42 protein-coding genes (1 of these 42 only partly in view) are annotated in these 57,671 nt (G+C 62.4%); 18 read left to right on the top strand and 24 right to left on the bottom strand.

Annotation, left to right across the window (positions count from 1 at the left end; all coding sequences use genetic code 11):
- The 4 genes from MU551_RS18460 to MU551_RS18445 form a co-directional block, all read right to left on the bottom strand.
- Nucleotides 1-427, bottom strand: the 5' end (the start) of a protein-coding gene (locus MU551_RS18460) for an alpha-N-arabinofuranosidase (RefSeq protein ID WP_247047361.1). It extends 1,175 nt beyond the left edge of the window; only the first 427 of its 1,602 coding nucleotides appear in the window; the start codon lies at nt 425-427; the stop codon falls past the left edge of the window.
- Between the two features lie 82 nt (nt 428-509).
- Nucleotides 510-2,531, bottom strand: a complete 2,022-nt coding sequence (locus MU551_RS18455) for an aldo/keto reductase (protein ID WP_247047353.1) — start codon at nt 2,529-2,531, stop codon at nt 510-512.
- The gene (gene yicI / locus MU551_RS18450; RefSeq protein WP_247047346.1) at nt 2,528-4,720 is read right to left on the bottom strand and encodes an alpha-xylosidase; all 2,193 of its coding nucleotides are present in this window, start codon (nt 4,718-4,720) and stop codon (nt 2,528-2,530) included. The genes MU551_RS18455 and yicI overlap by 4 nt, the downstream gene beginning before the upstream one ends.
- Before the next feature lie 9 nt (nt 4,721-4,729).
- Nucleotides 4,730-6,790: a beta-galactosidase gene (locus tag MU551_RS18445; protein ID WP_247047343.1), complete on the bottom strand. Its 2,061-nt coding sequence runs from the start codon at nt 6,788-6,790 to the stop codon at nt 4,730-4,732.
- A 154-nt stretch (nt 6,791-6,944) separates the two neighbouring features.
- Between MU551_RS18445 and MU551_RS18440 the strand changes: the two genes are divergently transcribed.
- Nucleotides 6,945-7,946 carry a LacI family DNA-binding transcriptional regulator gene (locus MU551_RS18440; protein WP_247047341.1) on the top strand — a complete coding sequence of 334 codons (1,002 nt, stop codon included), beginning with the start codon at nt 6,945-6,947 and terminating at the stop codon, nt 7,944-7,946.
- Nucleotides 7,947-7,972: 26 nt separating this feature from the next.
- Here the strand turns inward: MU551_RS18440 and MU551_RS18435 are convergent, their stop codons facing one another.
- The 3 genes from MU551_RS18435 to MU551_RS18425 are packed head-to-tail and all read right to left on the bottom strand — an operon-like array spanning nt 7,973 to nt 11,617.
- The gene (locus MU551_RS18435; protein WP_247047334.1) at nt 7,973-8,911 is read right to left on the bottom strand and encodes a carbohydrate ABC transporter permease; all 939 of its coding nucleotides are present in this window, start codon (nt 8,909-8,911) and stop codon (nt 7,973-7,975) included.
- Nucleotides 8,908-9,930, bottom strand: a complete 1,023-nt coding sequence (locus tag MU551_RS18430) for an ABC transporter permease (protein ID WP_247047332.1) — start codon at nt 9,928-9,930, stop codon at nt 8,908-8,910. Before MU551_RS18430 ends, MU551_RS18435 begins: the two co-directional genes overlap by 4 nt.
- Nucleotides 9,931-9,940: 10 nt before the next feature.
- On the bottom strand, nt 9,941-11,617 hold the full coding sequence (locus tag MU551_RS18425) for an extracellular solute-binding protein (RefSeq protein WP_247047315.1): 1,677 nt from the start codon (nt 11,615-11,617) through the stop codon (nt 9,941-9,943).
- A gap of 270 nt (nt 11,618-11,887) precedes the next feature.
- Here MU551_RS18425 and MU551_RS18420 point away from each other — a divergent pair, with 270 nt between their 5' ends.
- Complete coding sequence (locus MU551_RS18420; RefSeq protein WP_247047313.1) at nt 11,888-14,692, top strand: beta-glucosidase; 2,805 nt, start codon at nt 11,888-11,890, stop codon at nt 14,690-14,692.
- 155 nt (nt 14,693-14,847) lie between these two features.
- Nucleotides 14,848-16,266 carry an alkaline phosphatase PhoX gene (locus MU551_RS18415; protein WP_247047311.1) on the top strand — a complete coding sequence of 473 codons (1,419 nt, stop codon included), beginning with the start codon at nt 14,848-14,850 and terminating at the stop codon, nt 16,264-16,266.
- Here MU551_RS18415 and MU551_RS18410 read toward each other — a convergent pair.
- Both MU551_RS18410 and MU551_RS18405 read right to left on the bottom strand, forming a co-directional pair.
- A complete protein-coding gene (locus MU551_RS18410; RefSeq protein WP_247047309.1) occupies nt 16,258-16,524 on the bottom strand; it encodes a hypothetical protein in 267 nt (88 codons plus the stop codon). The two genes, MU551_RS18415 and MU551_RS18410, sit on opposite strands and share 9 nt — an antisense overlap.
- 773 nt (nt 16,525-17,297) lie before the next feature.
- A complete protein-coding gene (locus MU551_RS18405) occupies nt 17,298-18,230 on the bottom strand; it encodes a LysR family transcriptional regulator (protein WP_247047302.1) in 933 nt (310 codons plus the stop codon).
- A 162-nt stretch (nt 18,231-18,392) separates the two neighbouring features.
- Between MU551_RS18405 and MU551_RS18400 the strand changes: the two genes are divergently transcribed.
- Both MU551_RS18400 and MU551_RS18395 read left to right on the top strand, forming a co-directional pair.
- Nucleotides 18,393-19,694, top strand: a complete 1,302-nt coding sequence (locus tag MU551_RS18400) for an aromatic ring-hydroxylating oxygenase subunit alpha (protein WP_247047300.1) — start codon at nt 18,393-18,395, stop codon at nt 19,692-19,694.
- Nucleotides 19,691-21,106 (top strand): ferredoxin reductase, encoded by a 1,416-nt coding sequence (locus MU551_RS18395; protein WP_247047299.1) that lies wholly within the window; start codon nt 19,691-19,693, stop codon nt 21,104-21,106. Before MU551_RS18400 ends, MU551_RS18395 begins: the two co-directional genes overlap by 4 nt.
- Before the next feature lie 285 nt (nt 21,107-21,391).
- On the opposite strand, the gene MU551_RS18390 is transcribed toward MU551_RS18395, so the two are convergent.
- The 6 genes from MU551_RS18390 to MU551_RS18365 form a co-directional block, all read right to left on the bottom strand.
- A complete protein-coding gene (locus MU551_RS18390; RefSeq protein ID WP_247047289.1) occupies nt 21,392-21,823 on the bottom strand; it encodes a YybH family protein in 432 nt (143 codons plus the stop codon).
- 316 nt (nt 21,824-22,139) lie between these two features.
- The gene (locus tag MU551_RS18385; RefSeq protein WP_247047281.1) at nt 22,140-23,174 is read right to left on the bottom strand and encodes an AAA family ATPase; all 1,035 of its coding nucleotides are present in this window, start codon (nt 23,172-23,174) and stop codon (nt 22,140-22,142) included.
- A 121-nt stretch (nt 23,175-23,295) separates the two neighbouring features.
- Nucleotides 23,296-24,990 (bottom strand): APC family permease, encoded by a 1,695-nt coding sequence (locus MU551_RS18380; RefSeq protein WP_247047279.1) that lies wholly within the window; start codon nt 24,988-24,990, stop codon nt 23,296-23,298.
- A gap of 120 nt (nt 24,991-25,110) precedes the next feature.
- A complete protein-coding gene (locus tag MU551_RS18375; RefSeq protein WP_247047276.1) occupies nt 25,111-26,664 on the bottom strand; it encodes an aldehyde dehydrogenase family protein in 1,554 nt (517 codons plus the stop codon).
- Between the two features lie 31 nt (nt 26,665-26,695).
- Nucleotides 26,696-28,423 (bottom strand): choline dehydrogenase, encoded by a 1,728-nt coding sequence (gene betA, locus MU551_RS18370; RefSeq protein ID WP_247047270.1) that lies wholly within the window; start codon nt 28,421-28,423, stop codon nt 26,696-26,698.
- A gap of 398 nt (nt 28,424-28,821) precedes the next feature.
- Nucleotides 28,822-29,406: a TetR/AcrR family transcriptional regulator gene (locus MU551_RS18365; protein ID WP_247047257.1), complete on the bottom strand. Its 585-nt coding sequence runs from the start codon at nt 29,404-29,406 to the stop codon at nt 28,822-28,824.
- A 173-nt stretch (nt 29,407-29,579) separates the two neighbouring features.
- Between MU551_RS18365 and MU551_RS18360 the strand changes: the two genes are divergently transcribed.
- Nucleotides 29,580-30,152, top strand: a complete 573-nt coding sequence (locus MU551_RS18360; RefSeq protein ID WP_247047256.1) for a hypothetical protein — start codon at nt 29,580-29,582, stop codon at nt 30,150-30,152.
- A gap of 228 nt (nt 30,153-30,380) precedes the next feature.
- The gene (locus MU551_RS18355) at nt 30,381-31,439 is read left to right on the top strand and encodes a metallophosphoesterase family protein (RefSeq protein ID WP_247047245.1); all 1,059 of its coding nucleotides are present in this window, start codon (nt 30,381-30,383) and stop codon (nt 31,437-31,439) included.
- Nucleotides 31,440-31,543: 104 nt separating this feature from the next.
- Here MU551_RS18355 and MU551_RS18350 read toward each other — a convergent pair whose 3' ends face one another.
- Entirely contained in the window at nt 31,544-33,997 is a 2,454-nt protein-coding gene (locus tag MU551_RS18350; protein ID WP_247047243.1) for a beta-glucosidase family protein, read from the bottom strand.
- A 125-nt stretch (nt 33,998-34,122) separates the two neighbouring features.
- Here MU551_RS18350 and MU551_RS18345 point away from each other — a divergent pair, with 125 nt between their 5' ends.
- From MU551_RS18345 to uidA, 11 genes are all read left to right on the top strand, one after another.
- Entirely contained in the window at nt 34,123-34,710 is a 588-nt protein-coding gene (locus MU551_RS18345) for a TetR/AcrR family transcriptional regulator (RefSeq protein ID WP_247047241.1), read from the top strand.
- Between the two features lie 69 nt (nt 34,711-34,779).
- Nucleotides 34,780-35,802 (top strand): LacI family DNA-binding transcriptional regulator, encoded by a 1,023-nt coding sequence (locus MU551_RS18340; RefSeq protein ID WP_372489895.1) that lies wholly within the window; start codon nt 34,780-34,782, stop codon nt 35,800-35,802.
- 168 nt (nt 35,803-35,970) lie between these two features.
- Entirely contained in the window at nt 35,971-37,497 is a 1,527-nt protein-coding gene (locus tag MU551_RS18335) for an ABC transporter substrate-binding protein (protein WP_247047237.1), read from the top strand.
- 11 nt (nt 37,498-37,508) lie between these two features.
- On the top strand, nt 37,509-38,516 hold the full coding sequence (locus tag MU551_RS18330) for an ABC transporter permease (protein WP_247047236.1): 1,008 nt from the start codon (nt 37,509-37,511) through the stop codon (nt 38,514-38,516).
- The gene (locus tag MU551_RS18325) at nt 38,513-40,429 is read left to right on the top strand and encodes a dipeptide/oligopeptide/nickel ABC transporter permease/ATP-binding protein (protein WP_247047227.1); all 1,917 of its coding nucleotides are present in this window, start codon (nt 38,513-38,515) and stop codon (nt 40,427-40,429) included. Before MU551_RS18330 ends, MU551_RS18325 begins: the two co-directional genes overlap by 4 nt.
- Nucleotides 40,426-41,277, top strand: a complete 852-nt coding sequence (locus MU551_RS18320) for an ATP-binding cassette domain-containing protein (RefSeq protein WP_247047218.1) — start codon at nt 40,426-40,428, stop codon at nt 41,275-41,277. Before MU551_RS18325 ends, MU551_RS18320 begins: the two co-directional genes overlap by 4 nt.
- Before the next feature lie 61 nt (nt 41,278-41,338).
- Nucleotides 41,339-42,754 (top strand): glucuronate isomerase, encoded by a 1,416-nt coding sequence (gene uxaC / locus MU551_RS18315; RefSeq protein WP_247047216.1) that lies wholly within the window; start codon nt 41,339-41,341, stop codon nt 42,752-42,754.
- Between the two features lie 65 nt (nt 42,755-42,819).
- Complete coding sequence (locus MU551_RS18310; protein ID WP_247047466.1) at nt 42,820-44,127, top strand: mannitol dehydrogenase family protein; 1,308 nt, start codon at nt 42,820-42,822, stop codon at nt 44,125-44,127.
- A gap of 50 nt (nt 44,128-44,177) precedes the next feature.
- On the top strand, nt 44,178-45,407 hold the full coding sequence (gene manD, locus MU551_RS18305; RefSeq protein ID WP_247047214.1) for a D-mannonate dehydratase ManD: 1,230 nt from the start codon (nt 44,178-44,180) through the stop codon (nt 45,405-45,407).
- Between the two features lie 38 nt (nt 45,408-45,445).
- Nucleotides 45,446-45,958, top strand: coding sequence for a gluconokinase (locus MU551_RS18300; protein ID WP_247047464.1), 513 nt, complete (start codon nt 45,446-45,448; stop codon nt 45,956-45,958).
- A complete protein-coding gene (gene uidA, locus MU551_RS18295; RefSeq protein ID WP_247047212.1) occupies nt 45,952-47,763 on the top strand; it encodes a beta-glucuronidase in 1,812 nt (603 codons plus the stop codon). Before MU551_RS18300 ends, uidA begins: the two co-directional genes overlap by 7 nt.
- Nucleotides 47,764-48,046: 283 nt before the next feature.
- Here uidA and MU551_RS18290 read toward each other — a convergent pair whose 3' ends face one another.
- From MU551_RS18290 to MU551_RS18255, 8 genes are read right to left on the bottom strand one after another with little or no spacing between them, the layout of a single operon-like run.
- Nucleotides 48,047-49,078: a sugar kinase gene (locus MU551_RS18290; RefSeq protein WP_247047204.1), complete on the bottom strand. Its 1,032-nt coding sequence runs from the start codon at nt 49,076-49,078 to the stop codon at nt 48,047-48,049.
- Between the two features lie 3 nt (nt 49,079-49,081).
- Nucleotides 49,082-49,747, bottom strand: coding sequence for a bifunctional 4-hydroxy-2-oxoglutarate aldolase/2-dehydro-3-deoxy-phosphogluconate aldolase (gene eda / locus MU551_RS18285; protein WP_247047202.1), 666 nt, complete (start codon nt 49,745-49,747; stop codon nt 49,082-49,084).
- Nucleotides 49,744-50,577: a 5-dehydro-4-deoxy-D-glucuronate isomerase gene (kduI, locus tag MU551_RS18280; RefSeq protein WP_247047199.1), complete on the bottom strand. Its 834-nt coding sequence runs from the start codon at nt 50,575-50,577 to the stop codon at nt 49,744-49,746. The genes eda and kduI overlap by 4 nt, the downstream gene beginning before the upstream one ends.
- The gene (locus MU551_RS18275) at nt 50,574-51,722 is read right to left on the bottom strand and encodes a glycoside hydrolase family 88 protein (RefSeq protein ID WP_247047197.1); all 1,149 of its coding nucleotides are present in this window, start codon (nt 51,720-51,722) and stop codon (nt 50,574-50,576) included. The genes kduI and MU551_RS18275 overlap by 4 nt, the downstream gene beginning before the upstream one ends.
- A complete protein-coding gene (locus MU551_RS18270; protein WP_247047178.1) occupies nt 51,712-54,495 on the bottom strand; it encodes a hypothetical protein in 2,784 nt (927 codons plus the stop codon). Before MU551_RS18270 ends, MU551_RS18275 begins: the two co-directional genes overlap by 11 nt.
- Nucleotides 54,496-54,540: 45 nt before the next feature.
- Entirely contained in the window at nt 54,541-55,428 is an 888-nt protein-coding gene (locus MU551_RS18265; RefSeq protein ID WP_247047170.1) for a carbohydrate ABC transporter permease, read from the bottom strand.
- Complete coding sequence (locus tag MU551_RS18260) at nt 55,425-56,333, bottom strand: carbohydrate ABC transporter permease (RefSeq protein ID WP_247047168.1); 909 nt, start codon at nt 56,331-56,333, stop codon at nt 55,425-55,427. Before MU551_RS18260 ends, MU551_RS18265 begins: the two co-directional genes overlap by 4 nt.
- Nucleotides 56,330-57,655 carry an ABC transporter substrate-binding protein gene (locus MU551_RS18255; protein ID WP_247047166.1) on the bottom strand — a complete coding sequence of 442 codons (1,326 nt, stop codon included), beginning with the start codon at nt 57,653-57,655 and terminating at the stop codon, nt 56,330-56,332. The genes MU551_RS18260 and MU551_RS18255 overlap by 4 nt, the downstream gene beginning before the upstream one ends.
- Nucleotides 57,656-57,671 lie beyond the last annotated feature (16 nt).

The following is a 57,671-nucleotide window of genomic DNA, read 5'->3' as shown; positions in this document are numbered from 1 at the left end:
CCATCCACTCACTCATCTCCCGGACGGTCCCCGAGCCTACATTGCCGTTGACGTAGGCGTCCGCGCCGAGCATCTCGCAGAGGTCCATGAACTCATGAGTGCCGAAGGAGTTGTCCTCCACAACATCGCCCCAGTGGGAATTGACCATACGCGGACGCTGCTCACGAGGGCCGACGCCGTCAGACCAGTGGTATTCGTCAGCGAAGCAGCCGCCCGGCCACCGCAGATTGGGGATGCGCAGCTCGCGCAGAGCTTCCACAACGTCATTGCGGATGCCCCGGGTGTTGGGGATCTCGCTCTCCTCCCCCACCCAGAAACCGCCATAGATACAACGGCCCAGATGTTCAGCGAAATGACCGTAGACGTGGCGGCTGATGGTGGGACCTGCGATGTCCAGATTGACGATGAGGCGGGGGGAAGATGCCATGTTCAAGATTCTCCAAAGTCTATGAGTAGATTCAGCTGGTTGGTTTGCCGGACGATGAGCCGGGAGGGGGCCACGAGCGTTGCTAAAAGCTGTTCTGGCCGTTGCGGAGATCCAGCCACGATGTCTGCTCCTCATTTAGTTCAATGCCGAGACCCATCATCGTGGCGCGATACTCTGCGATTGACCGTGGCCCGACCAATGCAAAGGTTGGGAATTGCTGGGCCAGCACGTAGGCCAATGCCACAGCGGTAGCCGGCACTCCGAATTCTGTTGCCAACTGTTCAGCGCGGCGCTTCCGCTCAAAGTTCGCATCGCCGTAGAAGCAACGTACGAGATCTGAGTCACTGAGGTCGTCAGGATTCGCGCGGGCGAAAAACCCGCGGGCCTGTGAAGACCACGGTAGGAGCGCTACGTCGCCTTCCGTGAGCCAACGTTTTGACTCCGGGTCGGTAGCAGTCCGACATCCAGCCCAGGGGACATCGTAGGCCTCCGCCAGGCCGAAGTAATTGCTCAGTACCGTGAGGGGCCGCCTGCCGTTCGTTGCCGCCCAGGCATTGGCTTCATCAAACCGGTCCAATGTCCAGTTCGAACCGCCAAATGCCGTTATGCGCCCCGCGCCGGCGTGCTCGTCCAGTACATCAACAAACTCACCAACCGGGATGTCAGGATTGTCACGGTGCATGAGGTAGACGTCGGCATATTCGAGTCCCTGCCGGTCCAGGGATTCCAGCAGTTGCCGGGATAAGGAATCAGGATCGCAGTGCGGTGTGTGGGCCCCTTTCACAATGACCACCGCATCTTCGCGAACCCCGCGGTTGGCGAGCCATCTCCCGAACCGCTTCTCGTGTTCACCGTCAGTGCCGTACAGCCATGCAGTATCGAATGTGTTACCACCCGCCGACCAGAACGCGTCAAAGAGTGACGAAGCGTGTGCCAGGTCCGGCTGGTTGTCGCAGCCCATAACAAGTCTGGAGACGGGTTTGTCCAACCCTGGAATCCGGGCATAGCGCATAGGTGCGTCGGGCAGGACGGCCAACGGCAGGCCAGAGACGGTGGGAATGTTGGCCTCATCGGCTTCGAACGGGAACCGCACACCGACCTGCTCCCGCCAGCGGTCCAGCACAGCGGAGGTTCCCAACGTGTCGTCAAGGGACATCTCACGGGACTCTTGGCCGGTTCCGACCGCTTTTGCGAGCGCATCGGCCTCCAGAGCGTAGGACTGGTTGGCCGGGTTGTCCGAAGCGAACGTGAACTTCTGCGGCTGCTCCCCCACGCGCCGAAGTACCAACTCCTGCCGGTCGTGAATTGTCCACGGATCAGAGAGGAACAGGGTGCCCTCCGAACCTGTGACAGTCACCTCTTCAGGATTCTGGATGCGAATGCCCGCACGCAGTGTCGCAGTGAGGTTTGAGGGAAAGGTCAAGTGCGCAACGGCCCACTCATCAACCCCTGTGCTGCCGACATATCCGGCCGCCCGCAAATCGTTGGGTTCCACGAAGGATTTCCCGGAAGCTGCGCCTGCCACGGCGCGCGCCATCGACACTGGATAGCCACCGACGTCGAGAATGCCTCCACCGGCAAGGTTCGCGTCGAACAACCGTCCCTTTTTCTCGGGCACCTCGAAGCAGAAGCTGGCGTCGACGTGCTGCACCTGCCCGATCGCTCCGTTGCCGATGAGCTCGAGGAGCTTCGCTGTCTGCGGATGGAACCGGTACATGTAGGCCTCGATGAGGACGACGCCTGCCGTGCGCGCGGCATCGACAACAGCCATAACGCTTCCATGATTCGGCGCGAGCGGTTTCTCACACAGCACATGCTTGCCTGCGTGCACGGCGGCCAGCACGAGCTTCGCGTGACTGGTGTTCACGGTTGACACGTAGACAGCGTCAACGTCCGGGTTCGACAGCACCTCTTCGTACGTGCCGGTGATGGCGTGCGGGACACCGGCTTCCACTGCGAAGTCCTTGGCGCGGGTCAGGTCAGAACTGCCGATCGCTACAAGCTCCCCCGTCTGGCTGGACGGAAGTTGCTTTGCGAATTGCCTGGCGATGTGTCCCGGGCCGAGGATGCCCCACCTGATGGTCTCCGTTGGGCTCGTGTTCATGCCTTGGCTCCGGAATCCGCGACGGCGACCGCCCGGCCGCCTTCCACTGTCACCTCAAAGCAGGCGAAACCGCCGTCTGCCTTCGGAACTGTGACAGACCTGCTATGGCCGTCGACCGCGGCGAAGGCCTTGAACTCCAGCTCGTTGACCCAGTCATATTCCGGTCTATCGCTGACCGTTCCCAGTGGCAGGATTGCACCTTGGCGGACGTACAGGGCGGCCTCCATCAGTGAGAAGGCCTTGTGGTGCCAGCGCTGTCCGGACAACTGCTCGCCGCTTTCCAGATGCGTCCAGGTTCCCTCCGGCAGATAGAAGTCCACTGAGCCGCCACTAGCCATGACCGGCGCCACCAGCAGCTCAGACCCGAGCATGTACTGCCGGTCTAGGTGGGCGCACGCGGGATCGTCCGGGAACTCCAGGAACATGGGCCGCATCAGCGGAGTCCCCGTCTGGTGGGCGTCCTCGGCTGCCGATAGCAGGTACGGCATGAGCCGCATCTTGAGCCCGGTGAAGTGGCGCAACACGTCGCTCGATTCGTCGTCCACCAACCATGGCACCCGGTAGGAGGCTGAACCATGCAGCCGTGAATGGGACGACAACAGGCCGAACGCGATCCAGCGCTTGAAGAGCTCCGGGTCAGGCGTTCCTTCGAACCCGCCGATGTCATGGCTCCAGAAGGCGAATCCCGAGGACGCGAGGGACAGGCCGCCGCGGAGGGATTCGGACATCGCGGAGAAGGTGGACTCGCAGTCCCCGCCCCAGTGGACCGGAAGCTGCTGTCCGCCCGCGGTTGCAGAGCGGGCGAACAGCACAGCCTGGCCTTCGCCCAGCTCCTTGGTGAGCAGGTCAAAAACCGCCCGGTTGTAGAGCTGCGCATAGTAGTTGTGCATCCGCTGCGGATCGGAGCCATCATGCCATGCCACGTCTGTGGGAATGCGCTCACCGAAGTCCGTTTTGAAGGAATCCACGCCCTGGTTCAGCAAAGTCCGCAGCTTGTCCTGGTACCAGGTGACGGCATCCGGATTGGTGAAGTCCACCAGGCCCATGCCTGCCTGCCACATGTCCCATTGCCAGACCGAGCCGTCCGTCCTCTTCACGAGATAGCCCAGCTCCGCGCCTTCACGGAACAGGTGCGAGCGCTGAGCTATATACGGGTTGATCCACACGCACACCTTGAGTCCGCGCTCGTGGAGCCGCCGGAGCATGCCCTCGGGGTCAGGAAAGGTGGCAGGGTCCCAGATGAAGTCGCTCCAGTGGAAGGCACGCATCCAGTGGCAGTCGAAGTGGAATACGGACAGCGGAAGCTTGCGCTCGGCCATCCCGTCAATGAAGGACATCACCGTCTTCTCGTCGTAGTCCGTGGTGAAGGAGGTGGAGAGCCATAGCCCATAGGACCAAGCAGGCACCTTGGCGGGCCTGCCGGTCAGCTCGGTGTAACGGCGCAGAATCTCCTTGGGCGTCGGTCCGTGGATCACAAAATACTGGAGCTTCTGCCCCTCAACGCTGAACTGCGTCCGTGACACCACTTCGGAGCCGATTTCGAAGGACACCCGCTCCGGGTGGTTCACGAAAACGCCGTAGCCCGCGTTGGTGATGAAGAACGGCACGTTCTTGTAGGCGAGCTCGCTGGACGTGCCGCCGTCCTCATTCCAGATGTCGATCGACTGTCCGTTCTTGACCAGCGGCCCGAACCGCTCGCCCAGGCCGTAGACATTGGTGCCCACGCCGAGCGTCAGCTGTTCGTGGACAAAGTGCTTCCCGTCCTGGTCGGTGATCACACCGATGCTGCGGGGCACCGAGCTGGTCAGCAGCCGGCCCTCACCCAGGAAGTCAACGTTCCAGTCGCCCGCTGTGTTGATGCGGGCGGTCAGGCCGCCGGAAGTGAAGGTGGATGTGCCGGCGTCGTTCCCGATGCTGACGTCCGCTGTGCCTTCCTTCAGCTCGAAGTGCGGGCCGCTGTCCACGGCGCCCTGGAAATGCTCAATGGTCACGCCAATGACATCCGGAAGGGGCGATTCGAAGGTGATGGTCAGCTGGGGGCAGTTCAGTGCATCGCCGCGGTCTGCGATCCTCCTGGTAGGGGCATAGACCGTCAGCTTGTCCTGCGACGCTTCCACATCCGACACGTCCCGCGGATGTAGTGCGGACAGGCCCTTACGGTAGAGCCAGTAGCCGTCCGTGAATTTCATGCTGTTCCTCTATTTCCCTAGTTCTTTGAGTACAAGTGCCCCGAAAGGCGGCAAGGTCAGGTCCTGGCCGTGCTCCGCGCCGGTGAGCAGGTCCACGGACGCCCAGCCGAGCCTGACCGCCTGCGGCAGGTTCGAATGATTGAGCAGGAACAGGTGGCCGCCGCGGCTGGCCGCTTCCACCGGTTCCGGAAGCGGTGCGGCCAGCGGGGACGCGATGCCCGCTGCGTCGAGGGCTGCAGCAAGAACCAGATCCAGCGCCTCGGCGGGAAGGTCCGCGCCGACGTACCAGGCACTTCCCTCGCCTTTGCGGTTACGCACGACGGCGGGCTTGCCTTTCAGGCGTCCCTCGCCAAAGAGCGCCACGGCCTCCGCGGTTTCCTCACGGAGTGCCAGGTCCTCCGCCCAGATACCGGCGTACCAGGATCCTTCAGCCTGTTCTGCGAGTACAGCATTGCCAAACTCAACGCCCACGGGGGACTCGAGCGGCAACCACTCCTCACCGTCCACGCCAAGAAGTTCCGCCAGCACTCCCGGGAAGCGTCCGGGAACGAGGTGTCCGTTTTCGTTGGCCACCGCACTGAACGGGCCCACCACAAGGTGTCCGCCACTCTGCACAAACGCACCAAGGGCTTCGGCGTTCTGCCGCCCGAGTATGAACAGGCTCGGCGCCAGGACCAGCTCGAACCTGCCCAGGTCGGCGGAAGGATGAACCACTTCAACGGCGAGCCCTCTGCGGAGAAGCGGCTCGTAGTAGGCCTGGATCTGCTGCAATACTTCCAGCCGGCTGGTGGGGGTATCCGGTGATTCGGCGGCCCACCAACTGTCCCAGTCAAACAGCATCGCGATCTTCGCCTTGCACGGTGTGCCGGCCAGCTGCCGCAAGGATTGCAGGTCCTGGCCGAACTCCGCCACTTCACGGAACACCCGCGTATGTTCACCGGCCAGGGGCACTACGGCGGAGTGGAAACGTTCAGCGCCGAAGCTGGACTGGCGGAACTGGAAATAGCAGACGCCGTCTGCACCGCGCGCTATGGCCGACAAGGCATCCACCCGCAGTTCCCCCGGTTCCTTGGCAACGTTGTGTTCGCGCCAGTTCACCGCCGAGGTTGCGGATTCGATGAGAAGCCACGGTTCGCCACTGGAGAGCCCCCGGCACAGGTCGTGGGTCAGCGAGCCCAGCCGATGGGACGTTGGATCGGACGGGTCGGTGTACCAGTCGTTGGCCACTACATCCGTTTCCTTGGCGAAGGAGAAGTAGTCGGCGCCGCGGAAGAACCCCATCAGGTTCGTAGTGATAGGGCTGGCGGGATCGTAGCGGCGAATGATGTCGCGTTCCCCGCGGTAGAGGGACAGCAGCTGGTCAGACGTGAATCGCTGGAAGTCCAGGGTTTGGCTGGGATTGACCAGGTAAGGCGCGCGTCGCGGCGGCATGATCTCGTCCCAGCTGCCATACCGCTGGCTCCAGAAGGTGGTACCCCAGGCGCGATTCAGCTCCTCCATCGATCCGTACCGCCGCATCAGCCAGGCGCGGAATGCAAGGGCGCTTTCGTCGTCGTAACTTATCTGCCCCAACTCGTTGCCCACGTGCCACATGGCAACGGCCGGGTGGTCAGCATACCTTTCGGCCAACGATTCCGTGATGGCCGCCGCAGCGCGGCGGTATCTGGCAGACGACGGGCTGAACTGGTTGCGCGAGCCGTACCAGAGGGTGCGGCCGTCCACATCCACCGGAAGCGTCGTCGGGTAATCGTGGCCCAACCATGGCGGCGGTGATGCCGTGGGGGTAGCGAGGCAGACCCTGATGCCACCGTCGTGCAACAGGTCCAGGACGTGGTCCAGCCAGCCGAAGTTACGGGCTCCTTCCGTAGGTTCAAGCGTTGCCCAGCTGAACACCCCCACCGTGGCAAGGTTGATGCCGGCCTGCTGCATCAGGCGGATATCCTCCGGCCAGCTTTCCACCGGCCACTGCTCGGGATTGTAGTCAGCGCCGTGGATCAGTCCCAATGTCTCCGTTAGGGAGTCCAGGCCGCGCTTAGGCGTGGAGATGGGAGAAGGGCCAAAGTTGTTCATGGTATCGAATCGCTTCAATCAGGGTTGGACAGTTATGGGCGTTCTGGTGCGGACTGATCAGGACGAGCCAGTCGAATTCAATCGAAAGGAATCGTCGTTGAATGCAATTTTGTCGCTATGATGGTGTTCCACGCGCAAAGGAAGGGAGTGGTCCATGGCCACCATGAATGACGTCGCCAGGGCTGCCGGGGTATCCACCAGCACCGTGTCCTACGTGCTGAGCGGCAAACGGACTATCTCCGAGGAAACGCGGGAACAGGTCCTCGCCGCCATCAGGAAGCTGGACTACAGCCCGCACTCCGGCGCCAGGTCCCTTGCCTCCAGCAGGTCCAACGTCCTTGGCCTGATGGTCCCCCTGCGGGCGGACGTCAACGTCAGCGTGATCATGCAGTTCGTGGCGGGCGTTGTGACCACTGCCAGAGATTACAACCAGGACGTTCTGCTCCTGACCCAGGACGACGCCGATGGCATCCACCGCGTGACTTCCCAGTCCATCGTTGACGGGCTGCTCATGATGGATATCGAAGCGCGCGATACCCGGATCCCCCAGCTTGCGAAGCTCCGGAAGCCTGCTGTCCTGATCGGATTCCCGGACGATCCGCAGGGCCTGAGCTGCGTGGATTTCGATTTTGCAGCCGCCTCCCGTACCGCCGTACGGCACCTGACCGAACTCGGCCACAGGAGCATTGGCTTCATCGGCTCCCCACAGGCCTCCCTGGAGCGTCACGCCACTTATGCCGACCGTGCCCGCAAAGGCTTTGAGGATGCCTGCGAAGCTGCCGGCATCACCGCTGCCCTGAGGGCCTGCGAACCCACCTCCGTTGCCCTGGCCGTCGCCCTGGACGCCATCCTCTCGGCCCAGGAGCCGGCTACGGCCCTGGTGGTCCACAATGAAGGACTGCTCCCCCTGCTGCGGGAAGCCCTCGCTCTGCGCGGGCTGCAGATCCCGAAGGACATCTCGGTTGTTGCCATTGCTCCCGAAGACGCGGCCATGGCCTCCGCGCATCCGTGGACGGCCGTTTCCATACCGGCCCATGACATTGGACGTGCCGCCGTCGAAATGGTCATGGACCGGCTCAACTCGGACAAGCCCGTGGAGATCCGGCTCATTGTGCCCGCCCTGGTGCAGCGCGAAACTTCCGCAGCCCGCAGCTAGGACGGCCTGTCCGGCGCTGTTGAAGGTCACCCCTTTACCGCACCGATCATGACTCCCTTGGTGAAGTGCTTTTGCACCAGGGGGTAGACCATGAGAATGGGCACCACGGCCACCACGATCACTGCCATCTGCAGGGCCAGCGACGGTGCTGCCCCCTGCCCCACCGCAATCTGGCCCGGGATCATCACGCCCTGCAGGACATAGGAGCGCAGCACCACCTGGAGCGGGTTCATGGCGCTGTCGTTGATATACAGCACCGCATTGAAGAACGCATTCCAGTAGCCCACTCCGTAGAAGAGGGCGATAACAGCTGTCACCGCCTTGGACATCGGGAGCACGATCTGGCCCAGAATCCGCCATTCGCTCGCCCCGTCGATCCGTGCACTGTCCAGGATTCCGCGGTCTATCCCCATGAAGAAACCGCGCAGGATGATGATATTGAACACCGATATGGCACTCGGCAGGATCAAAGCCCAATAGGTGTTGATCAGGCCCAGGCCGGAGACCAAGAGGAAGGCCGGAATCATACCGGCGCTGAAGAACATGGTCAGCAGCAGGGTGAAAAGGATCGGGGTGTGGGCAAACGAGCCCGGCCGTGACAAGCCGTAGGCGCAGAGCACCGAGACCACCATGCTAAGCAGCGTCCCCACCGCGGTGACTCCAACGCTGACCAGCACCGCCCGGGTGACCACGCCCCCGCTGATGATCTGGCGGTAGGCATCCAGGGTGATCTCCCCCGGCACAATCACCATTCCGCCGGCCGACGTAATGGTGCTTTGGGAGGAGAGACTGGTGAGGACGATTGAGTACAACGGCCCCAGCACGGAAATGACCACCAGGGTGAGCACGGCCGCCTTACTGATCTTCGCCGCCGCGCCTGGCTCCTCCTCCCACGCTGGCCTGGACGACTTCTTACGGCGCATTGCCGCTGAACCTGTTGCTGCCGGTTTGGTTAATGTGCTCATGACTTTGAGTACACCCCGCTCTCTCCGAATAGGTGGGCCAGTTTGTTTGCACCCAGAATGAGCGCCAGCGATACCACGCCCTTGATCAGGCCCGCCGCCGCGGCATAGCCCCAGTCGCCGTTACGAATGCCCGTGTAGTACACAAAAGTGTCCAGGACCTCGGACGCTTGCGCGCCGACGGCGTCGCGTTGCAGGATCAGCTGTTCGAAGCCCACGGACAAGGAGTCACCCAGGCGAAGGATAAGCAGCAGGATGACGACGCCGCGCAGCGCGGGCAGCGTCACGTGCCACATCCGGCGCCAACGATTCGCTCCGTCGACGGCCGCTGCCTCGTACTGCTCCTGATCGATGGCGCTAAGCGCGGCCAGAAAGACGATGATTCCCCAGCCCGCATCTTTCCAGATTGCCTGCGAAGTAATCAGGAACAGGAAAGTGTCCGGGTTGGTCATGACGTCCACGGCCTGCCAGCCCTGTGCCCGCAGGCTCTGACTCAGGAGGCCTGCCCCGCCAAACACCTGCTGGAAGACAGACACCACCAGCACCCAGGAAAAGAAGTGCGGAAGGTAGACGATTGCCTGAATGGTGGAGCGCAGTGCGGGAGACAGCAAGGAATTGAGCAGCAGTGCCAGCACAATAGGGATGGGAAAGAAGAAGACCAGCTGGAAGGCCGTAATCACCAGGGTGTTCGTCACTGCGTGCCAAAAGCCTTGGTCCCCCAGGACGCGCGTGAAGTTGTCGAGCCCAACAAACGGGCTGTCCGGGATGCCCACAAAGGGTGAGTAGTCCTGGAACGCCACAATGTTGCCGAGCATCGGGATATAGGCGAAGACCAGGAGCAGCGCGATGGCTGGCAAGGTCATCAGCACCAGGGATCTGTCCCGCCGCAGCCTTGTCCGCAGGCCCGCTCTCTTGCGGATTATGGAGATGCTCTCTTGGCGGGCGCGGTCCGGGCGGCCCTGGCGATAGCCGTCCGGCGCTGGAACCGCTGAAGCGGTCAACGTGGATTCGGAGGTAGTCATGGCGGGCGTCCTAGGCGTTCAGGAATCCTGCGTAGAACTCACGCAGTTCGTCTCCGCCGTTCTTCTTCCAGGTGGCGACGGCAGCATCAAGGTCCGACATACTCTTGCGCCCGCGGAGAATGTCCTTGGAAAGGTCGTCGAACGGTTTCCCCAGGGACCCGAATTTGCTGGGCTCCTGGATCTGCAGGCCGTAGAAGAGGGGGTCAACCACGTACGGGGCCTGGCGGATTTCCCAGTCCGTCTTGGCCTTGACGTAGCCGGGGTACTGGACCTGGTTGTTCACCACAGCGGAGTTCACCAGGAACGCGTACGTGCTGGTGACTTCGGCCTTGCCCTTGGCCGTGGCCTGCGGAACGTTTTGTGCGTCGCGGGTGTAGTGGATGCCTTCAACGCCGTTGACGATCAGCATGTTCTCCTCCGTGCCGAAGGGCGCGGCCGCAAAGTCGGCCAGGGCCAGCATTTCCTCCACCTTGGCTCGATCGTCCGTCTTCTTGATGAAGCTGAAGATGGCGGCGGGTGAGCCGCGGAACAATGTGGGCTTGCCGCCGTCGGGGGCAAAGAAGTCCATGGGCTGCATCTGGAAGTTCGGGTTGCTGGGCAGGTTCAGGCCCAGGGCTCCATGCCAGCCGCCAACCCCGTCGTTGGTCATCAACGACGCGCCGGACCCAAAGCGCTGCCCCATCTTCTGGGTGTTGCCGGCCACGGCGTCGGGGTGGACAGCGCCTGAGGCGTAGAGTTTTGCACCCCATTCCAGGGCAGCCCGGTATTCGTCGGACTCAAACCTGCTCTGGAGCTTGCCGTCCACCAGTTTCCAGTTGTCCACGCCATGCATCAGCTGCGCGCCCGTCCACACATCTTCAGAACCCCAGCGGTTCTTGGCCGGATCAGTGATTTCCTTAGCCACTGCGATGTATTCATCGGCGGACTTTGGCTGTTCCAGGCCCATTTCATCGAACAGGTCCTTACGGTAAAAGAAGGCGTTCCCGACCTGCTCGTTCGGGAACGGCAGCCCGTACAGGCCGCCCTCGAAGCAGCTGTACTTCCAGGCAGCGGTGGGGATATTTGCGAGGTTGGGGTATTTTTTGATCTTGTCACCGGCAAGGTACGGGGAAAGGTCAGTGAAGAGGCCCTTGACTGCCTGGCCGAACCGCGGCGGGATGTTCCAGGACGGGATGACTATCCAGTCCGGCACGTCCTTGGGTGAGGCCAATACTGTCTGGATCTTGTCTCCGTAGGTGTTTCCGTCACTGACCTGGAAGTTCAGCTTTGCCCCCAGCCGTTCGTTGACGGCCTGGTAGTAGCTGTTATCCGCCTGCGGGATTGCCCACCAGGCCGGGGTCATGACTGTGTAGCTTCCGCCTTTACCCGGAACACCCTGCACTGATTTGACCAAGGTTGAGGGGATGCTGGTGAAGCCGGGCGCAGTACCGTTCACACTCGCGATGTCCGGTTTGACGGTGTCCAGCGGGATGTAGCTTGGCACGAGCTTGGACGTGGCATCGGCCATCCCCGCGGATGTGGTGGCCTGCGGAGCCCCGCCCCCGCTGCTGCATGAGGTGAGCGCAGGAAGGGCAGCAAAGGCCACGGCTCCCCCCACGAGGCTAAGGAAGGACCGGCGCCCTACTCCCGTCCGGCCGAGCTCCTTCAGGGACGCGCTGCGTTCAGGTGAGGCATTGTTTCCAAGCATTTTGCACTCCTTTGTGTGGACAGGCCTGACCAGGCCTGATTGCCGGGCCAGCAGTTGCCCTGCGCAGCTGTGCGAGGGGCAACTTGGCCTGGGATTTGTAAAACTTGGGTCAGAGAAACTATCGAAGCGTTTCGATTGCCAACAGCTTAGAGGATGAGAAATCAGACCGCAAGACTTTCTTGTGTTGCAGCTCACAGGCCGAAATGTGACAATGTTTGCCAGTCACTCATCTACGCAAGCGTTTAAACAGATTGCTCCAAGGACGGCTCAATGATGCTTACAACTGACGCCACAACCACAACCACTCCGGAGGCCATGCTCGCCCGCCTCACACTGGAGCAGAAGATCGCATTGCTCCATCAGCATGCCCCCGCCATCGAACCCCTCGGCCTGGCCCGGTTCCACACCGGCTCGGAGGCCGCGCACGGCGTCGCCGGGCTCGGACCGGCCACCGTTTTCCCCCAGCCCGTGGGCCTGGCTGCCAGCTGGGACCCTGATCTGATCCAACGGGTAGGCACCGCCGTCGGCATGGAAGTCAGGGGCAAGAAAGCGGAGGATCCAGGCGTGAGCGCCAACGTTTGGGCGCCCGTGGTAAACCCCCTTCGCCACCCGCTCTGGGGGCGCAACGAGGAAGGGTTCTCCGAGGACCCGCATCTGACGGCCTTCCTTGCCTCCGCGTACTGCGCGGGATTGAAGGGCAGCCATGAACGTTATTGGCTGACCGTGCCCACACTGAAACACTTTCTGGCGTACAACAACGAGACTGACCGCAACGTCACAAGCAGCCAGTTGCGGCAGCGCGTGCTTCATGAGTACGAACTGCCAGCCTTTCGCGGTCCCATCGAAGACGGTGTGGCGGGCGCGGCGATGCTTTCCTACAACCTGGTTAATGGACGCCCCGCCCACGTTTCGGACCTGGTGGCGGGCGAGCTGCGGCGATGGCGCAACGGGGAAGAGATCACCATAGTCACTGACGCCGGCGCGCCTTCTTCGCTGTACAACGCCGAGAAGTACTTCGACGACGGACCGTCGGCCTACGCGGCTGCCCTCCACGCCGGAGTGGACAGCTTTACCGAGGACAGCGACAACCCGGAGCCGTCCCTCAGGCATCTCCATGACGCCCTGGAACGCGGGCTGATCAATGAAGCGCTCATCGACCGTTCGGTGCTCCGGCTGCTCACCTTGCGGGAGCGGACCGGTGAATTCGAGCCGGACGGCGGCCCGTATGGCTCTGTCGGCTCCGAAATGGTGGGAGACCGCGGGCACGTGGAACTGGCCCGGGAAGCAGCGCGGAAGTCTGTGGTGCTGCTGCGGAACCAAGCGGGTCCTGGCACGGAGGGAGCGGCCGCTCCTCTTCTTCCGCTGGGAGCAGAGCCAGGGAAGATCGCGGTGATCGGCGCCCTCGGCTCTACAGTCCTGAGCGACTGGTACAGCGGCACCCTGCAGGACGAGGTCAGTATTCTCGATGGCCTCTCCAAGCGCTACGGCAACGTGGTGGCGGAGCCGGGCCAGGACTCGGTGTCGCTGCGCTGTGTCCGTACAGGCACGTACCTCGGCGCCGGCGGCCCCGAGACCACACTTACTGCCTGTGCCGCCGCCCCCGGGCCGGCGGAAACATTCCTGCTCAAGGACTGGGGCGGCGGTGAATGCACACTGCAGTTCCCCGCTACTGACAAGTTCGTGGCGGCCACCGGCTACTACCTGACCGCATCGGCTGACCGGGTGGGCGGCTGGGTGGTCCAGGAGACGTTCCGCCTCCATCCCGGTGTGGACGGATCCGTCGCCATCCAGCACATCGGCACAGGGAAGTGGGTACGGATTGAGGCGCACACCGGAAGCGCCGCCCTGTCTGCCGGGACAGAGGAAACCGCAGACCGCTTCCGACTGCGGACTGTCCGCTCCGGCCAGCAGGCCGCCCGCGAGGCAGCCGCCGCCGCGGATGTCGCCGTCGTGGTTGTGGGAAACGATCCCCATCTGGGAGGCAGGGAGACGATCGACCGGACCACGCTGGCACTTCCGCAGGAGGAGCAGGAGCTTATCCGGCTGGTGCGTGAGGCCAATCCCCGGACGGTGGTGGTGATCGTCTCCTCCTACCCATACTCGCTGGGCGCACTGGCAGACACGCCTGCCATTGTTTGGACCTCGCATGCCGGCCAGGAGCTGGGCAACGGGCTGGCTGATGTCCTCAGCGGAGACGCCGAGCCGAGCGGACGACTCCCCCAGACATGGTGGGCCCGCGACGAGGACCTTCCCGACATCCTGGACTACGACCTCATCGCCTCCCGCGCCACGTACCTCTACAGCGACGCAGAGCCGCTGTTCCCACTGGGGCACGGGCTGGGCTACAGCACCGTCGGCTACGAGTCTGCTGTTCGGGCCGGCGACGGTCTGGATGTTACGCTGCGCAACACCGGGAGCCGCCCTGCCCACGAACTGGTGCAGGTCTATGCTGCCTCCTCCGGCCACCGCTTCGACTTCCCGCGGCGCCTGCTCGTGGCGCACCGGCGGGTTCAGCTCGAACCTGGCGAGCACAGAACCGTCCGGATACCTGTACCCATGGACCGCCTGGCCACTTACAGCGTCACCGCTGGCCGGATGCTGGTGGAACCCGGCATGTACGACTTGATGGCAGGACCCTCGGCAAACGACCTTCCCGTGGGCGTTGAATTGACGGTCGCCGGCGAAGGCAGCGGCCCGCGCGCCCGCGGCGCCTGGATCCGCGCGGAACTGTTCGATGACTACTCCAACCTTGCACTGGTGCCGGAGAGCCCGATGGCAGGCACCGCCGTCGCTCCTGCGTCCCCGGAGGAGAGGGCGACGGCGGTCTACCGCGGCTGGCAGGGCAGCGCACCTGGGCGGGCGTCGCTCCGGCTCTCAACCACAGGCGCCTGCAGGATTGCGGTCCAGCTTCCGGGCCGGGGCGGGACCTGGCGGGACTGTGCCGACGCAGCAATACAGCCCGGGTTCAACGGTGAACTGCGCCTGGAGGTGGCCGGCCGCGGGGGTGATTTCGAGGCGGTACGGATTGTCCTGGAGGGGCCCGTAACGCTGAGCGCACTGCGGCTGGACGAGTAGTTCTCTACGATCCCCCGGCGCTGGTCACCCGTCGACCGGTGCTGGTCACCCGTTGGACCAACATTGGTCACCCGGTGGACCGGCGTTGGTCACTGAAGCTCACAAGACTTTCTGCGGCCCGTTCCGTTCGCGACCTTCAGCCCAGGAGGCTATCCATGACCACGACTTCGCCCTTCTCACGCCGAGGCTTCCTCGGCGCTACTGCGGCCACAGGCCTCGGCTTTGTCTTCGCAGGCGCCGGCAGCCTCGACGCTTTCGTCCGCCCTGCCGCGGCAGCGGTACGCTCTGCCACCGGATACGGCGAACTCGTTCCGGATCCGCGCGGCATTTTGGCCCTGCCCCCAGGATTTTCCTACAATCTGATCGCCCGCTCCGGCCAGACCCCCACACTTGACGGCGTCCACCCCAGCGACCCGGACGGCATGGGCGTCTTCGCCGGCGCCGACGGCGGATCCGTCCTCGTCACCAACCATGAGAACGGCGGTGAGGAGCCCTTCAAGGTCCCCGTCGTCGAGGGAATTACCTATGACCCCGGGGCCATCGGCGGCACCTCGACAATCGTGGTAGACAAGGCCGGCAACCGGGTGCAGCAGTACACCTCCCTGGCCGGAACGCAAGACAACTGCGCCGGCGGTGTCACCCCTTGGGGAACCTGGCTCACTTGCGAGGAAACCGAAGAACGGGCGGGACAGAGCGGTAACACCAAGGACCACGGGTACGTCTTCGAGGTGGACCCGACGAGCCGGGAGGCCAACATCGGCAAGAGCCCGGTGCCGCTGAAGTTCATGGGCCGCTACTCCCATGAGGCAGTCGCCGTAGATCCTAAAAGGAGCGCTATCTACCTGACCGAAGATGCCAGCAAGCCCAACGGCCTGTACTTCCGCTGGGTCCCGCCCAAGGGCTTTGTCTCCGGCAAGGACGCCCTGCGCGAACTCGCCCTCTCCACCGGCGGCGACACGGCCGGAAAACTGCAGGCAATGAGCTGCTCCCGCGAGGACGGATCCCGCGTCCACGACCTGTCTGAAGCAACGGCGGTCAACACGCGCTACAAGGTGGAGTGGGTTAATGTCCCCGACCGCAGCGCCAAGACCGTTTCGGTGCGCAAGCAGTTCACGAACGACCAGATCACCCGCGCCCGCAAGCTCGAGGGCCAGTGGTGGGGCGATGGCGGCGTATTCTTCGTCTCCAGCTTCGCCCGCGTCGTAGACGGCAGCGTTAACGAGCACGACGGTCAGGTCTGGTTCTACGACCCCGACACCGAGACCATCACCCTAAAGACCATCTTCGGCGTCAACCCTGATGTGGATGCGGACAACGGCAACTTCGACGGCCCGGACAACATCACCGTCTCCACGTATGGAGGCCTGATCCTGGCTGAAGACGGCGACGGAGTCTCCCACCTCGTCGGCGTCACGGAGGACGGTAACCCCTACCCGCTGGCCCGTAACGAGTACAACGACAGCGAGTTCTGCGGCCCGGCGTTCAGCGCCGACGGCAAGACCCTGTTCGTGAACATCCAGTCACCCGGATTCACTCTTGCCATCACCGGCCCCTGGGACAATAGCTCACCGTGATCCCGTAGGAATCCCCTCGGCTGTGCGCGGGGCGAAAACAGCAGCGACGACGTCGTGGCGGAGGACATAATGCCGGCGCTCCGTCGGCTCCAGACTCCCGCGGACAACGTAGTAACCGCGTCCCTCGCCCGGACCGCCGGCCGCTTTGTCCAAGGCATCGATCATGGCAGCGTCCAGCCATTGGTCCGGACCGCGGTCCTGAAGTGCCGCCAGTTCCTCCGGCGCAAGGGAGTCGATGAGCTTGGGGATGTCAGTCATAACCTGGGTACCTTTCACCGCAGGGCACAGTAGAGTCCCCCACGGGCCCGGAATGCCCTGCACTGATTGCGTGCCCACCGAAATTCTAGGGCCCAGGGCATTCCACGAACCAGACTTTGGCTGCGATTCCAGACGACTCCTCCATTTAGACCCTGCCACCACGGATCAGGAACGAAGCCCGTATTTACGAACACGTGGGATGTTTAGAACTTCCGCGGCGTTTTGCAGGTGTGGAGGGGCGGGCGAAGCCCGACCTGATCCGCCAATCAGCATTGCCCTTCTGATGGGCTGGACAGTGTTGGCGACTTGCGCGCCGGGATGCGAATGGAGTCCAAGTCCGTTCAGTCTCGCGGCACGTTCTTACGCCGATGCCGTGGCCGTTGGCCACTGCCCCGGACGGTGGGGCGCTCCGCCTATGCGCTCAGATCCAGAACGCTGTCGCGAATCTCCAGGAATGTTAACGTGGAGGACGGACCGTAGGCGGGCGACCAAGGTTGCGGCGAGAAACGCCGTCGCTATTTCCAGGGCGATGACCATCAAGAGTCCGCCGGCGCTGCTGACGCCCGCAACTTTCGACGGCGGCACACCGGCATGTGCATGACCTCCACCACTGCTGCCGGCCAGCGCAACCATGCACCGTGCTGGTTTTGGAAGGCAAGCAATCCGCAGAAAACTGGCGGACTGGTGCCGGTTTGGGTGGACGAGCGGTGAGGCCCGGCGCGGCCGGCTACCTGATAGCTGGCCTGTCGGCAACGAATCGCGACCAGGCGATTTCAGAGATCGTCTTCGGGTCGGGCGGCGAGGATCCGATTGGCGCTGAGCTGCAGGATGCCGAGCGACTCCTGGATCAGGGGCGATGCGATGCTGCCCCTTCGCACCGCAGCGACAATACGGCGTGCGGGCTTCCCCTTGCCAGTAATGCGCAGTCGAACCACGTTTTCGGCACCACGCAGGGGCGCCAGACGCGGCAGCAGGCCCACGCCCAGCCCCGCACCAACGAATGCGATCTGGGTTTCCCATTCAACGGCCTCATGGGCAATCCGCGGCGTGACCCCGACTGCCGTGAATGCCGCAGTGAATAGGGAATGGTAGGTGGAACCGGCGGCCTCGGTGATCCAGGGTTCCGATGCGAGCTCTTCGAGCGTCACCGATTCCCGCGATGCCAGCGGATGGTCAGCAGGAATGATCACGTCCAGCGGATCGTCGAGCAGTACGGTCTGCTCGAAGCGCGAATCGTCCTCGACATAGGTATCGGACTGCATGGCGACGATGACCGCAAGGTCGATGCGCTCGGCAACCAACAAGTCGAAGCAGCGGGCCGGGTTGGCCTCGAGCACCTGCACCTCCAGCAGGGGGCGTGTTGTGCGCAGGGTGGCGGCCAGCGGCGCGAGCAACTGGGCGGCCGCCGTGGAGAATCCGCCAAGGCCAAAATGGGACTGCACCTGCTCGCCGGCCTCCATGGCTGCAGCGCGCAGGCTCTCCCATTCGGCAATGAGGGTGTCCGAGCCCGCCACGAGAAAACGGCCCGTGGCAGTCAGCCGCACACCCCGACCGTCCTTCGTCAGCAGCTGCATTCCAAGCACGCGCTGGAGCTCCCGCAATTGGGCGGAGACGGCTGAGGGAGAATAACCTGTGAGCTCCGCGGTTGCGCCTATGGTGCCGCAGCGGGCAAACACCCGAAGTGTGATGAGCCTTGGATCGATCATGCACCTATTGTGCACGGATATCTTCTGAATGTTGCGCTTTTGCTGCAGATCGATCGGCCCTAATCTCGTAAATACAAGGTTTTCGACAACGCCGCTTGCGCCGACGCAAGCCGTGGTCGCAACGCATCGCCCGCTTATCCCACGCCTCCCGGGAGGAAACACATGTCTGCTCCAGTCTTGCCCCTCAATTCACGCGGAAAACTCGCTTCATCATTGCCTGCCGAGCAGCTTGCGGAAATCACCGAGTTGTTCGATTTCCGACGCGTGGGATATTCCCTCGATGCCCCCTTCTACACCGACCCGACGATTTTCAACATCGACATGCAGGCCATTTTTGGGCAGCACTGGATCTTTGCCGGCAGCATCGCCGAACTCCCGGAGCCGGGCGACTACATCACCGTCGACTACGGGCCCTACTCCCTGATCGTGCTGCGCAATGACGACGGCGGCGTGAACGTCCTGCACAACGTGTGCCGCCACCGCGGCGCCCGCGTCCTGACCGAACCCGCGGGGTCAACAGGAAACCTGGTCTGCGGCTACCACTCCTGGACCTACTCCCCCGAAGGCAATCTGATCCACGCCTCGGCACCTGGGGAAACCAAGTTCGACAAAGGCTGCTTCGGCCTCAAGCGCGCGCACAGCCGCGTGGTCGCCGGACTCATCTTCGTCTGCATTGCGAACGAGCCGCCGGCGGATTTCGAGGAAACCTCTAAGATTTTCGAGCCTTACCTCGCACCCCACGATCTGTCGAAGACGAAAATCGCCTACCAGCAGAACATCATTGAGGAGGGTAACTGGAAGCTCGTCATGGAGAACAACCGTGAGTGCTACCACTGCGATGGCCACCCGGAGCTCGCCTGCTCCCTCTTTCCCACCTGGGGCCTGACGGAGGGCCTGATCCCGGCCCATCTCGAGGAAGTGTGGGACCGCAACAAGGAAGCACAGTCCTCGCTCGAGGAACGTTGCCGCCGCTATGGCCTTCCCTATGAGGTGGTGGAGGAGCTCGACACACGCGTAGCTGGTATCCGCATCTCACGGGAATCGCTCGACGGTGAGGGAGAATCGTTCTCGCCCGATGGGCGCAGGCTCTCCAAGAAGCTGCTCGGCGATTTGCGGGACTTCCGCCTTGGCCGCTGCTCGATGCACCTGCAGCCCAACAGCTGGTTCCATTTCCAGGGGGACCACGTCATCACGTTCGCTGTCTTCCCCGTTAACGAACACCAGACGCTGGTACGCACCACCTGGCTGGTGGCTGACGACGCCGAGGAAGGTGTGGACTACGATCTGGAGAAACTCACCTACACCTGGAAGCAGACCAATCTGCAGGACAAGGCGTTCGTGGAGCTGTGCCAGAAGGGCGCCGGCAGCCCCGCCTACGAGCCCGGCCCGTACATGAAGAGTGAATACCAGGTGGAGGCGTTCATTAACTGGTACGTGCAGCGTGTGCAGGAGCACCTGGCATGACGGAACTCCTCACTGAGACGGTAGTCCAGGAACCACATCGCATCCGCGGTCTTGAGATGCCGTGGAACAGGGTCATGGGCAGCACCGAGGGACCAGCCAGTGCAGCCCGTGCCCTGGGTCCCTGGCATCCGCAGGAGTTCATGGCCGAATGCGTCGAGGTTGTCCCCGAAGTGGGCGGCATGATGACCTTCGTGTTCCGTCGCTCCGACGGTGCGCCCCTGGCGTTCCGTGCTGGCCAGTACGTCAATGTTGCCTTCCCCGTGAATGGCGAGGACCAGGATCCGGCGGACCGCAGCTACTCGCTGTCCAGCGCACCCACCAAGCCGTGGACCTTCGACATCACGGTCAAACGCGATGCCACGGGTCTGGTCTCACCATGGGTGCATGAGAACATCAAACCCGGCACCGTCCTTGAGATGCTCGGACCGGTGGGGGCATTCCACCTGCCCGATGCTGACCGACGGGCACGGTACCTCCTGCTGGCCGCCGGAGCAGGTATCACCCCCATCATGTCCATGGTGCGGACTATTCACTCCCTTCCCGGACAGGCCGATGTGGTGGTGCTGTACCACGGAGCTGGGGCCGAAGACTTTGCTTTTAACAAGGAGCTCGCCTACATCGCCTCCGTGGACTCGCGAATCAAGGTCTTCTACTCCCTGGGCGACCGCGGCAAACCCGAGGACTGGGAAGGGCTCAGCGGAAGGCTGACGGCCGCCATGCTCGACCACGTGGCCCCCGATGCCAACGGCCGCCAGGTCTATGCCTGCGGCCCCGAGGGCTACCTGAACACCGCCACCGAGCTCCTGGAGAAGGTGGGCGTCGACGACACGTCCATCCACATGGAGTTCTTTACGGGAGATCGCCAGACGATCCTTGAATACCAGGCAGAGCTCGCGCTGGCGGCCGACATTGCGGAGGAAATCGCGGAGGAAATAGCCGATTCCGCCGAGGACTACTACGAAAGCCAGCCCACGGCGTTCGGGCTCTACGAGCCAGGGTACGACGCCGACGGAACCTTGAAGGCCACAGGGCTGCCGTTGGAAACCGTCGACCCGGACGCGCCAAGTCCCGAAGCCCCTAACGGCAGTCCGGACGTTGAGCCGGAGGCCGGGTCCCCCGATGCCTCAAGCTTCGACACGGTCGGAACCGGGAGCCTAACCCTGTCCTTCATGCGCACCGGCATCAATGTGCGCATCGACCCTGACGAACACATCCTCGGGGTGGCCCAGCGTGCGGGCGTCAGGATCGGCGCGAACTGCAAGGAAGGCATGTGCGGCTCCTGCAAGGTCGTCAAGCTTTCCGGGGAGGTCGACATGAACCACCAGGGTGGGATCCGGGCACGGGAAATCGATGCAGGCAAGTTCCTGCCCTGCTGCTCCACCGCGCGGACCGATGTGGTGATCGATGCCTAGCCGTTTCCCGCTGCTCTAGGCAGGACAGCCTCAGGGATTGTTTCCCCAGAACGCACCACGGCCTCGAGGGGGCCCGCCAAAACTGCTTTCCAAGCTTAGGCGGGCATCCTCACGCCGTCGCGCACCCGATCCTCCATGTACCACGAGGGAAACCGCGTGCACGAGCGGGAACCAGGACCGCTGAATCCCGCACCCATGCCTCGACGGGATCCGTCAGAGCCTTCGGTACATCGAGGGCCTCGAGAATGGCGGCCGCAGGAAAGCGACGTCCGGCAGCGCCCGGACCTAAACCTGTACGATGGACCCGATCGGCCGCGGGGACGTGATCGGATCTGCGTGACGATGGATAACCTTCCAGTGACCGTCTTCCAGTCGGAAAATCGTCGTCACCCGAAGAGAGATCCGGGAAAGTTCATCGGCTCCGCCAACCTTGGCCTGAGTCCGTTCAATTTCGACAATGTATGCGAGTTCCGTCCCGGTATACTCCGAGATTCGTTCGAAGGTCGTGGGCTCGCCTTCCCTAAGTTGAGAAACCGCCCGATCCATCGTCTGCTCAACTGCACTCCGGCCCCGAACCGGCGGGCCGATCGGATTTGCCAGCGAGACATCGTCCCGCCCCGAAAACATCTTCTTCTGCAGCCCCGAGTCTCCCCGCACGATAGCATCGAGCGCTCGATGATACTGCTCCACCACAAGATCGAGATCGGACCCCGACATTGGTTCCTCCAGCCTCGCCTCTACGCCGGCGCGGCGCGCCAAGCGCTGTATTAGGCCATGGTGGCACCGTTCACGAACGGTGTCTACATAGGAGCCAGGCAGCATACATGTCGGAAGCTCCGAGGGCACAATGATCCCAGCAGATACTGGGAGGCATACAAGGTCGGCCAGCGGCAGAGGCCGAGCTGCGTTCCATTCCCTCAGGTTCTGGGAGTGGGGTGGAAAGCTGTCCTCCGGTTGTACGACAGTGGAATAGTTGTGCATTTCCTGCCCGGGGGCGTGACGGGCATTCGCCTGCCAGCCACCGCGGATTCGGTCAGACCAGCCAGCGCCACCAACGTGACTGCTCCGGTTCCGGCGCCGGTTCCGGCTCCGGCTCCTCGCCCAAGGCCAGCGCGGCCTCGACGATGTCGTCCGTGGTGAGCGTCATGACGGACTCACGATCGAGTGCGTCGAGACTTTGTTCCTCGTCGAGCGACAGGCGCAGCGCCTGGCGGTTGAGCGCCTGCTCGAACAGCGTGCGGGCGAACCGTGCGTTGCCGGAGTCCTCGCCGGCGTGCAGCCCGCTGAGGATGCGGCGCAGCATCTGGTCCGCACCCGCCTCCAGCGTGTACTCATGCTGGGCCAGCATCTGGTGGAAGATCGTCTGGAGCGCGTCGACGGAGTAGTCGGGGAACGTGATCTCGCGGGCGAACCGGGAGCGCAGCCCGGGGTTCGAGAGCAAGAAGGACTCCATCAGCCGCGGGTACCCGGCCACGATCACCACCAGGCGGTGGCGGTGGTCCTCCATCCGCTTGAGCAGGACCTCGATCGCCTCGGGGCCGAAGTCCATCCGGCCGTCCTCCGGGGCCAGCGCGTAGGCCTCGTCGATGAACAGGACGCCGTCCAGCGCACGCCGGATCACCCGGTCCGTCTTGATGGCGGTCGCGCCGACGTACTGCCCCACCAGGCCCGAACGGTCGACTTCGACCAGGTGCCCTTTCTGCAGCAGCCCAACCGCGCGGTACATCTCGGCCAGGAGCCGCGCCACGGTGGTCTTGCCCGTGCCCGGGTTTCCGAGGAACACCAGATGCTGTGATGTGGCCACCTCCGGCAGGCCGTGCGCCTTACGGCGGGCCTGGACCTGGAGCAGTGCCACGAGGGCCCGCACCTGTTCCTTCACGGTCTCCAGTCCGACCAGCGCGTCGAGCTCCGCCTGCACCTCGGACAGCGGCCGGGCCGGCCCGGGTTTCGCACCAAGGAGATCGCCGACCAGATCGTCGACGCGCTCTGAACCGGGCAGCTTGAGCTGATCGGCCAGATGGCCGATGGTTTCGCGCAGATCGTCGAGCGGATGGCGGCTGGGAGCCATGCATCCACTGTAGTACTCGATTCCGCCGAAAAGGCATCCCTCCGCCGGAGCCCGGCGAAGGGATGCCTGAGCAGGGCTGACTACGCCCCGCCGTCGTGCTTACTCCCGAAAGGTAATGTGGCTACGACCCCGAACCTTTCCCTGACGTGGCACCTTGGACTGCCAGTTCATCGGGAATCTCACCGCCAATGTCCGGAGAGGACTGTGGCGCCATGGCATGGGCAGGGGACGAAACGAGTCCAGTGCCAGCAGGGGATCCTGTTGCGGCGGAGTCCTGCGAAGAGTCCACGTGGATGGGCGCCGCATGTGCCGCCAGCACACCGGTCTGGTGCCTGATCTTCAAGCGGTAGAGGAGCGCGCCGCCGCCGGTGACGGCGCCGACAAACAGGACACCGCCCCACTGCAGGTACCACTCAAACGGGGGCACCGAGTTGTAGATTTCCGGGCGGGGCCAGATCAGGTTCAGGGTCATGGCGCCGCCCCAGAGCACCGCCACAATGTTCACGGGCAGTCCCCACTTGCCCAGGCTGAAGCCAGGCTCGGTGCCGTCGTCCGCGAGCGGCCACTTCTTCTGGAACCGCTTGCGGAGCAGCGGAACGGTGACCAGCAGGTAGGACAGGTAGATCAGGACGATGCTGATACTCGAAAGGATAGTGAAGATCGCGGGCTGGGAGACGTTGACGATCAGTGGAATGATGGCGATGATTCCGATGACGATGGCCGCCACCGTGGGCGTCTTCCGCTCCGGATGCACCTTGCTGAGCTGGCGGCTGAAGGGCAGGTTGTTGTCCCGTGCCATAGCGAACATCATGCGGATGGCAGCGGCGTGAACGGCCAGGGTACAGACGGTCACGGCCACGACGATGCACACCAGGAACGCCTTGCCGAAGGGGCCTCCCAATACGGAGAGCACGATGTACTGCAAGCCGCCGTCGGCCGCGCCCAACTTGGGGTCGTTGAGGTCGGGTGCAGCCAGTAGTCCGCCGAGGAGAATCAGGCCGCCGAGGATGAAGGACGCCGTGATAGCACGAAGGATGGCCTTGGGGGCTGTCTTTTTTGGGTCCTTCGTCTCCTCGCCGAGGGAACTGGCGGTGTCAAAGCCATACATTACGTAACCGGAGGCCATGGCGCCGATGAGGAACACCCCGAAGAAGCCAAGATCATGGTCCATGCCGTAGCCTTCGGTGCTGAAAAGGACTTCCGGCCCCCGCACCACATGCCAGGCAAGGGCCAAGATCAGGAGCACGGCGGCAGCGAGCTCCACGAAGACGCCGATGCTGTTAATTTTGGTCATCAGCTTCACACCGAAGGCGTTGATGACGGTAGAGATGGAGATCATGATGCTGGCGAGCAGCACGCCGTTGAGGGCGAAATCGTAAGTGCCGGTGCCGTCGCCGATGATCTGGAAACCGGACCAGATCTGGGGCAGGGTGAGCTGCAGCGCAAGGGCCACGGCTCCGAGCGCCACGATCGAGGAGATGAGCAGCAGCCAGCCGGCCAGCCAGGCGAACGTCCCTGACGAGAGCCGCTTGGCCCAGTTGTACACCGAGCCGGCCACCGGGTAGCGGCCGGCCAGTTCAGCGAAACAGAGCGCCACCATCAGCTGGCCGGCGAAAACGAGGGGCCAGGACCACGCATAGGCGGGGCCGGCCATGGAAAAGCCAAAGTAGAAGAGCTGGAATACGCCGGTGAGGATGGAAATGTAGCTGACACCCGCGGCGAAGCTGGCGAACTTGCCGATGCTGCGATCCAGGGTCTGGGCATAGCCGAATTCGTCCATGCCACTTGCGTCTGCACGCTTGGTGGGTTCTAACATCTGAGCTCCTAAATGAGAAAAGCACGATGGTGATGACCCGCGGCCGCCATTGGACGCGGGTTTATATCAGGGCCGGGCACCGCGCTTGGCAGCGCCCGGCCGTTCCCCCATTGCCGTTGCCTATTCGGCCAGGCCCGCCCCCGTTTCGTTCGGGGATGAACCGAACCAGCCGCTGGGTGCGGGCTGGATGTTCTGCCAGATATGTTTTGCCTCGCGGTATTCGTTGAGGCCCGCGCTGCCAAGTTCACGGCCAATGCCGGACTTGCCGAAACCGCCCCACTCCGCCTGCGGTACGTACGGGTGGTAGTCATTGATCCATACTGTTCCGTGCCGGAGAGCACCCGCAACGCGCTGCGCTTTCGACGCATCCGACGTCCAGACCGCCCCCGCCAGGCCGTACTCCGTGTCGTTGGCTATGGCAACGGCCTCGGCTTCGGTCCGGAACGTCTCGACGGTCAGTACCGGGCCGAATGACTCCTCCCGCAGCACGCTCATCCCCGAACGGCAGTTATCGAGCACGGTGGGCGGGTAGAAGAACCCGTCCGCGAGCGCTCCGTCCTCGGGGATGTAGCCGCCGCACAAAAGCTCGGCGCCCTCGGCGATTCCGGCCTGGACGTAGGCGTGAACCTGTTCGCGGTGCTTGGCGGAAATCAGCGGGCCCGTTTCTGCGTTGGCATCAAATGGCCCGCCCATCCGGATCTTTTTCGCCCGTTCCACCACCTCGGCAACGAAGCGCTCCGCAATGGTTTCCTCGACGACGAGCCTGGCCCCGGCCGAGCAGACCTGGCCGGAGTGCAGGAAAACAGCTGTCAGGGCATTGTCGACGGCGGCATCCCAGTCCGCGTCCGCGAAGACGACGTTGGGGTTCTTCCCGCCGAGTTCGAAGGCGACGCGCTTTACGGTCTCCGCGGCGGCCGCCATGATCGTCTGGCCCGTGGCCAGGCTTCCGGTCAGTGAGACGAGATCCACGCGCGGATCCGAACTCAACAGAGGACCTACCCTCGATCCGCTTCCCGTGACCAGGTTTGCGACGCCAGCGGGAACCCCGGCCTCTGCCAGCGTTTCCATGAGCAGGATGGAGGTGGACGGCGTGAGCTCGCTGGGCTTGAGCACGAAGGAATTTCCCGCGACGAGTGCCGGTGCCACTTTCCAGGCCGCCTGGAGGAGCGGGTAGTTCCATGGTGCGATGAGGGAACAGACGCCAAGCGGTTCATAGACCACCCGGCTGATGGCATTCGGCCGGCCCGTGTCGATCACCCTGCCCGCATCGAGGCCTGCAATCTTGCCGTAGTAGCGGAAGCACGCGGCAATATCGTCAATATCGTATTCGGCCTCGACGAGGCGCTTGCCTGTGTCCAGCGCCTCGGCGCGGGCATAAGCCGCCTTGTCCCGCTCAAGCAGCCCGGCGATGCGAAGCAGGACTTCGCCGCGTTCAATGTCCGTCAGCCGGCGCCACGCACCGCCGTCGAACGCTGCACGGGCACTGGCGATTGCCCGCTCCGCGTCCTCGACAGTGGACGAGGCGACAACGGCCACCTCGCGCCCGTCCGCCGGGCAGCGCACAACTGTTGTCCCGCCGTCGGAAGCCTGCTGCCAGGCGCCGTCAATGTACAGGCCCTTGACGGCGTCCTGCCCTTTCCCGGCGTGGTTGATTTGTTCAACGGTGGCGGTCATTGTTTCTCCTTCTCCAGTCCATCAATCATGTCTAGGCCCCAGCCGCAGGGGCGGCCGCAGTACCGGCGCCGTGACGTACTGTGCCGCCCTTTTCAAGGGGAGAGATCCCGTGGCGGTAGAACTCGGCGTGCTGGGCGGCCAGCGGCGCCTTCCCGGAGATCAGGTCGGCGGCCTTCTCGGCGAGCATCATAACGGGGGCGTAGATGTTGCCGTTGGTCACGTACGGCATGGCCGAGGCGTCCACAACGCGGAGGCCCTGGGTTCCATGGACGGACATGTCGAGCGGGTTCACCACGGCCATCGGATCGGACTCCGGGCCCATCTTGGCGGTGCAGGAGGGGTGCAGGGCTGTTTCGGCGTCCCGGGCCACCCAGTCCAGGATCTCGGCGTCGGTCCGGACGCTTTGCCCGGGTGAGAGCTCCCCGCCGCTGAAGGGCATCATGGCGGACTGGCCCAGGATGTCGCGGGCCACGTGTATGGCCTCCACCCATTCTCGCCGGTCCTGCTCCGTGGAGAGGTAGTTGAAGAGCATGGATGGGTGGACGGTGGGGTCGGTGGACTTAATCTTCAGGGTGCCGCGGGCATCGGAGTACATGGGGCCGATGTGCACCTGGTAGCCGTGCTTTGCGTCCGCCTTCTGGCCGTCATATCGCACAGCAACGGGCAGGAAGTGGAACATCAGGTTCGGGTACGCAACGTCCTCGTTGGAGCGCACGAACCCGCCGCCTTCGAAGTGGTTCGTGGCCGCGGGGCCCTTGCGTCCGAGCAGCCATTGGAGGCCGATGAGGGGGTAGCGCCAGAGGTCCAGGTTTGGCTGCATGGACACCGGCTGGGTGCAGGCGTGCTGGATGTAGACCTCCAGGTGGTCCTGCAGGTTCTCCCCCACGCCGGGAAGGTTGACCACAGGCTTGATGCCCAAGGAGTTCAGATGTCCGGCTTCGCCCACGCCGGAGAGCTGCAGCAGCTGCGGAGTGTTGATGGCGCCGCCTGACAGGATGACCTCACCGGCGTTGACCACGTGGGTCTGTCCGTTGCGGCGGTAGGTGACTCCGGTGGCCATGGTGCCCTTGAAGTTGACCATGGTGACCATCGCCCGGGTCAGCACCGTGAGGTTCGGGCGGCCTGCGTTGGGGCGGATGTGGGCCCTTGAAGCTGAGAGGCGCTGGCCCTTGTGGACATTGCGGTCAAAGGCCGCAAAGCCCTCCTGGCGGTAGCCGTTGACGTCATCGGTCAGCGGGTAGCCTGCTTCCTGGGCGGCCTTAAAGAACGCCTGGAAGAGCGGGTTGGTGGCCGGACCGCGCTCCAGGACCAGCGGGCCGTCGTGGCCGCGGAGTTCATCGGCCGGATCCGCCGCCAGGGCGTTTTCCATTTTGTTGAAGTAGGGCAGGCAGTGGGCGAAGTCCCACGTGTCCATTCCGGCGTCAGCGCCCCAGCGCTCGTAGTCGAGGGGGTTGCCGCGCTGGAAGATCATGCCGTTGATGGAGCTTGAGCCGCCCAGGACCTTGCCGCGGGCATGGGCCACACGGCGGCCGCCCATGTGCGGTTCAGGATCGGACTGGTAGCGCCAGTCGTACAGTGGGTTGCCGCTGGGGAACGTCAGCGCCGCAGGCATCTGGATAAAAAGGTCCCAGGGGTAATCGCTGCGCCCGGCTTCGAGGACGAGGACGCTGCTCTGGCCTCCTTCGCTCAGCCGGTTGGCAAGCACGGAACCCGCGCTTCCGCCGCCGACGATGACGTAGTCGTAGTGGGTTTTTGTCATGCTGGAAACTCTCCTTCTAGCTGGTACAGAAGACCCGCTGAGGGCTGGTCGTCCTTCTTCCGGAAGCTCGCCCCACATCGTGGCGCCGGGGAAAGGCCTTGAAAATTCCTGCGTTACTTCTTGAGCACCATTACCGGGCAGTAGGCCGGTAACGACCTGAATGCGGGAGTGTGGTGTAGGTCATATCCATGCACAGTAGTGCACCTTGAACAAGTGTTCAATAGTTCGACTGAACAAATGTTCAAGATTTAACAGCGACGAAACAAGGGCACGGCAAAAGGATTGGGAATGCTGCAACCGGCCATTGAATGTGACGAGCGTTTGTCATGAAAGAGACGGGGCAGCGCCTTGCCACCGCGGACGATTTCGACGTCCGGGGATACGTGTTGCAGCAGCCGCTAAGCGGCGAATGCGATCTCTTCGGTGCGCGCGATGCTGCGCCGGATGGATTCCTTGTCAACACCAAGGAGTGCGGTCAACCACATCCCGTTTTGCACCACGACGATGTCGGCTGCCCGTTCCCTGCACGCCTCAGTGGAAAGCTCGGGCGTGGCATTTCCGATGAGCGTGGCGAGCCCTTCGAGATAGCGCTCGAACGCTGCCGCATTGATGGATGCAAAGTCTTCATGGGCTTGCGCAAGCGCCCACAGATGGAGACGCAGCGACAGATACTGTGTGGTTAGGAGGTCCGGGCCCGCAACGCGACGGAGGGCCTTCCGGAGCTGTTCTTCCGGGGGTAATTCCGGGTCGGGCGCGACCAGCATCAGGTCGTGCTGGTCAATGCGGTGCAGAGCCGCACGGATCAGACTCATCTTGTCTTCGTAGTAGTAGTTCACGAGCCCGAGTGCGACGCCGGCTTCACGGGCCACCGCCCGCATATTGACTCCTGCGATCCCGTGGCGTGACAGCAGGCCCAATGCCGCTTCAAGGATGCGCGACTGCCTGTCGCCCTGTTCGCCGGACTTCACGGTGTTGGTATCCACTTGGCCAGACTATGGGCAAAGCCATGGTGGCGCATCTCGCCCCCATGGCAATGTCGGAAGTCATCCCCATATAACTCGGTCCAGGCCTACCTGCCGGGGCTGGACAGCTGGCCAGCGCGGACCGCATTCTAGTGTGAGGGCTCCAGCAGCGGGGCCTGGAATAGGAGACCGGCATGGCTATTTCGGCAGGCTTTCTCGGGCGCACCTTCCACCGAAAGCAGGCCATGGCTCGGCCGCTGGTCGACCTACTGCCCCCATTGGACTGGCAGGTGAGGATGCGAGTAGAACCACGCCTGGCCGAGTTGGTAGGAGCTACCGTGGCGTCGCTCCGGGTGGCCGGACTATCGCCGGTCCCTGTCACCGATCCCAGTGGGCGAAACTGGGCCCCGGCTTACGTTCTGGGCGGACTGGAGCGCCGCAGTTCCCAATTGAAGGGTGATTCCAGGATGGCGATCGCGGAGGTGGTGCTGGATGGATCGGGCCGCTTGGTCCGCAACCACCCCGTGCAGGTCGCCGCCATTGCACACAAGTTGATTCCCCTCAGCTGCCCGAGACTGGTTGAAAGTTACGAGGATTTCATTGGTGCCGTGAAGCAAGCAGAAGAACCCCGGGGGAACGCAATGGTCCTGACACGGCACGGAGACCTGATTATTAGCGTCCCTGGAGGGGAACCTGTTGCCTTGGCCGACTACCTCAACAGGCTTAGCTTTTCTGCGGCCAGACGTGCCGCATCGTTGCGGCAGTAAAGCAGCTGCGATACCGGCGGTCCCCCGGGAGCGTGTCGTCCAGAATCAGGTCCCGCCTCCGAATTTTCGGAGCCGCCCGCTCTAGCCGGAAGCAATCTCCAGGCTGCCGCGATGCATAAGAAGCGGCTGTTCATTTTTAGGACGCCTGAGCTTCCTGTCCGCGTAGCCTTCGGCGGCTAACTTTGCGGTCATTGCCCAAAGACACCACAGACCGCGATGGAGCCTGCTATGCCAATGCCACAACGTGCCCTCATTCTGGGCGCTGCTGCCGCCCTTGCCCTTCTTGGCAGCTCCGCCGTTCCGGCCCAGGCAGCCCATTCAGCCGAGGCAGAGGACTCGAGGCAGGATTCCTTTACCTTCGGTGTAATCGGCGATGTGCCTTACGGTGCAGCCCAGTTTGACCGCTTCCCGCAGATGGTTTCCGAGCTGAACAACCAGGATGAGCTGCGCTTCGTCACACATGTAGGGGACATCAAGGCCGGCTCGGCCCAATGCACGGACGAGTACTTCGCCGCTATTAGGGCCCAGTTTGACCGTTTCGAGGCCCCGCTGGTTTACACTCCCGGGGACAACGAATGGGTGGACTGCCATCGCCTCAACAACGGCGCCTACGATCCCCTCGAGCGGCTGGACGCGCTCCGCGAGATGTTCTTCGCCACGCCAGGGAAGACCCTTGGCGGGAACATGCCGGTGAAGTCCGCAGCCGACCAGGGCCTTCCGGAGAACGTGACTTTCAGCGAGCAGCGGATCGCCTTCTCCGTGGTGAACGTACAAGGATCCAACAATTCGCTCCTGCCGTGGTCAGGTCTTGGCCAGACCGAGCCGAACCAGGCGCAACTGGCCGAGGTCGATGCAAGGACGGCTGCGGATGTCGCCCAGCTGGAGCACACCTTCGCCGACGCCACGAGGACCAATGCCCGGGCCGTCGTCATCATGACCCAGGCCGACATGTTCGATCCGTACATGCTGACCCAGGGCGTCGAAGAGAACCCTGAACTCGTGAGCGGCTTCCGCTCGATAGTCGAGACCATCGCTGCCGGATCCCAGGCCTATGGCGGCCCGGTCTATATCATCAACGGCGACAGCCACATCTACAACGACGACTCCCCGCTGGCGGAGGGTTCGCCTTGGCTGGACGTCTACGACGTAGACCACGTGCCGAATCTCCGGCGTGTGACTGTTGAAGGGGCCGCTACATCCAACGAATGGCTGCGCGTCACTGTCGCACCGGAGGCTTCCACCAGCAGCGACGTGCTGAGCTGGCAGCGCGTGCCGTACAGCTCCTGAGCCACGAGCTAGCCTCGCCGCACTTTCGGCTCAGGTGGAAGGGCAGTGAACTGGTTCGGTCCCGTTAGTTTCCATCGTTTCGGATCCTGGTGCTTCCCTTCGCGTTAGCGCAGATCGATTTTCGCGGTGAGCGGCAGTTCAGTGACCGAGGTACCGATGCGGAGGATGTATTCGCCGGGCTCATAAATCCAGCCCTTATCCCAGTAAGCCAGGAGCCTGGTGGGGACGTCCAGGACAGCAGTGACGGTTTCGCCGGGCTCTGCCCAGGCAGGAGCGGAGGCGACGAGCCAGCGGACGGGGCGATCTACAGCGGAGCCGGGCTTTTCGGCATAGACCTGGACCACGTTTTTGCCGGGCCGGGTGCCGGTGTTAGTCAACGTGACGGAAATCGGGACGACGACGCCGGGTGCTGCGGTGGTGGGGGCGTCGGCGGTATCCAGGGTCCACGCGGTGTAGCCGAGGCCATATCCGAATTCGTAGGCCGGGGAGATGCCGGCTTTGAGCCAGCCGCGGTAGCCGATGTGGATGCCTTCGTCGTAGGTGAGCTTTCCGTCGGCGTCCGGGGTGACGTTAATGACGGGCACGTCTTCCTGGGTTGCGGGCCAGGTGGTGGGGAGCCTGCCTCCGGGTTCGGTGGCGCCGGTGAGGATGTCGGTGAGGGCGTGTCCGAATTCCTGGCCGCCGAAGTATCCGATCAGCGTCGCGGCGGCCTCGTTACGCCACGGCAGCAGGACTGGTGAACCGGAGTTGATGATGACCACGGTGCGGGGGTTGGCGGCGGCGACGGCGTGGACCAGACGGTCCTGCAGGCCCGGGAGGTCCAGGGAGGTCCGGTCGTAGCCTTCGGATTCAACGCGGGAGTTGGTGCCCACCACGACGACGGCGATATCGGCATCCCGCGCGGCTTCGACGGCCTCATCTATCAGCGTGTCCGGGTCCGAGTCGTCCGGCTCTATTCCGATGGTGATGCTGAGGGCATTGGACAGCGGTCCGGTACGGTCGCTGGTGTCCAGTTCCACTCGTACGTCCAAAGGGACCCCCGCCGTCGTCTGGATTTCTACAGACGCTGATGGTGGTGCAAGGAATGCAGCGCCGAGGTCCGTGCCCACTGGCACGATGTTCTCTTCGTGGCGCAGCACATCGTCCACAAAAATCCTGCCACGGCCTACGGTGGAAAAGCCCAGCCTGATGGTGCCGGTCTCCTCCGGGGTGAATATTGTATGGAACTCAACCACGGACGATGCTTCGATCGGGGCATCGCCGCCGAACCAGACCAGAGCGGTGGCCCGGCGGTCCTCCGCGAAGAGCTCCGCTCCCTGGGCATCAAGGAAGCGTACCCGGAGCCCGGGATCTTCCGTCTTTGGGTTCTGCAGGCGCTCCAGAGGCAGTTCGGCAATGCCTTCATGCACTACCGCCCCCAGACTGTAAGTCACCTTGTCGGCGCCGAACACCTCCCGGATACCCTCCAGAGGCGTCACGATCTTTTCGGGGACCACCGTGGCGGAGCCGCCACCCTGGGTGCGCGCGTAGCGGGCGTTGTGACCAATCACCGCGACCCTCTTCACCGCAGAGGGATCCACCGGCAGGACGCCGTCGTTTTTCACCATCACGGTTCCGGCGGCGGAGGCTTCCCGCGCGAATGCAACAGGGTCTTCACTGTCCGTCTCCTGAAGGCCAACGCCCTCAAAACCTTCCAGGGCCCCAACCCGGGCAGCCAGTTGCAGGATCCGCAGGACCTTACGGTCGATGCTTGACTCCTCCACTTCCCCTGCGTTGACTGCAGCAACCAAGGCTTCGCCCCACGGGCCCTCAGGTCCGGGCATCACCAAATCCTGAGAATGCCGGGCGCTGTTTATGCTCCGGACTGCCGTCCAGTCGCTGATGACCACACCATCGAAGCCCCATTCGCTATTCAACGGGGTTTCCAGGAGCTCGTTTTCGGTGGCGGTGGCCCCGTTAATGGAGTTGTAGGCGCTCATCACCAGCCAAGCCTTCGATTCGACAATGGCCTTCTCGAAGGCGAGCAGGTACAACTCGCGCAGCGGCCGGTCCCCCACTTTGACGTCCACGGTGAACCGGTCAGTTTCGGAGTCATTGGCGACGTAGTGCTTGGGGGTAGCTCCGACACCGTTCCGCTGTGCACCGGAAACGTAGGCAGCGGCGAGTTCCGCCGTCAGGACGGGATCCTCGCTGAAAGCTTCAAAGTGGCGGCCGCCCAGGGGCGATCGGTGGAGGTTAATTGTGGGGCCCAAAACGACGTCGACACCCTTGCCGCGGGCCTCGACTGCCGAGGCGGCACCTAGACGGTCGGCGATGGCAGGATCCCAGGATGAGCTGATAGCCGTCGCAGACGGAAAGTTCATGGAGGGCTGACGTTCGTCCCAGACCTCACCCCGGACCCCTATGGGGCCGTCGGAGACCAGCATCCGGCGCAGGCCGATCTTCTCCATCGGCCAGGTTGTCCAGAAATCACGGCCGGTCAGAAGCTGAACCTTTTCCTCAAGGGTCAGCTGGGCAAGCAGGTTTGTCAGTTGTTGGTCCACAGTGGCGGTTTCCATTGACGTCCTTGTCTATAGGGCAGTAATGACCCCGGATGAGGTCTCAGGGAGTTTCCACTGATGTTAGCGTCAAAAATCGAGTATGACTAGGTTTTATAGCAAAAGGAGTGAAATACACTCAAAAGATGTCCTCATCAAAGCCACGTGGCCAGTACCCCAAGGGCGCGGAACGACGCTCACAGATCATTCGAACGGCAACTGACGTCTTCGCGACTGAGGGCTTTGAGGGCACGGCTCTCAAACGGGTAGCAGAGATGGTGGGTGTGAAGGAACCGACTCTTTTTCACTATTTCCGTGGCAAGCAGGAGTTACTTACCGCAGTGCTCAGTGAGAGGGACCGGCGCAGCGTCGAGGCCCCGACGAAAGACGATGGCAGCCTACCCCTGATTGTCAGGACCGCCGAGAAAAACCGACATGAGCCGGGGCTCACTGCCCTCTATGCCGTGGCGTCCGCCACAGCAATTGACCCGGAACACGACTCGCACAGCTACTTCAAGCACCGCTACGCGGAGGTTGTGGACGCCTTGGCCGAGGACATTCGACGTCGGCAGGCCGCGGGAGAGGCACGCCAGGACCTCCCTCCGAGGGATCTCGCCCGGATGGTGGTTGCCCTGTCTGACGGCCTGCAGCTGCAGTGGCTTTACGACAGGGAAGTGGACATGGCGGCGGGCCTTTCGCAGTTTATTGACGTGCTGCTAAAGCCAGCTCAATAGGGCTCATAGTTCCCGGTTCTTGGCTACCGGTTGCCATTACGCTTGCCACATTGCTTTAATCTTCTTGTGATCAACAGCGAGGGCTTTTCAGGCAAAGCACCGACTATCTACGATATCGCCGAACGGGCAGGCGTAGCTCCGTCAACGGTGTCCCGTGCGTTATCAAAGCCTGGCCGCGTCAATGAACGAACAAGGAGCAAGATAGCCGTCATTGCTGCCGAACTCGGGTACGTCGCCAGCACGCAAGCCCAAAGTTTGACCACCGGCCGCACGGGCTCGGTTGCATTACTTGTACCGGATGTCACGAACCCCTTCTATTTCGACATTATCCGGGGAACTCAACTTGAGTTGCGGGCGCGCGGCTTCACTCTGTTGCTCATAGATACCGAGGAGTCAGCGGAGATCGAGCTCCAGACCCTGCGGCAATTGCGGCGGACAGCGGACGGCCTTATCCTGGCCGCTTCCCGGCTAACGGACCAGCAGCTGGCGGAAGAGGCGCGTCGTCAGCCGTTGGTGACAATAAACCGGCCCGCCGCAGACGCGCCCACAGTGCTGTTGGACACCCCTGAGGTCATGGTTCAGGCAGTGGACCACCTGGCCTCGTTGGGCCATAAATCAATAACATATGTCAGTGGTCCCACAGGTTCATGGTCGAACCACCGACGCTGGCACGCCATTGAAGCGGCGGCATCAAAACGCGACATCACGGTCCGTAAAATTGGGCCGTACCTCCCCAACACCTCGTCAGGAGCAGCCGCAGGCGACGCAGCGATCGGTACCGGCGCCACCGCGCTTGTGGCGTTCAACGACCTGATTGCCATCGGCATGCTGCAGCGCTTCAAGGCACGAGGAGTCAGGGTGCCTGAGGACATTAGCGTTGTTGGGTGTGACGACATCTTTGGTGCAGATTTTTGCAACCCGCCCCTGACAACTATCGCCTCCCCTATCGAACGTGTCGGCAGGGTGGCGGTCTCGATGCTTATGGCGCAGCTTGATGCGAAGCCAGGCGACGCAGCCAGAAAACTGGCAGTCATTCCCACGTATCTGAAAGTAAGAAACTCAACGGGGCCGGCACCTCGAAATCCCGATTGAACGAGCCCGTTGACAAGCGCCGCTGCGTTACGCAACCACCTTTTTGGCAACTTTTGGCAACTCTATTGCTGAAGTTGCAGTGCGATTCTAAAGTTGAGGACAACTCGGTTTGTGGTCCCGCTCACAGTAAGTGAAGGCCCTGCCCTGCTGACACAAGGAGTCTGAACAATGAAGTTGAGTACAAAAGCACTGGGGCTGGCCGCAGCAGCTTCCGTAGCACTCACAGGCTGCGCCTCTGGTGGAGGCGGAACAACTTCGGGCGGCAATGCCGGTCCCCAGCCTCTAACTCTCGGTATTTTCGGGGAACCGCGATCATGGGACTCTTCCCAGGCCCACGTCGGTCACGGGTTGCAGCCTTATCAGGTGGCTTACGACTCACTGCTGCTTCGTGAACCTGACGGCAAACTCAGCCCCATGCTTGCCACCAAGTGGCAGTACAACCAAGACAACACCGTGCTGACGTTGGATCTTCGGACGGACGTCACCTTCAGCGACGGTGAAAAGTTTGACGCGGCCGCCGCGAAAGCCAATCTCGACAATTTCCGCAAGGCCAACGGTCCTCAGCTGAACCAGCTCGCAGTAGTTGAGGAGGTGAAGGCCGTGGACGCGGACACTGTGGAACTTGATCTGAGCGCACCGGACCCCTCCCTGGAGTTCTACCTCAGCCAGGCTGCGGGTTTGATGGGCAGCCCTAAAGCCTTGGGCTCTGAAGGAATTAAGACCGTGCCTGTCGGCAGTGGCCCATACGTCTTGGACAAGGCCTCTTCCGTTGCAGGTTCCCAGCTGGTATTCACAGCCCGGGAGGGCTACTGGAACAAGGACCTTCAGAAGTTTTCCAAAGTGACATTGAAGACGCTGCAGGATTCGACTGCCCGTACCAACGCCCTCGTCTCGGGTCAGGTGGACGCTGCGCTCCTTGACCCGAAGACCGGCAAGCAGGCCGAGGGGGCAGGAATGAAGCTGGTGACAAACCAGGTGGACTGGACAGGTCTGCTGCTGATGGACCGAAATGGCGAAGTGAACAAAGCCCTCGGGGATGTCCGTGTCCGCCAGGCCATCAACCACGCATTCGACCGGAAAACGATCCTCGATCAGGTGCGACTCGGCCGGGGCACGCCTACAAGCCAGGTGTTCGGTAAAGAGAGTGGCGCATGGGTGGAGGACCTGGAGGACAAATACTCCTATGACCCCGAAAAGGCCAAAGCGTTACTCAAGGAAGCCGGCTACAGCAGCGGCGTGACCCTTGATTTGCCTGCACTTCCGGCCGAGGAGCCAACACTTTTGGCCATCCTCAAGCAGCAGCTTTCCGATGTGGGCATCACACTGAACGTCGGGGCTCCTATTGCCAACACGTTCGCCACTGACGTTGCAGCCAAGAAGTACCCCGCCATCCAGTTCAACCTTTTCCAGGGCGAGCCCTGGGTAGCCATCAACCAGATGATCTCCACCAAGGCTCTTTACAACCCGTTCAAGAACACAAACCCCGAACTGCAGGCGATGATCGACGCCGTGCAGACCGCAGGGCCGGAAGCGGGCGAAAAGGCCAAGGACGTCAACCGCTATGTAACGGAAAACGCATGGTTCGCGCCGCTCTTCCGGGTGGACCAGATGTACTACCACAACTCGAAGATCACGGTCACGCCACAGGTCCAGCAGGCCGTGCCGTCGATCTACAACTACGCGCCCGCCAACTAGGCGCCCCACAGGTGGTGGAGGGCCGCAACCGGTTCTCCACCACCTCCGCCACTGAATCCACCCTCTGGAGCACCCGTATGTTCTCCTTCATCCTTAAACGTCTCTTCAGCGGCATAGTCGTCCTGTTGACTGTGTCAGCCCTGACCTTCTTTCTTCTCTACTTTGCCGGAGGCAGCATCGCCCGGAACATCGTGGGAGACCAGGCCAGCCCGGAACAGGTGGCGGCCAAGGAGGTTGAACTGGGACTCGACCAGCCACTGATTGCGCGCTTCGCTTCATGGCTCACTTCCGCAGCAACTGGCGACCTCGGACGCTCCTGGTTCACATCGGAGCCCGTCGCACAGGCCCTCTCAAGTCGAATTCCCGTAACCATGGTTATGGTCGTCACCGCTATGCTGCTGATCGGCATCCTCGCGGCTCTGCTGGGAGTGGCAGCGGCTGTGAAACGGGGACCCATCGACAGGGCTGTCCAGGTAAGCGCCATCATCGGGGACTCGATCCCCGGTTTCGTCATAGGCATTGTCCTTGTCACTCTTCTGGCCATTCAGCTCAAGCTGTTTCCGGCCACCAGCACGATTGCACCCGGCGTCGGAGTCGACGCGTGGATTCTTTCGCTGGCTTTGCCCGTTCTTGCGCTGGTCCTCAATGGCGTGGCAGGCGGTGCGCAGCAAATCCGCTCGGCAGTTATCAAACAGCTGGAACGCGACTACGTACGCACCCTCCGCAGCCGCGGAATCAGTGAAAACGAGATCCTCTTCAAACACGTCCTCCGCAGCGCCGCCCCTGCGGGCCTTACGGTCCTGAGCCTGCAGCTGATTGGCATGCTCGGGGGTGTCGTGATCATCGAAGCCATTTTCGCGCTGCCCGGCATCGGCCCCCTCGCTGTTTCCTCTACCAGCCAAGGCGACCTTCCGGTGGTCATGGGCGTGGTGATTTACACGGTCGCCGTCGTCATCGTCGTCAACCTCGTTGTTGACGTCATCAACGGCTGGCTCAACCCCAAGGTGCGTGTCTCATGAGCTCCTCCATGGCTCCTTTAACCCCATCCTCAGCCAGCTTCGGTCAGTCCGGGACGGTCGTCCGCTCGAGCCCCTTCCGGCGGCTGCTCAAAAACCCGATGGGCCTCATAGCATTGACAGTGCTGATCGTGATGGTGCTCCTGGCAGTGTTTGCACCGCTTCTGGCACCATTCGACGAAAACTTCGCGAACATCAGCAACACCCTGGCCAGCCCTGACAGCACGAACATCCTCGGCACTGACAGTGCCGGCCGGGACGTGTGGAGCCGGTTGCTCTATGGAGCCCAGCTGACACTTCTTTCGGCACTGCTGTGTGCAGCGGTGGCCATCGCTATAGGCCTGCCGAGTGGCCTCATTGCCGGGTACTACGGCGGTGCCTTCGACGCCACGTCCAACTGGGTGGTCTCGATCCTCATGAGCCTGCCCGGGCTCATCGTCCTGCTTGCCATTCGGGCTGCGTTCGGGCCTTCGGTCTGGATAGCAATGCTATTCTTCGGCATCCTCATCAGTCCCGGCTACTTCCGGCTCACGCGGAGCGCCGTGCAGTCCGTACGCAATGAGCTCTACGTGGACGCCGCCAGGGTTGCCGGGCTTTCGGACAGCGCCATCATTGGACGCCATGTTTTCTCCGTCGTCCGCGCTCCCATCATCATCCAAACAGCCGCGGTATGCGGCATAGCCATCGCGGTGCAGTCCGGTCTTGAATTCCTGGGGCTGGGTGACCCGTCCAAGGCAACATGGGGGGTCATGCTGAATGAAGGCTTCAAAAACGTCTACCTCAACTCCCAGCTTCTGCTTTGGCCGGCTTTGGCCATCGGCCTGACCATCGGGGCCCTCGTTCTGCTCGGTAACGCGGTCCGCGACGCCTTGGAGGACTCGGACCAGGTCCGTGAGGTCAAAGCCCTCGACGACGCCGAGTCGGCCAACACCGCAGCAGCCATGGGAGCAACGTCGGGCGTCGGCGACCTGCATCATGCAGCACCCAAACCACGGACACGTGCATCAAAAGAGCCGCCGCAGGTAGAGGAGGGAACCGAACACCACCTCATCAAGGTGTCCCATCTTGGCGTTGGCTATCCCCAGCCGGACGGCACCGTCAAACGGGTGGTGGACGATGTCTCATTCCACGTTGACCGGGGTGAAATCCTGGGAATTGTGGGTGAATCCGGTTCCGGAAAGTCCCAGACCGCCTTCTCCATCCTGGGGCTGCTGCCCGAATCGGCCCGCATCGTGGCCGGATCCATCCAGTTTGATGGCTCCTACACCGTGGCGCCGTCAGACGACCTTGTCGACCAGCGCCGGCTCGCATCCCTTCGGGGAAAGAGGATCAGCTACATCCCGCAGGAGCCGATGAGCAACCTAGACCCCGCCTTTACTGTCGGCTACCAGCTGGTTACCCCGATGATCCGCGTACTGGGCATCTCGAAGGCCGAAGCTAAAGAACGGGCTCTCAAGCTGCTCGCCGACGTCGGAATCCCGCATCCTGAACGTACTTTTGCAGCTTATCCGCACGAGATCTCCGGAGGCATGGCCCAGCGCGTGCTGATAGCAGGGGCCATCAGCTGCGAACCGGACCTGATCATTGCAGATGAACCAACCACGGCACTGGACGTGACAGTTCAGGCCGAGGTCCTCGACTTGCTGCGTGAACTGCAAAGCCGTCTGAATATCGGCGTCATCCTCGTCACGCACAACTTCGGAGTGGTCGCCGACCTCTGCGACCGCGTCGTGGTGATGCAGAACGGCAGGCTGGTGGAGGAAGGCACGGTCAGGGAAATCCTCCGTACCCCCGAACATCCGTATACCCGTACCCTCCTTGCCTCGATGCTGGAGGGCAAGGAACCCATGACCATGCTCACCGCACAGACGGCACCTGCCAGCGGCCGTGGCGACCAGAAGGAGGGACTGCGATGACTTCCAGTAGCTTGCTGAACGTCGACAATCTTGTGGTGGAATACCCCGGCAAGGGATTCCGGGCAGCCCCTTTCCGGGTTTTGAAGGGGGTCAGCATCGACGTCAACCCTGGCCAGACGCTTGGCCTCGTCGGCGAATCTGGCTCAGGCAAGACGACCCTGGGCCGAGCGGTGCTTGGCCTTGCCCCGGTCACTGAAGGCAGAATCCTGTTTGAGAACCGGGACATCAGCCACGCTTCCCGCAAAGACCGGCGCGCCCTTTCCAGGGATATCCAAGTGGTGTTCCAGGACCCGTACACCTCGCTGAATCCTGCGATGGAAATCGGGGCCATTCTTGCTGAACCGCTCACCGTCCAGGGCCAGAGCCCGTCTGATGCCCACGCCAGGGTAAAAGAACTTCTGGACCAGGTGGCCCTCCCGTCAGATGCCATCCACCGTTTGCCACGGGAGTTCTCCGGCGGTCAGCGCCAGCGCATTGCCATCGCGAGGGCTTTGGCCCTCTCCCCCAAGCTCATCGTGTGCGATGAGCCCGTCTCAGCACTGGACCTTTCCACTCAGGCACGTGTACTTGATCTGTTTCTTCAAATCCAGAAGGACACCGGCGTCGCATACCTTTTTATTTCGCACGATCTGGACGTGGTCCGCCATATCAGCCACCGGGTGGCTGTGATGTACCAAGGCGCAATTGTCGAACAGGGCCCGACCGAGCAGGTTACACGCGACCCGCAGCACCCCTACACCCAACGGCTCCTCCTCGCTTCCCCGGTCCCAGACCCCGACCGCCAGGCGACCCGCAGGCAGGCACGTAAGGAACTCTTGGCCAAATGGGCGGAACCCGTGGGGGCATAACCCCTTGGAACAACTAAAGCCAGCCCGCAACCACTTCCGGAGAACCCGAGAAACGGAAACCATGACAAAGTCCCTAGCTGCCCATCCAGAGCGTCTGCTGCCTGCCGACCCTGGTACCCGGGTTATCGCCCGTGACCTCCTGGCTGCGGTGCAGGAGCTGCCCATTATTTCTCCTCACGGTCACGTGCCGGCGGAAATGATTGCGGACGACACTGCGTTCGAGGATCCCACGGCGCTACTCATCGCTCCGGACCACTACGTGACCCGGCTTCTCCATGCCGCCGGCATCCCGCTCAGCGAGGTGGGAGCCGGCGGAGGCCCTGTCGATTCCCGGGCCGCTTGGCGCCGTTTCGCCGGTGCTTGGCCTCTCTTTGATGGCACAGCATCCGGATATTGGCTCCGCAGTGAGTTTGAACATGTCTTCGGACTGCCTTCCTCGCTGGTGGACAGTCTCCCCCATGGCGGAGCAGACGCCGTCTACGACGCCCTCGCCGCAAAGCTGTCCGAACCCGGTTTCCGGCCCCGCCACCTGTTCAAGGAGTTTGGAATCGAGGTGCTCGCCACCACCGATGACCCGCTCGATTCCCTGGATGCGCACCGCCGCTTGGCAGAGGATCCCAGCTTCGCAGGACGTGTCCTGCCAACCTTCCGGCCCGACGCATACCTGACACCATCCAACCCGGATTGGAAACTGCGCGTGGAGCGGCTGATGGCCGAGGCATCCGCCGGCGTGGAAGGCTTCGAAGGCTACCTCCTGGCACTGGAAAACCGGCGCAGGTACTTCATCGAGCACGGCGCCGTCTCCGCCGACCACGGCGTTCGCACCCCACGCACCCTCCAGCTGGACAAGGCCGAGGCCGCCCGCCTCTTCAGCGCAGCCCTGAAGGGTGAATCGACGCCAGCTGAGCAAGATGCCTTCGAGGCGCACATGCTTTATCAGATGGCACGCATGTCGGTAGAGGACGGGCTGGTCATGACCATACATCCCGGCTCCTACCGCAACCACCACGATCCCACTTTCAAACGGTTTGGGCCCGATACGGGGCACGACATTCCCTTTGCGATCGACTACACGGAAAGCATTCGACCTGTCTTGCAGGACTTCGGCACAGCGAAAGACTTTCACCTGGTGCTCTTTACCCTCGACGAAACGGTCTTCTCCCGTGAGCTGGCACCGTTGGCCGGGTTCTACCCTTCTGTCTTCGTCGGGGCCCCTTGGTGGTTCCTGGACGCACCCGATGCCATGCTTCGTTTCCGCTCCGCCGTTACGGAAACTGCCGGGTTCTCGCGAACCTCCGGATTCATTGACGACACCCGCGCGTTCTGTTCCATCCCCGCCCGCCACGACACGTCACGGCGCATCGAATCCGCATTCCTGGCACGGCTGGTGACAGAGCACCGCATCACCGAGGACCGTGCACACGAACTCATCCTCGACATCGTCGACGCCGCCCCGCGAAGGGTGTTCAAGCTGTGACCGCTCCCGCCAACTCCGAATCCCGGGATGTCCAAACCGGCGTATCCGCCTCAAAAAGTCAGGGCCTGCTGCCCCTGTTGACCCGCGAAGGCAAGGCAGCCCCTCCCGTGCGTATCGTCCACCTCGGCCTGGGCGCCTTTCATCGTTCGCACCAGGCCTGGTTCACCCAGCACTCACCCGATGCTGCCAGGTGGGGCATAGCCGCCTTCACAGGACGGCAACCCGAGGCTGCCGAAACGCTGGCGGCCCAAGACGGCCTGTTCACCCTCATTGTTCGAGGCCCTGACGGGGACCATTTCGAGACAGTCCAGTCCATAGCGGAAGCCCATAGCGGAGCAAAGACACACCTGCTGGACGAGCTGCTGGCTGCGACCACCACCTCAGTGGTGACACTGACAATCACCGAGGCCGCTTACCAAGCTGATGGCCCGGACTCGCCGCTTGCCCGTCTTGTAGGAGGCCTCGCGGCACGGCGCGCCCGAGCTGCTGGGCCGCTTGCCGTTGTCAGCTGCGACAACGTGGCCAGCAACGGTGATGTTGCGCAGGCTGCCGTCCTGCGGATTGCAGAAGCTCGGGACCGTACCAGTGGTGAGGCGGCCTCCCTCACGAATTGGATCCGGGAGAACGTCAGTTTCGTGAATACCTCCGTTGACCGCATAACGCCCCGCACCACCGACGATGACATCGCCGAGGTCGAGGCCCGGTGCGGTTACCGCGACCGTGCCGTGGCAGTTGCCGAACCATTTGCCAACTGGATCATGGCCGGAGATTTTCCCGCCGGGCGGCCCGCTTGGGAAGACGCCGGAGCCCAGTTTGTTGACGACATTGAGCCCTTCGAAAACCGTAAGCTGTGGCTCCTCAACGGCGCACACTCAATGCTCGCCTATGCAGGTAGCCTCCGTGGGCATTCAACGGTCTCGGATGCCTTGGCCGATGCCCGGTGCCGTGACGCCGTCGAAGCGTTCTGGAACGAAGCCCAGCGGCACCTGACTACATCGGAGCTTGATATCCCCTCCTACCGTGCAATGCTCCTGAACAGATTCACCAACCCGCGCATCGCTCATTTCCTTGAACAGATCTCCGCAGACGGAACTACCAAGCTGCGCATGCGGGCAGTTCCAGTCCTTACCGCAGAACGCCGGGCCGGCCGGTCGGGTCTGGCCGCAGCATCCATGCTTGCTGCCTGGATCGACTTCGTCTCTGCCAGCAGTTCATTTCAGGACCCGCTGCGGGAACAGATACTGGACGCCTTGGCCCTCGAGGGCAGGGAACGGACCGCCAATCTGCTGGCACTCATAGATCCATCCCTCGCCCAAGACGGAGACATCACCTACCGCGTTGACAGCCTTCTGGGCAGCTTCACGGCGAACTGAAAAAAGGCTGATGAGCTCCTCCCGCCCACCAGCATTGAAAGGAAAAAAGAATGAAAATCATCGCCGCTGATGTCTTCGTGACGAGTCCCTCCCGTAACTTTGTGACCCTGCGGATTACCACCGAGGACGGTGTGACGGGTATCGGCGACGCCACCCTCAACGGCCGCGAGCTCGCCGTGGCAGCGTACCTGAAGGAACACGTGGCGCAGCTGCTGATCGGTAAGGACCCGCACCGGATCGAGGACACCTGGCAGTTCCTCTACCGCTCTGCATACTGGCGCCGTGGCCCAGTGACCATGGCCGCGATCGCCGCCGTCGACATGGCGCTGTGGGATATCAAAGGGAAGATCGCGGGCATGCCGGTCTACCAGCTGCTGGGCGGGGCGTCCCGCAACGGGCTGAGGGCTTACGGTCATGCCTCAGGAATGGATCTTCCTTCGCTCTTCGACTCCGTCCGTGAACACCTCGAACTGGGGTACAAGTCCGTCCGGATCCAGACCGCGGTGCCCTCGCTGAAGTCCATCTACGGCGTCGCCTCGCAAGTGCAGGCGACGGGCGAACGCTACGACTACGAACCTGCGGGCCGCGGAGCTTTCCCGGTGGAGGAGGACTGGGACACCCGCGCGTACCTGCACCACCTTCCGAGTGTGTTCGAGGCTGTCCGGAACGAATTCGGCCCGGAGTTGCCGCTGCTGCATGACGGCCACCACCGGATGACCCCCATTCAGGCGGCCAAACTGGGCAAGGCCCTGGAACCCTATGACCTGTTCTGGCTCGAGGACTGCACCCCGGCCGAGAACCAGGAGGCGCTGCGACTGGTCCGCCAGCACACCACCACACCCCTGGCCATCGGTGAGATCTTCAACACCGTGTACGATTTCCAGACCATCATCAAGGAACAGCTGATCGACTACGTCCGGGCAGCATCCACCCACTTCGGCGGGATCTCGCCGCTGAAGAAGGTGATGGATTTCGCCGCGCAGTACCAGATCAAGTCCGGCTTCCACGGCCCCACGGACATCTCCCCGGTGGGCTTCGCCGCACAGCTCCACGTTGGCCTTGCCATCCACAACTACGGCATCCAGGAATACATGCAGCACTCGGACAAGACCAACGAGGTCTTTGAACAGTCCATGACCTTCAAGGACGGCTACCTGCACCCGGGCGACAAGCCCGGCATCGGCGTCGAATTCAATGAGGAGGCCGCAGCTGCCTATCCGTACCAACAGGCCTACCTGCCCTACAACCGCCTCATCGACGGAACGGTCCACGACTGGTGAGCCCCCACGCAAATCCCCGCCCCCTGAAAGTCGTGATCATGGGGGTCTCGGGCTGTGGCAAATCTACTGTCGGTCAACTACTGGCACGGGAATTGGGCGGACACTTCATTGACGGAGACCACCTGCACCCTGCAGTCAACATAGCCAAAATGAAAGCCGGTCAGGCACTAACGGACCAAGATCGTGCACCCTGGCTAACTGTCATCGGTCGAGAACTTAGCGCCGCGCCGTACATAACCATCATTGCCTGCAGCGCACTGCGCCGCACCTACCGCGACCAAATCCGGGCTGCCGCACCGGACAGCACCTTCATACACCTGCACGGAACCAAAGAGCTGCTCGCCGCCAGACTAAGCGCCCGCCCGGGGCATTTCATGCCTGCGTCTCTCCTCGACTCACAGCTGGCAACTCTCGAGCCCCTTCAACAAGGGGAGCGCGGAAAGCTATTCGACATCGCTAAGCATCCAGCAGCAATCGCCGCCGATGCAGCCGCATGGCTGCACACGCTGGCCGAAGACACTCAAGACCTCAAAGGAGCCAAAATATGCTGAAACCACAAAACAGCCCCACGCGCGAGTTGATCAATCTCGACGGCCTCTACCGTTTCCAAGTTGACCACGAACAGGCAGGGATTCGTGACGGCTGGCAAAACTCTACCTTGGACACCACCCTAGAAATGGGTGTTCCGGCCAGCTACAACGACGTCTTCACTGACCCTGCCATACGCGAGCACGTGGGCTACGTCTGGTACCAGCGGCAGGTGCGGGTACCCAGGGGATGGAGTGAAGAGCGCATTCACTTGCGGCTTGATTCCGCAACCCACTCAGGAAAAGTGTTCGTCAACGAAATTTTGGTGGCCGAACATTCCGGCGGCTACACGCCCTTCAGCGCCGATATAACAGAACATGTCACGGCCGGGGAGGAGTTCCGCCTCACCATCGCGGTCAACAATGAGCTCACGCAAGCCACTATTCCACCAGGCAGCGTAACCGTCCTTGAAGACGGCCGACGCAAGCAGCGCTATCTGCACGACTTCTACAACTACTCAGGCCTCCACCGCAGCGTGTGGCTTTACAGCACGCCTACTGCCCACATCGAGGACGTCACTGTGGTGACGGACTTCGAGGGAAAGCGAGGCTCTGTCGGTTACCGGATTGACCTGGTCGGTGGCAGCGGCATCGAGCAAGTCACCGTTCGAATACTCGACGCCGATGGCAATGAGGTGGGCGGAGCGGCCGGCGCAGAGGGAACGGCTGAGATACCCGATGTCGAGCTGTGGCAGCCCGGCATGGGCTACCTGTACACCATGGTGGTAGAGGTGGTTGAAGAGGGATCCGTAGTGGACTCATACAGCCAACCCTTTGGAGTCCGTCGTGTCGAGGTTCAAGGAAAACAGTTACTGATCAACGGCGAACCCTTCTACTTCACCGGATTCGGCATGCACGAGGACCATGTGACCATCGGGAAGGGCCACAGCAATGCCCAGATGATCAACGACTTCCAGCTCTTGAAGTGGACCGGCGCGAACTCATTCCGTACCTCCCACTACCCATACGCCGAAGAGGTTATGGACTTTGCGGACCGACACGGCATCGTAGTAATAGACGAGACAGCAGCAGTGGGACTCAACGCAGCCTTCGCCGGCTTCTTCGGCGAAGGCGGCAAGAAAACCTATGCAGAGGACTTCGTCAACGAGGAAACAGCGGCTAGCCATCGCCAAGCCATCACCGAACTCATTGCCAGGGATAAAAACCACCCGTCAGTCGTCCTCTGGTCAATTGCAAACGAGCCCGATGTCACCGAAGAGGGCGCAAGAACCTATTTCGAGCCCCTCGCGGCGCTGACCCGCAAGCTGGACCCGACCCGCCCTGTCGGATTCGTCAATGAAGTGCGGGGAACACCGAACGAGGACAAGGTCGCAGACCTTTTCGATGTCATCATGCTGAACCGCTACTACGGCTGGTACGTCCACACCGGTGACTTGGCCTCAGCAGAGCAAGCCCTCGAAAAAGAACTCCGCGAGTGGGATCAGAAATACGGCCGGCCGATCATCATCACAGAGTACGGCGCCGACACCCTGCCCGGTCTTCACTCCCTGTACGACCAGCCATGGAGCGAGGAGTACCAAACAGCCCTCCTGGACATGTACCACCGCGTATTCGACCGAGTCGAAGCCGTCACGGGAGAGCAAGTCTGGAACTTCGCGGACTTCCAGACGTCATACGGCATCATTCGAGTGGACGGCAACAAGAAAGGCGCCTTCACGCGGGACCGTAAACCCAAGTCCGCGGCTCACACGCTGCGCCGCCGATGGACAGAAATCCCCAACCGAAAACCAGGAGCCAGCCGACCCTAGCTCGTACCCTGCGAGAGAAACGCAACTTGTTCCCGAAGTAACCGAATTCTCGTCGTCTTCGGGTTTCTGGAAGTTCAGCGCGACGGGCCTTCCATGTCTATGTACGACCCCGCACCAGAACTGAGGTTGGGCGAACACGTGCAGTTGGTTTCGATCTCTAAACGGACGTCAACCGTTTGCTGGTTCTCGGGGACATGGATAACGAGTGTCTTTTCCACGATCGTTTTGTTGCTCACTGTGTGCCTTTCTTGTTGGGAAGAGTGCCTGGTTCAGGCTGGCGTTTTTATCTGCTTACGGGTTCGGTGGCGTCCAGCAGGGAAAGTTCGTTGCGGTAGGGCATGCCTTCCCAATCACCTGGCACCAGGCAGGCAAACGCCCCCGTGCGAACTGCGGTCAGTAGCCGCTGAGGAACGCTCTTATGACGGAGCCATTCCGCCAGGTAGCCAGCGACGAATGCATCCCCGGCTCCTACCGTGTCGATGGCGTCAACCTGGATTGCGGGCTGATGATACTCAATGCCCTCGACAAGAGCGGCACATCCTGCCGAGCCCAACTTGATCACAACTTCGGTCGGGCCGAGTTTCACCAGCCGCTCGGCGAGATGAATTGGATTTTCGGCGTAGTCGACGACTATCGCCGCCTCCTCTTCGCCCGCGAAGACCACGTCTGCCTGAGCGATCAGACCCTCGTAGGCAGATTTCGCCTCCTGCATGGACCACAGAGAAGCCCGGTAGTTAAGGTCAAAGGAGACCTTAACTCCAGCAGCTTTTGCACAGTCGATGGAGTATTGCACCGCTGAGGCTGCCGACCTGGACAATGCGGGGGTGATGCCTGTCAGATGCAACAGCCGTGCCCCGGCAATGAGGTCTGCGGGGATGTCATCAACGCAGAGCCGTGAGCCCGCACTATTGGCACGGTAGTAAGACACCCTGGTGTTGGACGATGTGCGGCGCTCCTTGATCATGAGCCCCGTGGGCGCGTCATCGTCCCGGGCGCAGACAACTTCCAAAGCCTCAGCCAGAAGTTCCCGGCGGATCAGGTTTCCGAGGGTGTCATTTCCGAGCCGGCCCACCCAGGCCACGGAGATATCCAGCCGCTTGAGGGCAATGGCCACGTTGCTTTCCGCACCGCCGATGCCCAGGGTAAACGTCCCGGCGTGTGGCAGGGGACCGACTGTTGCCGGATTGAAAAGCGCCATGGATTCGCCCACCGTCACAACTTCAGGGGTGCTTCCGGCACGCTCACGTGGCAGCATTTTCCCTGTGGCCGCCCTGGTTTCAGCATCCAGCCCGGTGTTCCAGATAGGTGTGGTCACGGCTCAGTCCTGCCGGATTGCCATGGCAAGGGCAACCGCTTGTTCGCTGAGTGCACCGATCCCGACGAAGTCCCTGGACTGGATCGCGGCTCGCGGCACCATCCAGCTGCCGCCTGCTGCCACCACATTGGGTATGGTCAGGTAAGTGCTGAGATTGTCCGGGTTTATTCCGCCGGTGGGGATCACTTGCAGGGAACCGAAGGGTTCCAGCAGTGCTTGGACGGCGGACGGACCTCCCGACACTGATGCCGGGAAAAACTTCACTGTCTGCAGACCCATTTCCAGGCATGCCAGGATCTCTGTTGCCGTGACGGCCCCCGGCACTATCGTGACACCGTGTTCTTGGCAGCGTTCCACTACGCTCCGACTGAAGCCCGGCGAGACGATGAACTGAGCGCCGGCGTCGACCGCTGTGTCAACCTCCTCAACGGTGGTCACCGTGCCGGCGCCGATCAGGACAGGGGCGGGTCCTTCCGTGAGGCCGGCATCCACGACAGCGCGAATGGCTTCTGCTCCTGCAGGTGTCCGGAACGTAATTTCAGCCATGGGCAGTCCGGCCTGGCTGAGTGCGGTCAAAAGGGGCACGGCATTCGCTGCATCGTCAATGACGACGACAGGAATCACCCCCCACTTTCCCAGGGTGGATATGACCTCGGTTTCGGTTTTCACAGCATGTCCGAGACGTGGACGCTGTCCATGTCGTTGTAGGTGGTATTTTCGCCCGCGGTTGCCCACACGAAGGTGTAAGGTCCCGTGCCGGAGCCAAAATGTAGCGACCAACTGGGGGAAACTACGAGCTGACGGTCAGCGACAATCAGGTGGCGGGTTTCGAGGGGTTCACCCATGATGTGGAAAACCCGATCGTCGGGAGCCAGGTCGAAATAGAGGTAGGACTCCGTGCGCCGGTCATGGGTATGGGCCGGCATCGTATTCCATGAGCTTCCGGCGTGAACCTTGGTGTATCCGAAGGCGATCTGGGAGCTCTGCGTCCCGCCTTCGTAGATGCACTGGTGAAGGGTGCGTCGGTTCGCACCGTCCTGCGATCCCAACTCCACGACGTTCATCATTTCCGGCTCGATAAGCGCCGTGGGCAGGGCCTGATGCGATGTTGCTGTGAAGACGTAAAACGCAGCCGGATCCGTTGGATCTGACGAAGCAAAAGAAACGTCTGAGGCGCCGCGCCCCAAGTACATAGTGGAAGTATGGCTCAACTTGTACGCTTGGCCGTCAGCCGAAACCACGCCCGGGCCACCCACATTAATCACCCCCGCTTCCCGGCGCTGCAGCAGGTGGTCGGCCCTGATCTGGTCCGGAACGGGCAACCCAAGCGGCTCTGCCAGGGGCACGATTCCCAGGGCGAGAATTCTATCGTTGTGGCTGTACAGGCCATGAACCTCGCCGGGCCGAAAGAGATCCTCTCCGAGGAAGGCATCCCTCAGTTGCCGGCTGGTCATAGTGGCAACGTGCCCAGGGCTGTGGGCGTACTTAGTAGTGATCATAGGTTTTCCCCCTGTTGGCCGCCGGGCATATTCACGCTTTTTGTCGTCTCGCGCCAGGCGGCTATTGCCTCAAGCGCAAGGCCCTGTCCCCAAGGCTGGATGCGGTCGTCCCTGATGACGGAGTAGCCGAACGGAATGAGTTGCAGAACGGTTCCGGCGCTGACCCGGGTCAAGGTGCCTTCATGGACGTATGCCAACGCACCGCGGACTGCCCGCTCCCCCGCCTCGCGCAAGGCTGACCGCGACGATGCTTGGTCAGTCGTAGGGTTTGAGGTGGCTTCCTTGATGGCTGTGAGGGCATCGGCTCGCAGCATTGCTGCCCCGATTCCGGCTGCGGCAGACGTTTCGAGCACGCCCCGCACCTCAACCTGACCGTCAACCAGGACATCCCAGACGCCGTGCTCAGGCTGTAGTTGTGCAAGGGTCTGCAGCTGGCGGTCCAAACGTTCCCGCACCTCTCCCAGCCGCTCGGCCGTTCGCCCCAAGGCGAGAAGATCGGCCCCGGCCAAAGCAGTCCAGGCGTTGGCTCGGCCCCAGAAAGAGTCGATGCGTACGCCGGCGTGCGTACCGTGAACGAACAAACCGGAATCCGAGTCCTGTAGCAACTCGGCGTGCGCGAGCCACTGGTCCACGGCCTCCTGAACCAGGTCCTGGCGGTCCAGGACGTTTCCGGCGCGCAAGAGGAATTCCCCGGCCATATATACGGTGTCAGCCCACACGCCGCCGGGCCAGTGTTCCAACGCCCCGTTAGGGGCGCGGGTAGCTTCGGGGGCATGCGAATACCATTCCAGGCAAGCCTCCAGGAGCGCCCTGATCGCCGGGTCGGGGACGCGGCTGTACAGCTCGGCCACCGCGGCGCCTGGTGCCAGGTTATTGACGTGTTCCAGGATCGGGGGGCTGGGAAGAAACCTGTGCGTGAAGGTGGTGACGAGTTCGGGTGTTTCGGCTCCGCGCGCGGCCGCGGCCCGCCATGCTGCCAGCAGGCACACGCCTTCGCCCCAGAACCAGCGTTCCACCCCCATGCTGGCTGTCCGGGAAATCAATGCTGCCTCGATCGAGTCAAGGTCCCTGACAAGATCTGCGCGATCCAATGGACGCACAGGAGGAGCGGAGAGCTCCGCTGAGGAAGTGTCTTCACCGGCCATTGGACATGCTCCCTACGAGTTTGGTGGGGCTTGAAGCACTGTCGACGGCGTACGCCTCAGCGAGGGTGGCGAGTGAACCGGCGACGTCGAGAGCCAGTGTCTTTCCACGCCAGGCGACGTCGATTCGGCCGTCGTCGAACTCTGCATGAACTGCCGGGCTGTCCAGATGCGGCTCATTCTCGGGGACGCCATTGACGAGGCCAACAGGAGTACCGTCCAGCAGGAACGCGGTTTCGAAAGTCACTTCCATGACGGCTGCATTCTCCCTCGCGAATCGGACCCCGGGATCAGCTTCACCGCGAGGGTGCCACTGCACCTCGCTGGATGCGAGGGAATTGACCCAGTCCCGGAAGTCGCCGTCGGCCTGCTTGCGTCCGACGACGGTAATCCAGGCCGCGCCTCCCTCCACCGGGAGCCATTCCTGCCAGGCTGTCTCACCTTCCAGGACCGGGCGGACGCCTCCAGGAGTGGCGATAGCGACATATCCCTCGCCACGGCGTGCTGCGATCCATTCACCCTGCTGGATGTATTCATCCGTTTGGGCCAGGGGAAGCCACAAGTGTGTGGAACGGATTGGATCCGTGGTGGTGAACCTCTGCAGGTGGATCAGCGCATTCCGATGCTGATGTACACGAGGGAGGATCCGATGCCCTGCCCAGGCGTTCGGGCGGGCAGATGATCCGGTGTCGGAGTTGGCCGGGTGGGTAACAAACACCTGCAGCTCGCGCCCGAGCGTGACACCCCAGATGTGTTCCTGGAGGCCTGGAAGGCCGGCCCGATAATCCTGCACGCTGGAAAGCATGACATCAGGTGTTCTCCAAACCCGCAGGTCGGAGCGGTAGGGCCTCTCCAGGAGGTCCCGTTCGAAGGAAAGTTCGCCGCGGTAGACCTGGCGTCCCCACCATTCTTCTGGTTCGTTCCCGGCCAGTTCGCGGACAACATCGGGAATCGTGTACTTTTGCGCCAGCGCCAGGGCTGTCACAGGAAGTACGGCGTCGTTGAGGGTTCCAACGCCGGCCACAAGCCGAAGGATCGGGGAGGTTTCCTCGAATCGTGAGCTGCGCAGCGTGTGCACGTAAGAGCGGCCATGAGCCGCACCATGGGTCCCGCGCCAGGAGTTGGAAGCCAGCGTTACCAGGACCTTGTCCAAAAGGGTGCGCGCCGCGCTAATCAGCGCCTGGTCTTCGCCCAGCTCGATAAGCGCGCACAAAGCGTAACTGTCGATGGCCAGATATGCGTTGGAATCGAACTCGCTGAAGCCGCCCCGCAGTTTCCTCGTCAGCCAGCCTGCAGCCCTGGAACGGGCCTCCGCTCCGTGCTCGGATCCGGTACGGTCGTCCACGGTAAAGTTTGAGTCGGGAAAGGCCTCTCCTGCGAGCGCCTCCGCGACGTGCCAGACGAACTGATGGTTCTCGGTGAAGTAACACATGGCATCAAGGCCCGGCTGGGTGATCCAGTACTTCATCCCGGTGATTGCCGCGGAAACCTCCTTCCGCAGCTCGGGTGACCAGCGGTCCTCGGGAATCCAATGCCAGGCAAGCAGCAGGGACACCACTTCGAAGTCGGCACAGTCGCCGCGCGTCAGGATCCGGTGCAGCGAAGAGCTAAGGTCCTGCGCCTGGACTGTGGTCTGGGAATCAAGGGCGTAACGGGCGAGGAGTCCCGCGACTCCGGGCTCGCGGATCGCTCCTTCGCCGTGTCCGGCGACGTGCCGAAGGACATCGTTGCGCCACGATGCCATGTCTCCGGCTGGGCTTTCGGTACTCAAGGGCGGGAGGACAGCCACACGCATCCGCATAGTCTGGGGGCAGCGCTCGTCGTCCAAACCAACTTCGACGATGCTTTCTCCGCTGGAGAGCATCGATGCCCCTGCCGTCCTGGCGACGTCGCCGCCTTCGTCCTGCTCCTCCTCCGCAGCATGATCCAGGCGGTATGTTGCTTTGCCGGTCGCGTCGGCCGCTACATGCTGCCAGGGCGAATTCTCCCCCACCCGCACCCTCAAGGCAGCGCCCGGAGGAGCTAACAGGGTGGCCTCGGCCGCATCCTGCGCCCAGGACGGCGAGCCGATTTTCGCCAGGACAGTCTGGGCCAGCCTGGCTGCGTGTTCATCTGCTCCCGGTGAGGGGATGACGACACGCACGGGCAAGCCTGTTACCCGCAACCGTGCAATCTGACGGCACTCGCGGAAGGCCACCTGCCATGTTGCCAGATGGACAGTAGTGGTTCGTGAGGGAAGGCGTACCCGCACCGTGTGCACCTCAGGTTCCATGTAGGAGACCTTGCCGCCTTGGAGCACAACCTCTCCATTGAGCCACAGGACGAACGGGCCGGTTGTATGGAGTTCAATGGTTCGCCAGTCGCTCTGGTCTATCTCCAGGACGGTGCTTGCCAATGAATACCTGTATTCCGGCGTGAAGCAGAAGGCCGACCAGTCCAGGAACCCGTCCTCCCCCGTGCGGACCCGTCGCCACGAGGCTTTGTAGGTGGAACCTCCCGCCTGCCAGCTGACGGCACCGCCTTCTATAGGCGGCTCCATTGTCTGCCCGATATCGATGGGGTGAGCTTCCGCCAATCGTTCCTTCAGCCCGCCGACGTCGGGCCCGTTGGTCAGGACCCATCGGCCATCCCCCCAGGGGTCACCTTCGGCTGGAAGGAAGTTCTGCAGGTCCCCGCATGGGGAAGCCCATACGGGCGAGACCAGCCAGTCGCGCACGGTGCCGTCGGCGTCGGTGGTGTGGGTGGTCCTGTTGGTCGGCATAAAAATGTCACTCATGGTGCCTCGTTTGTTCTTGGTCGGTCGGTGGAGCGGCCGCACGCGTCATTTGATCCCGGTGTTCGCGATGCCTGTGACGATCTGCCTCTGGAAGAAGAGGAACAGGATGATTACAGGCAGAATGCTGACTACGCTCATGGCGATGATGAGGTTGAACGGTACGGTTTCCTCAGCAGTGAAGCGCGCCAACGCAACCGGCAGCGTGTAGACGGTTTCACTTTGGGCAACGACGAGCGGCCATAGGAAGTCATTCCAGCGCCACATGATGGACAGGATGGCCACAACAGCCAGCGCCGGCCTGCACATCGGGAGGACTATCTGAATAAAGGTCCGGAATTCTCCGGATCCGTCCACCCTTGCCGCTTCAATCAGCTCGTCCGGGATGGAGAGCATGTACTGCCGCAGGATGAATACCCCAGTGGGCGTGGCGGCCGCCGGGATGATGAGCCCCCAGAGGGTGTTCACCATCCCGAGCGACGCAACCACCTGGTAAACCGGGATCAGAATCACTTGCAGCGGGATCATGATCGTTGCCAGCGTGAGGAGGAACAGGCCGTTTTTTCCGCGGAAGTTGTACTTCGCCAGGGCATAGGCGGCCATGGAGTTGATTGCGAGAGTCAGGACGGTCGCAGCGATCGTCACGACGGTGCTGTTGAAGAGGTACGTCGTAAAGTCGAACCTCGTCAACGCGTCGGTGTAGTTCGAGATTCCCCAAGACTCCGGCAGCAGCAACGGCGGCCGCGCCGAAAGCTCGGTGGGAGTCTTGAATGAGCCGAGCACAAGCCACACGATGGGGACCAGGGCAACGAGCGCCGAGGTTACGAGGATTACCACCCGGAGGGCGTCGGTGGCGGTTATGTTGTTTTTGCCTGTCGACGTCCAGGTTTTCCCCGGGAGCGTCTCAGGTGCGGCCTCAGTTGTAGTGCTGCTCATGCTGCTTCCCTTTTCCGGCCAACCATCCAGTTGATGATCGTCAACGCGAATATGGCGCAGAACAGCAGGACGCTGCCCGCCGATGCCATGCCATACCTGATCGGGGAGACGAAGCCGTTTTCGTAGATGTATTGAACGATGAGGGTTGTGGCGCCGACGGGGCCACCGCCAGTCAGGGTGTAGATGTAGTCGAATGCCTGGAAGCCATGGATGGTGGCAAGCACAACGACCACAAGGATGCTTGGCTGCAGCAGCGGAAAAGTCAGGCTGATGAACTGCCGCCACCGGTTTGCTCCATCCACTCGCGCCGCCTCATAGACAGACGGATCGATGCTCTGGAGCCCGGCAAGGAGGATCAACATGTAGAAGCCCACCTGCATCCAGACGCCAACGGCGATCACCGCAATGGTGGCGAGGTTGTTGTCCACCAGCCACGGGATCTCCGGGATTCCGAACCAGCCCAAAAAGGTATTAACAAGGCCTCCCTGCCGCTCCAGCATCCAGTTCCAGACCAGGCCAACCACGACCGGCGAAATAAGGACCGGGATGAAGAAGACGGAGCGGAAGAACGTTCGACCCCGCCGCTGCTGGTCCACAAGCACCGCAAGTATCACGCCGATCACCACGGAGAGCAGCACAAACGCGAAGGCATAGATCGCTGTGTTTCGGACAATTCCCCAGAAATCAGCGTCAGTCAGGATGCTCTGGTAGTTGCCGGCCCCCTCCCACCGGAAAGTCCGGCCGTTGGAGGAGGAGTACATGGAGATGTTGAAGCCGTTGATCGCCGGCCAGATGGTGAAGAGTCCAAAGATCGCCATGTTCGGCAAGAGGAAGAGATAAGGAACCAACCCCATCTTCAGTGATGACTTGCGCTTCCGGGGAGGAGCCGTCTGGACTGCAGTCATCGGTCCAGTTCATCCACGAGGGCTTGTGACTTTTCCTGGACCTTTTTCAGCGCACTCGGCAGATCAGTCTTTCCGGCAACGACTTCCGAGACCGCATTGACCAGTTCCGTCCCTGAACCGGCGAACGCCGGATCAGCATTTGCGGAGTACCCCACCTCAGGAGTGCGTGAGAGATCCTTCAGGAAAACGTCCATATCGGGCTGCCGCGCAGGATAGGCGACGCCTTCCTCGGCAAGGTCCTTCCTGGTGGGCAGGAAGCCGCCGGCAACGATGAAGGTCTTCTGGTTTTCCGCAGTATTCATGAACCGGATGAACTCAGCGGCCAGGGCCGGATTCTTCCCTTCTGCCAAAGCCGCCATGTACTTACCGCCCGGGAAACCGCCGCAGTTTTCTGCGCAGGGGTTGGGGGCGGCGGCCCATTCAAATTTGGCGTTGGCCGCGAACTGACCCACCTGCCAGTTGCCCGAGAGGTAGACGGGGGCGTCCTGGGCGAGGAAAATTTCGTTGGCACCGGTATAGCGCGAGCCCGAGCCGAGCCAGAAGTCCCGGGGCATCCGGTTATCGCCCATCATCTCGACAAGGGGGGTCAGGGCTTTTGTTGCCTTGTCCGCGTCCAGCACTGCTTTGCCATCCGCGACGAGAGTCGTGCCGTACTGGTTGAGAACGGTGGAAAGCCTGTGACCGGACTTGTCCATGGCGAATGCGTACTGCGATCCGGTGGCCTGCTGTACCTTGGTAGCCGCGGCGATCATCTCTTCCCAGGTCCAGGGATCTTCGGGATTGGGAAGTTCAACACCGGCTTTCTTGAACATGTCCACGTTGACGAACGGGCCGTTGAGCGTGAGGTCCGACGGCACCGCGAGCAACTGGTCATTCTCGCCGGTAGCGCCGACCAGCGGGCCGGGGAGGAACTCCTCCGCGTACTTCTCACCCAGGTAGCGGCGCAGGTCCAGGAGATCGGCCTTGAAATCAGTGAGCCCGGTGAGGCGAACGACGTCGGGCACGTTTCCGCCCGAGAGGCGCGCCTGAACGGAAGTCACTAGATCTTTGTAGGGAAGAACCTCAAGGTTGACGGTGACGTCGAACTTCTTTTCGAAGTCCCCGATGAGGGAACGGGTGGCCTGTTGGTCTGGCCCGTCCGTGAAGTAGACGTAGTTCAGGGTCTTGCCCTTGAACTCCGCCGGGTCGACGCTCTCGACAGCAAGCGGCTCCTGTCCGGCGCCACCCTCCCCTTCAACCTGGCCTGGCGCACAGGCGCCCAGCAGGGTGACTGCGGTGACAGCGAGCATCAACCGCGCTGTTATCCGACTCTTTTTAGCCACTTCATCCTCCTTGATG

The organism is Arthrobacter rhizosphaerae, from assembly GCF_023062595.1.
In the GTDB taxonomy this organism is placed as follows: domain Bacteria; phylum Actinomycetota; class Actinomycetes; order Actinomycetales; family Micrococcaceae; genus Arthrobacter; species Arthrobacter rhizosphaerae.
Note: the sequence above shows the minus strand (reverse complement) of the source record. Positions and strands in the feature narration are given on the sequence as shown.

Bases quoted from the DNA above. Each gene is read 5' to 3' on its own strand.
- MU551_RS18260 (WP_247047168.1), bottom strand. From the start codon at position 56,333: ATGACTGCAGTCCAGACGGCTCCTCCCCGGAAGCGCAAGTCATCACTG.
- uidA (WP_247047212.1), top strand. From the start codon at position 45,952: ATGCTGAAACCACAAAACAGCCCCACGCGCGAGTTGATCAATCTCGAC.
- MU551_RS18440 (WP_247047341.1), top strand. From the start codon at position 6,945: ATGGCCACCATGAATGACGTCGCCAGGGCTGCCGGGGTATCCACCAGC.
- MU551_RS18390 (WP_247047289.1), bottom strand. From the start codon at position 21,823: ATGTCGGGGTCCGATCTCGATCTTGTGGTGGAGCAGTATCATCGAGCG.
- MU551_RS18420 (WP_247047313.1), top strand. From the start codon at position 11,888: ATGATGCTTACAACTGACGCCACAACCACAACCACTCCGGAGGCCATG.
- MU551_RS18425 (WP_247047315.1), bottom strand. From the start codon at position 11,617: ATGCTTGGAAACAATGCCTCACCTGAACGCAGCGCGTCCCTGAAGGAG.
- MU551_RS18265 (WP_247047170.1), bottom strand. From the start codon at position 55,428: ATGAGCAGCACTACAACTGAGGCCGCACCTGAGACGCTCCCGGGGAAA.
- MU551_RS18455 (WP_247047353.1), bottom strand. From the start codon at position 2,531: ATGAACACGAGCCCAACGGAGACCATCAGGTGGGGCATCCTCGGCCCG.
- MU551_RS18325 (WP_247047227.1), top strand. From the start codon at position 38,513: ATGAGCTCCTCCATGGCTCCTTTAACCCCATCCTCAGCCAGCTTCGGT.
- MU551_RS18445 (WP_247047343.1), bottom strand. From the start codon at position 6,790: ATGAACAACTTTGGCCCTTCTCCCATCTCCACGCCTAAGCGCGGCCTG.
- MU551_RS18430 (WP_247047332.1), bottom strand. From the start codon at position 9,930: ATGACTACCTCCGAATCCACGTTGACCGCTTCAGCGGTTCCAGCGCCG.
- MU551_RS18405 (WP_247047302.1), bottom strand. From the start codon at position 18,230: ATGATCGATCCAAGGCTCATCACACTTCGGGTGTTTGCCCGCTGCGGC.
- MU551_RS18345 (WP_247047241.1), top strand. From the start codon at position 34,123: ATGTCCTCATCAAAGCCACGTGGCCAGTACCCCAAGGGCGCGGAACGA.
- MU551_RS18360 (WP_247047256.1), top strand. From the start codon at position 29,580: ATGGCTATTTCGGCAGGCTTTCTCGGGCGCACCTTCCACCGAAAGCAG.
- MU551_RS18350 (WP_247047243.1), bottom strand. From the start codon at position 33,997: ATGGAAACCGCCACTGTGGACCAACAACTGACAAACCTGCTTGCCCAG.
- yicI (WP_247047346.1), bottom strand. From the start codon at position 4,720: ATGAAATTCACGGACGGCTACTGGCTCTACCGTAAGGGCCTGTCCGCA.
- MU551_RS18335 (WP_247047237.1), top strand. From the start codon at position 35,971: ATGAAGTTGAGTACAAAAGCACTGGGGCTGGCCGCAGCAGCTTCCGTA.
- betA (WP_247047270.1), bottom strand. From the start codon at position 28,423: ATGACAAAAACCCACTACGACTACGTCATCGTCGGCGGCGGAAGCGCG.
- MU551_RS18380 (WP_247047279.1), bottom strand. From the start codon at position 24,990: ATGTTAGAACCCACCAAGCGTGCAGACGCAAGTGGCATGGACGAATTC.
- MU551_RS18375 (WP_247047276.1), bottom strand. From the start codon at position 26,664: ATGACCGCCACCGTTGAACAAATCAACCACGCCGGGAAAGGGCAGGAC.
- manD (WP_247047214.1), top strand. From the start codon at position 44,178: ATGAAAATCATCGCCGCTGATGTCTTCGTGACGAGTCCCTCCCGTAAC.
- MU551_RS18355 (WP_247047245.1), top strand. From the start codon at position 30,381: ATGCCAATGCCACAACGTGCCCTCATTCTGGGCGCTGCTGCCGCCCTT.
- MU551_RS18275 (WP_247047197.1), bottom strand. From the start codon at position 51,722: ATGGCCGGTGAAGACACTTCCTCAGCGGAGCTCTCCGCTCCTCCTGTG.
- MU551_RS18395 (WP_247047299.1), top strand. From the start codon at position 19,691: ATGACGGAACTCCTCACTGAGACGGTAGTCCAGGAACCACATCGCATC.
- MU551_RS18385 (WP_247047281.1), bottom strand. From the start codon at position 23,174: ATGGCTCCCAGCCGCCATCCGCTCGACGATCTGCGCGAAACCATCGGC.
- MU551_RS18400 (WP_247047300.1), top strand. From the start codon at position 18,393: ATGTCTGCTCCAGTCTTGCCCCTCAATTCACGCGGAAAACTCGCTTCA.
- MU551_RS18415 (WP_247047311.1), top strand. From the start codon at position 14,848: ATGACCACGACTTCGCCCTTCTCACGCCGAGGCTTCCTCGGCGCTACT.
- MU551_RS18410 (WP_247047309.1), bottom strand. From the start codon at position 16,524: ATGACTGACATCCCCAAGCTCATCGACTCCCTTGCGCCGGAGGAACTG.
- MU551_RS18320 (WP_247047218.1), top strand. From the start codon at position 40,426: ATGACTTCCAGTAGCTTGCTGAACGTCGACAATCTTGTGGTGGAATAC.
- kduI (WP_247047199.1), bottom strand. From the start codon at position 50,577: ATGATCACTACTAAGTACGCCCACAGCCCTGGGCACGTTGCCACTATG.
- MU551_RS18300 (WP_247047464.1), top strand. From the start codon at position 45,446: ATGGGGGTCTCGGGCTGTGGCAAATCTACTGTCGGTCAACTACTGGCA.
- MU551_RS18435 (WP_247047334.1), bottom strand. From the start codon at position 8,911: ATGAGCACATTAACCAAACCGGCAGCAACAGGTTCAGCGGCAATGCGC.
- uxaC (WP_247047216.1), top strand. From the start codon at position 41,339: ATGACAAAGTCCCTAGCTGCCCATCCAGAGCGTCTGCTGCCTGCCGAC.
- MU551_RS18270 (WP_247047178.1), bottom strand. From the start codon at position 54,495: ATGAGTGACATTTTTATGCCGACCAACAGGACCACCCACACCACCGAC.